This is a genomic window from Achromobacter sp. 1014246743 (assembly GCF_059760725.1).
In genome coordinates, this window is sequence record NZ_JCBANA010000060.1 from 1 (window position 1) to 43,902 (window position 43,902).

45 protein-coding genes are annotated in these 43,902 nt (G+C 68.4%); 22 read left to right on the forward strand and 23 right to left on the reverse strand.

Annotated features, from left to right (window positions below; all coding sequences use genetic code 11):
* The 5 genes from AC6LJ2_RS22340 to AC6LJ2_RS22360 all read left to right on the forward strand — a co-directional run.
* Nucleotides 1-956, forward strand: a 956-nt coding sequence (locus tag AC6LJ2_RS22340) for an FAD-dependent oxidoreductase (RefSeq protein ID WP_498152204.1), incomplete at its 5' end; no start/stop codon positions are given.
* Nucleotides 957-1,177: 221 nt separating this feature from the next.
* Nucleotides 1,178-2,092, forward strand: a complete 915-nt coding sequence (locus AC6LJ2_RS22345; RefSeq protein ID WP_445658674.1) for a DMT family transporter — start codon at nucleotides 1,178-1,180, stop codon at nucleotides 2,090-2,092.
* 154 nt (nucleotides 2,093-2,246) lie between these two features.
* Nucleotides 2,247-3,206, forward strand: a complete 960-nt coding sequence (locus tag AC6LJ2_RS22350; protein WP_498152205.1) for a proline dehydrogenase family protein — start codon at nucleotides 2,247-2,249, stop codon at nucleotides 3,204-3,206.
* A gap of 118 nt (nucleotides 3,207-3,324) precedes the next feature.
* Nucleotides 3,325-4,167 carry an AraC family transcriptional regulator gene (locus tag AC6LJ2_RS22355; RefSeq protein ID WP_445658676.1) on the forward strand — a complete coding sequence of 281 codons (843 nt, stop codon included), beginning with the start codon at nucleotides 3,325-3,327 and terminating at the stop codon, nucleotides 4,165-4,167.
* Between the two features lie 110 nt (nucleotides 4,168-4,277).
* A complete protein-coding gene (locus AC6LJ2_RS22360; RefSeq protein ID WP_498152206.1) occupies nucleotides 4,278-5,255 on the forward strand; it encodes an alpha/beta hydrolase family protein in 978 nt (325 codons plus the stop codon).
* Here the strand turns inward: AC6LJ2_RS22360 and AC6LJ2_RS22365 are convergent.
* Nucleotides 5,164-5,823 (reverse strand): flavodoxin family protein, encoded by a 660-nt coding sequence (locus AC6LJ2_RS22365; RefSeq protein WP_498152207.1) that lies wholly within the window; start codon nucleotides 5,821-5,823, stop codon nucleotides 5,164-5,166. The genes AC6LJ2_RS22360 and AC6LJ2_RS22365 overlap by 92 nt on opposite strands.
* A gap of 142 nt (nucleotides 5,824-5,965) precedes the next feature.
* Between AC6LJ2_RS22365 and AC6LJ2_RS22370 the strand changes: the two genes are divergently transcribed.
* Nucleotides 5,966-6,859, forward strand: a complete 894-nt coding sequence (locus tag AC6LJ2_RS22370) for a LysR substrate-binding domain-containing protein (protein WP_498152208.1) — start codon at nucleotides 5,966-5,968, stop codon at nucleotides 6,857-6,859.
* An 81-nt stretch (nucleotides 6,860-6,940) separates the two neighbouring features.
* Here the strand turns inward: AC6LJ2_RS22370 and AC6LJ2_RS22375 are convergent, their stop codons facing one another.
* The gene (locus tag AC6LJ2_RS22375) at nucleotides 6,941-8,299 is read right to left on the reverse strand and encodes an MFS transporter (protein WP_498152209.1); all 1,359 of its coding nucleotides are present in this window, start codon (nucleotides 8,297-8,299) and stop codon (nucleotides 6,941-6,943) included.
* A 101-nt stretch (nucleotides 8,300-8,400) separates the two neighbouring features.
* Here AC6LJ2_RS22375 and AC6LJ2_RS22380 point away from each other — a divergent pair, with 101 nt between their 5' ends.
* From AC6LJ2_RS22380 to AC6LJ2_RS22405, 6 genes are all read left to right on the forward strand, one after another.
* Entirely contained in the window at nucleotides 8,401-9,360 is a 960-nt protein-coding gene (locus AC6LJ2_RS22380) for a LysR substrate-binding domain-containing protein (protein WP_263911664.1), read from the forward strand.
* Between the two features lie 51 nt (nucleotides 9,361-9,411).
* Nucleotides 9,412-10,299: a LysR family transcriptional regulator gene (locus tag AC6LJ2_RS22385; protein ID WP_445659145.1), complete on the forward strand. Its 888-nt coding sequence runs from the start codon at nucleotides 9,412-9,414 to the stop codon at nucleotides 10,297-10,299.
* A 103-nt stretch (nucleotides 10,300-10,402) separates the two neighbouring features.
* A complete protein-coding gene (locus tag AC6LJ2_RS22390; protein ID WP_369797629.1) occupies nucleotides 10,403-10,561 on the forward strand; it encodes a type II toxin-antitoxin system HicA family toxin in 159 nt (52 codons plus the stop codon).
* Nucleotides 10,562-10,618: 57 nt separating this feature from the next.
* On the forward strand, nucleotides 10,619-11,011 hold the full coding sequence (locus AC6LJ2_RS22395; protein ID WP_025135446.1) for a type II toxin-antitoxin system HicB family antitoxin: 393 nt from the start codon (nucleotides 10,619-10,621) through the stop codon (nucleotides 11,009-11,011).
* Nucleotides 11,012-11,204: 193 nt separating this feature from the next.
* Complete coding sequence (locus AC6LJ2_RS22400; protein ID WP_263911666.1) at nucleotides 11,205-11,834, forward strand: glutathione S-transferase family protein; 630 nt, start codon at nucleotides 11,205-11,207, stop codon at nucleotides 11,832-11,834.
* Between the two features lie 39 nt (nucleotides 11,835-11,873).
* Nucleotides 11,874-12,869, forward strand: a complete 996-nt coding sequence (locus AC6LJ2_RS22405; protein WP_498152210.1) for a pyridoxamine 5'-phosphate oxidase family protein — start codon at nucleotides 11,874-11,876, stop codon at nucleotides 12,867-12,869.
* 37 nt (nucleotides 12,870-12,906) lie between these two features.
* Here the strand turns inward: AC6LJ2_RS22405 and AC6LJ2_RS22410 are convergent, their stop codons facing one another.
* On the reverse strand, nucleotides 12,907-13,356 hold the full coding sequence (locus tag AC6LJ2_RS22410) for a winged helix-turn-helix transcriptional regulator (protein WP_263911669.1): 450 nt from the start codon (nucleotides 13,354-13,356) through the stop codon (nucleotides 12,907-12,909).
* A gap of 150 nt (nucleotides 13,357-13,506) precedes the next feature.
* Between AC6LJ2_RS22410 and AC6LJ2_RS22415 the strand changes: the two genes are divergently transcribed.
* Complete coding sequence (locus AC6LJ2_RS22415) at nucleotides 13,507-14,736, forward strand: MFS transporter (RefSeq protein WP_263911670.1); 1,230 nt, start codon at nucleotides 13,507-13,509, stop codon at nucleotides 14,734-14,736.
* A gap of 64 nt (nucleotides 14,737-14,800) precedes the next feature.
* On the opposite strand, the gene AC6LJ2_RS22420 is transcribed toward AC6LJ2_RS22415, so the two are convergent.
* The 5 genes from AC6LJ2_RS22420 to AC6LJ2_RS22440 all read right to left on the reverse strand — a co-directional run bounded on the left by AC6LJ2_RS22420 (nucleotide 14,801) and on the right by AC6LJ2_RS22440 (nucleotide 20,977).
* On the reverse strand, nucleotides 14,801-15,541 hold the full coding sequence (locus AC6LJ2_RS22420; protein WP_498152211.1) for an ABC transporter ATP-binding protein: 741 nt from the start codon (nucleotides 15,539-15,541) through the stop codon (nucleotides 14,801-14,803).
* Complete coding sequence (locus AC6LJ2_RS22425; RefSeq protein ID WP_263911673.1) at nucleotides 15,529-16,347, reverse strand: ABC transporter permease; 819 nt, start codon at nucleotides 16,345-16,347, stop codon at nucleotides 15,529-15,531. Before AC6LJ2_RS22425 ends, AC6LJ2_RS22420 begins: the two co-directional genes overlap by 13 nt.
* On the reverse strand, nucleotides 16,344-17,357 hold the full coding sequence (locus AC6LJ2_RS22430) for an ABC transporter substrate-binding protein (RefSeq protein ID WP_263911675.1): 1,014 nt from the start codon (nucleotides 17,355-17,357) through the stop codon (nucleotides 16,344-16,346). The genes AC6LJ2_RS22425 and AC6LJ2_RS22430 overlap by 4 nt, the downstream gene beginning before the upstream one ends.
* 181 nt (nucleotides 17,358-17,538) lie before the next feature.
* A complete protein-coding gene (locus AC6LJ2_RS22435) occupies nucleotides 17,539-19,308 on the reverse strand; it encodes an acyl-CoA dehydrogenase (RefSeq protein ID WP_263911677.1) in 1,770 nt (589 codons plus the stop codon).
* A 31-nt stretch (nucleotides 19,309-19,339) separates the two neighbouring features.
* Nucleotides 19,340-20,977 carry an AMP-binding protein gene (locus tag AC6LJ2_RS22440; protein ID WP_263911678.1) on the reverse strand — a complete coding sequence of 546 codons (1,638 nt, stop codon included), beginning with the start codon at nucleotides 20,975-20,977 and terminating at the stop codon, nucleotides 19,340-19,342.
* A 212-nt stretch (nucleotides 20,978-21,189) separates the two neighbouring features.
* Here AC6LJ2_RS22440 and AC6LJ2_RS22445 point away from each other — a divergent pair, with 212 nt between their 5' ends.
* Nucleotides 21,190-21,900, forward strand: a complete 711-nt coding sequence (locus AC6LJ2_RS22445) for a Crp/Fnr family transcriptional regulator (RefSeq protein WP_263911679.1) — start codon at nucleotides 21,190-21,192, stop codon at nucleotides 21,898-21,900.
* 50 nt (nucleotides 21,901-21,950) lie between these two features.
* Here the strand turns inward: AC6LJ2_RS22445 and AC6LJ2_RS22450 are convergent, their stop codons facing one another.
* The 6 genes from AC6LJ2_RS22450 to AC6LJ2_RS22475 form a co-directional block, all read right to left on the reverse strand.
* Nucleotides 21,951-22,589, reverse strand: a complete 639-nt coding sequence (locus AC6LJ2_RS22450) for a hypothetical protein (RefSeq protein ID WP_498152212.1) — start codon at nucleotides 22,587-22,589, stop codon at nucleotides 21,951-21,953.
* Nucleotides 22,590-22,658: 69 nt separating this feature from the next.
* Nucleotides 22,659-23,045: a VOC family protein gene (locus tag AC6LJ2_RS22455; RefSeq protein ID WP_498152213.1), complete on the reverse strand. Its 387-nt coding sequence runs from the start codon at nucleotides 23,043-23,045 to the stop codon at nucleotides 22,659-22,661.
* Nucleotides 23,046-23,146: 101 nt separating this feature from the next.
* A complete protein-coding gene (locus AC6LJ2_RS22460; RefSeq protein WP_498152214.1) occupies nucleotides 23,147-23,476 on the reverse strand; it encodes a YciI family protein in 330 nt (109 codons plus the stop codon).
* 37 nt (nucleotides 23,477-23,513) lie between these two features.
* Nucleotides 23,514-24,470 carry a sensor domain-containing diguanylate cyclase gene (locus AC6LJ2_RS22465; RefSeq protein WP_445658689.1) on the reverse strand — a complete coding sequence of 319 codons (957 nt, stop codon included), beginning with the start codon at nucleotides 24,468-24,470 and terminating at the stop codon, nucleotides 23,514-23,516.
* 141 nt (nucleotides 24,471-24,611) lie between these two features.
* The gene (locus AC6LJ2_RS22470) at nucleotides 24,612-24,890 is read right to left on the reverse strand and encodes a hypothetical protein (RefSeq protein WP_263911692.1); all 279 of its coding nucleotides are present in this window, start codon (nucleotides 24,888-24,890) and stop codon (nucleotides 24,612-24,614) included.
* Nucleotides 24,891-24,892: 2 nt separating this feature from the next.
* Nucleotides 24,893-25,639 (reverse strand): hypothetical protein, encoded by a 747-nt coding sequence (locus AC6LJ2_RS22475; protein WP_263911693.1) that lies wholly within the window; start codon nucleotides 25,637-25,639, stop codon nucleotides 24,893-24,895.
* 105 nt (nucleotides 25,640-25,744) lie between these two features.
* Between AC6LJ2_RS22475 and fdx the strand changes: the two genes are divergently transcribed.
* Both fdx and AC6LJ2_RS22485 read left to right on the forward strand, forming a co-directional pair.
* Nucleotides 25,745-26,080 carry an ISC system 2Fe-2S type ferredoxin gene (fdx, locus tag AC6LJ2_RS22480; protein ID WP_263911694.1) on the forward strand — a complete coding sequence of 112 codons (336 nt, stop codon included), beginning with the start codon at nucleotides 25,745-25,747 and terminating at the stop codon, nucleotides 26,078-26,080.
* A 312-nt stretch (nucleotides 26,081-26,392) separates the two neighbouring features.
* Entirely contained in the window at nucleotides 26,393-28,765 is a 2,373-nt protein-coding gene (locus tag AC6LJ2_RS22485; RefSeq protein WP_498152215.1) for a mechanosensitive ion channel domain-containing protein, read from the forward strand.
* A 66-nt stretch (nucleotides 28,766-28,831) separates the two neighbouring features.
* On the opposite strand, the gene AC6LJ2_RS22490 is transcribed toward AC6LJ2_RS22485, so the two are convergent.
* From AC6LJ2_RS22490 to AC6LJ2_RS22500, 3 genes are all read right to left on the reverse strand, one after another.
* Entirely contained in the window at nucleotides 28,832-30,037 is a 1,206-nt protein-coding gene (locus AC6LJ2_RS22490; RefSeq protein ID WP_263911695.1) for a GGDEF domain-containing protein, read from the reverse strand.
* A 102-nt stretch (nucleotides 30,038-30,139) separates the two neighbouring features.
* Nucleotides 30,140-30,847 carry an aspartate/glutamate racemase family protein gene (locus AC6LJ2_RS22495; RefSeq protein WP_498152216.1) on the reverse strand — a complete coding sequence of 236 codons (708 nt, stop codon included), beginning with the start codon at nucleotides 30,845-30,847 and terminating at the stop codon, nucleotides 30,140-30,142.
* 80 nt (nucleotides 30,848-30,927) lie between these two features.
* Entirely contained in the window at nucleotides 30,928-31,386 is a 459-nt protein-coding gene (locus AC6LJ2_RS22500; RefSeq protein ID WP_263911697.1) for a MarR family winged helix-turn-helix transcriptional regulator, read from the reverse strand.
* A 199-nt stretch (nucleotides 31,387-31,585) separates the two neighbouring features.
* On the opposite strand from AC6LJ2_RS22500, the gene aceE reads away from it, so the two are divergent.
* Nucleotides 31,586-34,249, forward strand: coding sequence for a pyruvate dehydrogenase (acetyl-transferring), homodimeric type (aceE, locus tag AC6LJ2_RS22505; RefSeq protein ID WP_498152217.1), 2,664 nt, complete (start codon nucleotides 31,586-31,588; stop codon nucleotides 34,247-34,249).
* 78 nt (nucleotides 34,250-34,327) lie between these two features.
* On the opposite strand, the gene AC6LJ2_RS22510 is transcribed toward aceE, so the two are convergent.
* Nucleotides 34,328-34,954, reverse strand: coding sequence for a LysE family translocator (locus AC6LJ2_RS22510; RefSeq protein ID WP_263911699.1), 627 nt, complete (start codon nucleotides 34,952-34,954; stop codon nucleotides 34,328-34,330).
* A gap of 158 nt (nucleotides 34,955-35,112) precedes the next feature.
* Here AC6LJ2_RS22510 and gorA point away from each other — a divergent pair, with 158 nt between their 5' ends.
* Nucleotides 35,113-36,471: a glutathione-disulfide reductase gene (gene gorA / locus AC6LJ2_RS22515; protein ID WP_263911701.1), complete on the forward strand. Its 1,359-nt coding sequence runs from the start codon at nucleotides 35,113-35,115 to the stop codon at nucleotides 36,469-36,471.
* A gap of 25 nt (nucleotides 36,472-36,496) precedes the next feature.
* On the opposite strand, the gene AC6LJ2_RS22520 is transcribed toward gorA, so the two are convergent.
* Nucleotides 36,497-37,324 carry a DUF72 domain-containing protein gene (locus AC6LJ2_RS22520; RefSeq protein ID WP_498152218.1) on the reverse strand — a complete coding sequence of 276 codons (828 nt, stop codon included), beginning with the start codon at nucleotides 37,322-37,324 and terminating at the stop codon, nucleotides 36,497-36,499.
* Nucleotides 37,325-37,569: 245 nt separating this feature from the next.
* Here AC6LJ2_RS22520 and AC6LJ2_RS22525 point away from each other — a divergent pair, with 245 nt between their 5' ends.
* Together AC6LJ2_RS22525 and AC6LJ2_RS22530 are read left to right on the forward strand one after the other, a co-directional pair.
* Nucleotides 37,570-38,202, forward strand: a complete 633-nt coding sequence (locus tag AC6LJ2_RS22525; protein ID WP_263911705.1) for a LysE family translocator — start codon at nucleotides 37,570-37,572, stop codon at nucleotides 38,200-38,202.
* A complete protein-coding gene (locus AC6LJ2_RS22530; RefSeq protein ID WP_263911706.1) occupies nucleotides 38,202-38,840 on the forward strand; it encodes a LysE family transporter in 639 nt (212 codons plus the stop codon). The genes AC6LJ2_RS22525 and AC6LJ2_RS22530 overlap by 1 nt, the downstream gene beginning before the upstream one ends.
* 117 nt (nucleotides 38,841-38,957) lie before the next feature.
* On the opposite strand, the gene pdxR is transcribed toward AC6LJ2_RS22530, so the two are convergent.
* Nucleotides 38,958-40,463, reverse strand: a complete 1,506-nt coding sequence (gene pdxR / locus AC6LJ2_RS22535) for a MocR-like pyridoxine biosynthesis transcription factor PdxR (protein WP_498152219.1) — start codon at nucleotides 40,461-40,463, stop codon at nucleotides 38,958-38,960.
* A 113-nt stretch (nucleotides 40,464-40,576) separates the two neighbouring features.
* Between pdxR and AC6LJ2_RS22540 the strand changes: the two genes are divergently transcribed.
* Together AC6LJ2_RS22540 and AC6LJ2_RS22545 are read left to right on the forward strand one after the other, a co-directional pair.
* Nucleotides 40,577-41,311, forward strand: coding sequence for a GNAT family N-acetyltransferase (locus AC6LJ2_RS22540; RefSeq protein ID WP_498152220.1), 735 nt, complete (start codon nucleotides 40,577-40,579; stop codon nucleotides 41,309-41,311).
* Complete coding sequence (locus tag AC6LJ2_RS22545) at nucleotides 41,302-42,204, forward strand: DMT family transporter (protein ID WP_498152221.1); 903 nt, start codon at nucleotides 41,302-41,304, stop codon at nucleotides 42,202-42,204. Before AC6LJ2_RS22540 ends, AC6LJ2_RS22545 begins: the two co-directional genes overlap by 10 nt.
* Nucleotides 42,205-42,217: 13 nt before the next feature.
* Here AC6LJ2_RS22545 and AC6LJ2_RS22550 read toward each other — a convergent pair whose 3' ends face one another.
* From AC6LJ2_RS22550 to AC6LJ2_RS22560, 3 genes are all read right to left on the reverse strand, one after another.
* Nucleotides 42,218-43,147, reverse strand: coding sequence for a DMT family transporter (locus AC6LJ2_RS22550; protein ID WP_498152222.1), 930 nt, complete (start codon nucleotides 43,145-43,147; stop codon nucleotides 42,218-42,220).
* Between the two features lie 13 nt (nucleotides 43,148-43,160).
* A complete protein-coding gene (locus tag AC6LJ2_RS22555; protein WP_175192475.1) occupies nucleotides 43,161-43,496 on the reverse strand; it encodes a thioredoxin family protein in 336 nt (111 codons plus the stop codon).
* 29 nt (nucleotides 43,497-43,525) lie between these two features.
* The coding region (locus tag AC6LJ2_RS22560) for a M20/M25/M40 family metallo-hydrolase (RefSeq protein WP_498152223.1) at nucleotides 43,526-43,902 on the reverse strand (377 nt) is incomplete at its 5' end.

Consider the following 43,902-nt stretch of genomic DNA (forward strand, 5'->3'; position numbering starts at 1 on the left):
CCTCGGTGGCGCGGCAGGCCACGGCCCAGCTGCTGGCGCTGTCGTATCTCAGCCGTGACGCCATGCACACCCTGCTGGGCCAGGAAGACCTGGAATTCGGCCACCTGAAGAATGGCAAGCTGATCGCCTACCGCAGCGCGGCCTTGCTGGACAAGGCGCGCGCGCTGGTGGCCTACCAGGCCGCCCATGGGTCCGATCAGCAGGTGCTGGACGCCGCCCAGACGCTGGCGCGTGAACCCGCGCTGGCCGGCATGGGAGCCAGCCTGGCCGGCGCCGTCTACACCCCCAGCGAAGAGGCGGGCGATTGCCGCCAGTTCACGCAGGCCCTGTTCGAGCGGTTGCAGGGCTTGCCCAACGTGCAATGCGCCATGTCCAACCCGGTGTCGGGCCTGCAACGCGAAGGCCGCCGCATCGTGGCCGTGCACACGCGCGACGGCGACATCGGCGCCGATGCGATCGTGCTGGCCACCGGGGTCGGCACGCGCACCTTGCTGCGGCCGCTGGGGCACGACGTGCCGCTGTATCCGCTGAAGGGCTACAGTTTGACCGTGCCGCTGGCCGACGACGACGCCGTGGCGCCGCGCATCAGCGTCACCGACTACGAACGCCGCATCGTCTACGCCCGGGTGGGCGGGGTGCTGCGGATCGCCGCAATGGTCGACATCGGCATTGGCAATGCCGACATCGACCCGGCGCGCATCGCGCTGCTCAAGCGCCAGGTGGCCGAGGCCTTCCCGGCGCTGGACCTGAGCCAGGCCATTCCCTGGGCCGGCCTGCGCCCGGCCACGCCCACGGGCAAGCCGCTGATCGGCCGCAGCCCGGCCGCCGACAACCTGTGGCTCAATATCGGCCAGGGCGCGCTGGGTTTCACGCTGGCCTGCGGCAGCGCCGCGCTGCTGACGGCGCGCATGGCGGGGTTGCCGGCGCCGCTCGACGAGGCGATGTTCCGGCCTTGATCGGGGCAGGGCCCAGCGCCCTGTCCGGCCCTGAGCGGGGCGGGGCGCAATCACTGCCCGCGCCAAGGTGGCGGCAGGGCGTCCGGGAATGTCCATTTCCAGATAGTCCCTGCCTCTTCATCGGCAGACGGGCGTTCGGGCACTCAATAGGATGGCGGATATCCGCGGGTGGGACACATGTGCCTGCCGCGGCCGATCCCCCTCCTGCGAGTGAACCCATCATGTCCTACCTGTTTCCATTGTTCGCCATCCTGTTCTGGGCGGGCAATGTCATCGTGTCCAAGATGGCCGCCAGCGCCATCTCGCCCACCGCCATCACCTTTTACCGGCTGATCCTGGCGCTGGCGATCATGGGCCTGTTCACGGCCGCGCCAGTCTGGCGCAACCGCAAGACCATCCTGCGCCACTGGCCCAAGCTGGCGCTGTACGGCGCGCTGTCGTCGGCCGTGTTCCAGGCCTTGTCGTACCGCGCCGCCGAAACCACCACCGCCACCAACATGGCCATCCTGACCGCGCTGATCCCGCTGCTCAGCATGCTGCTCAGCGTGGTGATCCTGCGCGATCCGCTGACGCTGGGCATGGCGGCCGGGGGCGCGCTGTCGTTCCTGGGGCTGCTGTACCTGGTGGGGCAGGGCGACATGCTCAGCGTGTTCCAGCACGGTATCCACGTGGGCGATGGCCTGATGCTGCTGGCGGCGTTTTCCTATGCGCTGTATGGCGTGCTGCTGCGCCACTGGAAGGTGCCGGTGCCGGCCTGGCAGTCCACCTTCGTGCAGTCGATCTTTGCGCTCCTGTACATGCTGCCGCTGTACCTGCGGGTGCCGGCGGCGCAGGCGGCGCTGGACATGAAGACGATTCCGCTGATCCTGTATGCCGGCATCTTCTCGTCGGTGCTGCTCTCGTTCCTGTGGATCGAAGGCGTGCACCGTCTGGGTCCCAACCGGTGCAGCATCTTCATCAACCTGTTGCCGCTGTTCACGGCGCTGGCGGCCTTCATGCTGCTGCGCGAGCAATTGCATGGCTACCACCTGCTTGGCGGCGCGGTGACGCTGGCCGGGGTGCTGCTGGCGCAGACCGTGCAGCGGCCGTTGTTCGGCCGCAGCCGGGCAGCGGGCTTGGCGGCCGGCAAGGCCTGATCTGAGCGGGGCGGGGCGCGCCGTGCGTGGCCCCGGCAATCATGTTCGGGGGCGGGCCGGTGCCCCCGTTTGCCCGCGAGGGCGCCGGATTCACTCCTGTTCAAGACAGGCCCGTGCGGCCCTTCCATAGTGGCGCTTTTCGTACGGAGCGCCTATGAGCCTTTTCCAGAAAACCGCCATCACGCTGGCGCGCAGCCCCGGCATCGGCCGGGCCATGCGCGGCCTGGCCGCGCGTACCTCGCTGGCGCGGCGTTTCGTTGGCGGCGCCGACGTGACGCAGGCGGTGCGCACCGCTGCGAGGCTGCGCGAGGCGCACGGTATCCGCGCGTCGCTGTTCTACCTGGGCGAATACGTGGCCGGTCCCGACGCGATCGAGCACAACGTGCGCCAGGCCATCGAAGCGGCAACCGCCCTGGGCCAGGCGGGGCTGGACGTGCACGTATCCATCGACCCCACCGCCATCGGCTATATGCGCAGCGACGCGCTCGGCGCAGCCAATGCGCGCCGCATCGCCGACCGTGCGCGGCAGGCGGCGGGCGGCGGCCGCGATTGGGTCGTGCTGGATATGGAAGACTCGGCCATCCGCGACCGCACCTGCGCGCTGCATCGCACGCTGCTGGCGGCGGGCCTGCCCGCCGGCCTGACCTTGCAGGCGCGCCGCCGCCGCACCCCCGAAGACCTGGCGTGGGCGATCGGCCAGCGCACCTCGCTGCGGCTGGTGAAGGGCGCCTTTCCGGAACGCGCGCTGGACCATTCGGGGCGCGTCCGTATCGACCAGGCTTATCTGGATGCCGCGTCCATCATGTTGTCGCCCGCCGCGCGCGAGGCGGGCTTCCTGCCGGTGTTCGGCACCCATGACGACCGCCTGGCCGGCGCCATCATGATGCTGGCCCGCGAGCGCGGCTGGGCGCCGGACGACTTTGAATTCGAGATGCTGTACGGGGTGCGGCCGGACTGGCAGCTGGCGCTGCGGCGGCTGGGCTATAACGTCAGGGTGTATTTGCCGTTCGGCGCCGACTGGTGGCCCTACGCCATTCGCCGCGTGGGGGAAAATCCCCGCAATGCGTGGCTGCTGGCGCGGTCGCTGGCATCGGACGCCGAGTATTTCGGATAGCCGCCATCGCCGGTGCGGGCCGTTTGTCTTGACCGGTCCGGGCCGTGGACATGCCGGGTTTGCGTTCCCGCGTTATCGTCGTGGCGGCATGTCCTGAATTTTTCCTGGCGGTTTTTCGATGGCGGTTTCCCAACATATCTGGCATTGCGGCGCGGGCCTGCCTGGCGACGTGCTCATCGCCGACCTGCGCGCCTACCGCTTCGAGGCCCACTTTCACGATGCCTGGTCCATCGGCGCCATCGCCCGGGGGCGCTGTACCTTTACCGTGCGCGGCCAGGGCTTCGAGGCAGGCGAGGGCGACCTGGTGGTGATCGCACCCGGCCAGGTGCATACCGGCGGCACGTCCGCGGGCCTGTTGGCGTACCGCATGGCGTATATCGATCCGGCCTGGTTTCAGGACCATGCGTGGGCGCTGCGCGAAACGGGGTTGACCTTGGCGGGGCCGGTCATCCGCGACGCGGCGCTGTGCGACCAGTGGCTGGCCGCGCTGGCCCCGGACGAGACCGGCGACGCCGCACGCCGCAGTGGCCTGTCGGCCGCGTTGTTCGCGCTGCTGGCGGCGCACGGGCAGCCGGCCAGCGAGGCGATGCAGGCGGGCAAGGCAACGGGTTCGGCCGAACCGGACGTCTGCGCGCTGCTGTTCGAGCGCATGCGGTCCGATCCGTCCTGCGCGCCCGACCTGGAGGCGCTGGCACAGGCCGAAGGCAAGCACCGCAGCACCCTGGTCAAGCAATTTGCCCGGCGCTACGGGCTGCCGCCGCAGGCGTGGCTGCGTAACTGGCGGGTGGCGCGCGCCCGCGCACTGTTGCGCAGCGGCTTGCCGCTGGCCCAGGCCGCGGCGGCCGTGGGCTTTGCCGACCAGGCCCACCTGACCCGAGTCTTCAAGCAGGTGTATGGCAGTCCGCCGGGGGCGATGAATCGGTCGGCCGCCCGTGCCGTGGCACGCAAGACATTCCTGTAAATCATGCGATGAGCAACGAATAATTGGTTGAAGCGCGTTTTTTCAGCGGCTTTAATCGAGCTATTCGCAGGTTTTCGGTGCTTTATCGATTGATGAAAGGGAATGTGAAGATGGAAGCTCAACGCATCACCTTGCGCGCCGCGGACGGGGTGGCGCTGGGGGGCTTCGTGTGGCGCCACGAGGACGCTGCCGGAGCGACCGCCGCCCGACCGACCGCGGCCCGACCGACCGCGGCCCGACCCGTAGTCGTCATCAATGCGGCGACTTCGGTGCGCTGCCGCTACTACGCCCGCTTTGCCGCCTACCTGTACCAGCACGGCCTGGACGTCGTCACCTATGACTACCGCGGCATCGGCGAGTCGCGCCCCGACTCCCTGCGAGGCTTCCAGGCGTCGTGGATGGACTGGGGCGAGCGGGACTTCGAAGCGGTGCTGCGCTACGTGTCCACGCATTTTCCGGGCCAGCCGGTGGACGTGGTGGCACACAGCATCGGTGGTTTCGTCACGGGCCTGGCGCCGTCCGCGCAGGGGCTGCGGCGCATTTTCACCATGGGTGCGCAGTACGCCTACTGGCGCGACTACGCGGCGGGCCAGCGCCTGCGCATGCTGGCCAAATGGCACGTGGCCATGCCGCTGTTGGCCGCCTGCCTGGGTTACTTCCCGGGGCGCCGGCTGGGTTGGCTGGAGGACACGCCGCGCGGGGTGGTGCGGGACTGGAGCTTCATGGGCCCGCGCTTCGAGACACGCGGCGGACCGGCGGGTGCGCGCCGCGTGGCGACGATGGCGGCGGTGACCGCGCCCATCCTGGCCCTGAGCGTGACCGACGACGAATTCGGCACCGAGGCCGCCATCGGCCGGCTGCTGGGCTATTTCACCGGCAGCGCCCGCACCCACCTGCGGCTGGCCCCTGCCTCGCTCGGGCTGGATGGTATCGGCCATTTCGCCTTCTTCCACGAGCGATTCCGCGACGCGCTCTGGCCCATCGCGCTGGGCTGGCTTACGCGCGGCGAGCGTCGGCTGGCGGGGGCGACGCCCATACGTTGTGACTGCGTGGCGTCTCTAGCCGGTAGTCCGAGTATTTCCGCGTGAAGAACTCGGCGCCCAGGGTCTCGGCAGCCTGCAGCGGGTGGCGCGGGTCCGCCGCGATCTCGCCGCGGCTGTTGCCGGCGCCGTGCACGTAGCCGACGAAGTCGGCGTGCGTGTAGCGGGAAAATTCCTGCAACTGGTGCACCACGCCCAGCACCGCGCCGGGGTAGGTCTCTTCCGACGCCACGGCCAGGCCCAGGCGCTTGCCGGCCATGGCGGCCTTGACCCGTTCGGGTTCCGGGCCGGTGCCGGCATAGTGCGTGAACGAGCGGTCAAAGAACGCCTTGGTCTGGGCCGACATGCCATACCAGTACAGCGGCGTGCTGAACAGCACGCCATCGGCGGGCAGGTAGTGTTCCAGGAACAGTTCCGCATAGCGGTCGTCGGGGGGCGGTGCGTGGCGCAGGTCCGTCAAAAAGCCCTTGATGTAGTCGTCCAGGAACAGCAGCGTGGCCGACGTGCCCGCCGCCAGCGCTCCGCGCTGGGCGGCGGCGGCCAGGGCCGCGCTGTTGCCGTCCCGGCGCGGGCTGCCGGCCAGGATCAATAGCTTCTTGGGGTGATTTGAATTCATGTTGAATACCTCGATGGCGGGTAAGGCCGGGATGCCGGTCTGGCTATCCCCTGGCGTACTGCCAATGTAGGCATGCGCCGGGCTCGCGACAAACGAGCATTTCTCGCCTAAGATGAATTGAATTCATCCATAAGGGCACCTCATGTTTGCCTCGTTGCCTGTCACGGCGCTGCGCGCGTTCGAAGCCGCCGCGCGGCTGCGCAGCTTCAAGCTGGCCGCGGCCGAGCTGTCTGTCATGCCCACGGCGGTGTCGCACCAGATCAAGGCGCTGGAGCGCCACGCCGGCGTGGCGCTGTTCGATCGCGTGCCACAGGGCGTGCGCCTGACCGACAGCGGCGCACGCCTGTTCGCCAGCGCGCACGGCGCCTTGCTCGATATCGCGCAGACGCTTGATGCCCTGCGCCCGGCCAGCGCGGCGGGCGCGCTGACGCTGTCCACCACCCATTCGTTCGCGGCCCTGTGGCTGGTGCCGCGGCTGGGGCGTTTCTACCAGGCCTATCCGCAGTACCAGTTGCGCCTCTTGGCCCAGGCCGACACCATCGACCTGCTGCAGGATGCCAGCGTCGACGTGGCCATCCGCTACAGCAGCCGGCGCTATCCAGCGCTGCATGCGGCCTGCGCGCTGCAGGAACGCTTTGGCGTCTATGGCGCGCCGGCGGTGGTGGCGCAGGCGCAGCGCGCAGGCCGGGCCAGGCCCGCGCTGGTCACCGTGCGCTGGCGCGATTCCGCGCTCTACGACGAAGGTTGGCAGCAATGGTGCGACGCGGCCGGACTGCCGGCCTGGCGCCAGCCGGCGGCGGTGCATGCTTATGCGGAAGAGCATTACGCCTTGCAGGCCGCCATTGCCGGGCAGGGGCTGGTGCTGGCCAGTTCGGTGATGGTGTCCGACAGCGTCAAGGCCGGCACGCTGGTGCCGCTGCGCCCGCAGGTCAGCGTGCCGGGGGCGGCCTACACCGCGCTGTGCGCGCCGGGGCGCGAACGGCATCCGCCGGTCAAGGCATTCCTGGCGTGGCTGCGGCAGGAATTCAAGGCCTAGCCCCCGGGCGTGGCAACGGGGCCCGGGGGCCTGTGGGCCCAGCCCGCGGATCGGATGCCCGGGCCGCTGCGGCGCGGGGCATCAGGGGCGCGCCGTTCGCGGCAGCAGCGGCAGCGCCGTCAGCATCAAGCCGCCCGCCACCAGCCACGCCAGCGGCCAGGATGACGCGGCCACCAGATGCGGCAACGCCAGCGGCGTGAGGAACAGCCCCAGGTAGACGCACGTGTTCGCCAGCCCCAGCGCGGTGCCGGCGCGCTGCGCGCCGGCCAGCGTGGCCAGTTCGGTATAGGCCACGCCATGCCAGGCGGACACGCAGATGCCGGCCACCGCCAGCAGCACGGCCACGGCTGCCATCGGGAGCGGATCGCTGGCCACGTCCTGCAGGCGCCAAGCCACGCCGGCCAGCACCGCGAACAACGAGAAACCCAGCCAGACGCAACCGCGCAGATAGGCGCGGCGGTTGCCCCGGCGGTCGGTCCAGCGGCCGCTGGCGATGCGCGCCGCCATTGCGCCCACCTGCACGGCCACCATCACCGCGGTCAGGGTGGCGATGCCGGCGCCGCTGTAGTCGTGCAGGAACACGGTGGCGAACGTCAGCACGGCGAATTGCGGGCAGCACAGCAGGCCGATGGCCAGCGCGGCGCGCCAGACGCGCGCGTCGCGCAGCGGGCTGGGCGGGGCCGAGCGGGTTGGCGGCGTGGCCGCGGGCGTGCCGGGCATGGGTGGCGCGGCAGCCGACGCGGTGTGTGCGGGCATCGGCGCAGCGGCGGCGTGCGTGGGCGCCGCGGGGTGGGGCCGCATCCGATCCGGCTCGCGCAGCCACCCCAGGGTCAACAGCGCGGCGCCCGCGCACAGCGCGCCCAGCAGGCCGAGCACCGCCGCAAAGCCAAGCTGCGAGGCCAGCCACGGCAACACCAGCGCGCCCAGCCCACCGCCCAGCGGCACGGCAGTCTGGCGGATGCTCATGGCCAGGCCGCGCTCGCCTTCGTCGAACCATGCCATCACCGCGCGGCCGCTGGCGCCGTTGACGCTGCCGCCCATCACCCCTACCAGCAGCAGGCCCACCGCCAGCAGCCACAGGGTGGGCACGGCGCCATGCGTGGGCGCGGCGTACAGGCTCATCCAGGCCAGCGCCGCCGCAGTGGCGCCCAGGCCGCCCAGCAGCACGGGCCGGTCGCCCCAGCGGTCGGCCAGCATGCCCCACGGCAGTTCGAACAGCGCCACGCCCAGGCCCATCAGGCCCAGCGCCAGGCCCAGCTGGTCGTTGTCCAGGCGGTAGCCCGAGCGCATGAAAACGGCGGTGGCGGGCAAGCCGGCGGCGGCAGCCGAAAACGCCGCATTGGCGGCAACGCCCACGGTCAGCACCTTCCAACGGTGGGCAGGACGAGGGGGGGACAGGGCCGGCCGCGAGGCCGGGGCGGATAGCGTAGACAAGGACATGGCACGTTCCAGGCAGGATTGACGCGTCTGAGTCTGCGCTCGTAAGATGGTTCTGAAAATCAGGAAATTTTCAACTAAAGGTTTTGAAAAACAGGACAATCATGCGATCGGTCACTTTTGACCTGGACGTGTTGCGCAGCTTCGTGGCCGGCGTCGAACTGGGCAGCTTCGGCCGCGCGGCCGACCGGCTCGGCCGATCCACGTCCGCCGTCAGCGCGCAGTTGAAAAAGCTGGAAGACCAGGCCGGCGTGCCACTGCTGCGCAAGGCCGGCCGCGGCCTGGCACTGACCGACGCCGGCGAGACCATGCTCGCTTACGCACGCCGGCTGCTCGAACTGAACGACCAGGCCGCCGTTGCCGTGCGTGGCGCTCAGTTGCAGGGCCGGGTGCGCCTGGGCCTGCAAGAAGACTTCGGCGAAATCCTGCTGCCCCAGGTGCTGGGCCAGTTCGCGCGCGCGCACCCTCAGGTCCGCATCGAAGCGCGCGTGGCGCGCAACGCCGACCTGCTTGAACGCATCGCCGCGGGCGAGCTGGACCTGGCGCTGGCGTGGGACGTCGATGCCGCGCAGCCGCACGCCACGCGTCTGGCGGAGCTGCCCATGTGCTGGATCGGGCCCGTCGCGCCGGACCAGGCCTGGGCGGGTGCGGGCAACGCCTTGCCGCTGGTGGCCTTCGAAGCGCCGTGCCTCTTTCGCAGCCGCGCCACCGATGCGCTGGACCGCGCCGGCATCGCCTGGACGTCGGCATTCATCAGCCCCAGCCTGGCGGGCCTGTGGGCGGCGGTCAGCGCGGGCCTGGGGCTGATGGTGCGTACGCCGCTGGGCCTGCCCGCCGGCCTGCGCGTGCTGGCGCCGGGCGAACGGGGCCTGCCGCCATTGCCCAGCCTGACGCTGTCGCTGTATGGCGCGCAACGCCAGCCCGGTCCCGTTGCCGCCGCCCTGGCCGACATCGTGCGGCAATGCGTGCGCGACAGCGTGGCCGCCTTGCCCGCGACGCCGGGCCTGCCCGCCGGCAACGCCCATGCCCGGCCTGCCGCGTCGCAGCGGCCCGTCGCGGCCTGACCGGCCGCAATCCCATTAAGGAGGCACGACGCCTTGAACCGGTTCCATGAAATGAGCGTGTTCCTGGCGGTGGCCGAAGCCCAGAGCTTTGCCGCCGCCGCTCGCCGCCTGGCCATGTCGGCCCCCGCCGTCACGCGCAGCGTTTCCGCGCTGGAGCGCCGGCTGGGCGCGCTGCTGCTGGTGCGCACCACCCGCAGCCTGCGCCTGACCGAAGCCGGCGAGCGCTACGCCCAGGACTGCCGCCGCATTCTCGAAGATGTCGAGCAGGCCGATGACGCCGCCGCCGGCGCCATGGCCGCGCCGCGCGGGTCGTTGCACATCACCGCGCCGTCGCTGTTTGGCGAACTGCACGTCATGCCCGCGGTGCTGGGCTACCTGCGAGACCATCGCGAGGTATCGGTGCGCGCCTTGCTGGTGGACCGCGTGGTGAACCTGATGGACGAAGGCGTGGACGTGGCCGTGCGCATCGGCGCGCTGCCCGATTCGTCGCTGACCGCCATCGCCGTGGGCCACGTGCGGCGCGTGGTGTGCGCCTCGCCCGCCTTCCTGCAGCGTTTCGGCACGCCGGACACGCCCGACGCGCTGGCACAGTTCTGCACCATCACGGCGGCCATGGAAGGCCGCGGACCGCAATGGCGCTTCCAGCAGGACGGCCAGCCGCGCCGCCTGCCGATGGCTTCGCAACTGACGGTCACCTCGTTCCAGGGGGCCATCAAGGCAGCCTGCGAAGACTGGGGCCTGACCCAGGTGGTGTCGTATCAGGTGGCCCGCCACCTGGCCAGCGGCGCGCTGCAAGTGGTGCTGCGCGATTACGAACTGCCGCCGATACCCGTCCACGTCGTCTACCCCGAAGGCCGCAAAAGCTCGGCCAAGGTCCGCAGCTTCGTCGATTTCTGCGTCGACGCGTTGCGGCGAGACCTGGCGGCGCTGCCGGGGTGAACGTGCGGCAGGTCTGTCGGTCCAGGAGGTCATTTCTAGTAGTGTGTACTATACACATCAAAGTGTGTATAGTACACATATGGACAGCAGAGAACTTACCAACATGCTGCTGCAGTCCGGATGGAAGCTGAATAGAGTAAAGGGCTCGCATCACATCTATTACCACCCGGACCGCCCCGGACACCTGGTTGTCCCCCACCCCAAAAAGGAGCTAGGTAAAGGCCTCGTGCACCAGATACTGACAAAAGCAGGTTTGAAATAGAGAGCAGGCCCTGGGCTGCAAGCCGGGGCCTCTCGACGTACAAGAAGGAATACCGTAATGAAATACCCCATAGCAATCGAACCCGGAAGCGATGCTCAGAGCTGGAGCGTGGTGGTTCCTGATCTCCCCGGTTGCTATTCAGCGGCGGATGACGGGATCGATCAGGCAATTGATAACGCCAAAGAGGCCATAGAGCTTTGGATTGAGGCCGCCATTGATTCTGGCGAGACAGTTCCCGCACCCACCAGCATTGCGACCCATCAAAGTGATCCGGCATTCAAGGGCTGGGTCTGGGCAATTGTCGATGTGGATCCCGCCGTCATGGATGAGTCCGTCGAGCGCGTGAATATCACTTTGCCTCGGCGCATTCTGAAACGCCTGGATGATCGAGCACGAGCGGCTGGAGAAAGCAGAAGCGGCTTCATCGCCCATATGGCATTGATTTGTTGAAAGCACAGTCTGTGGACTCTGCTGCCGCGCCTTGTCGGATTGCAGACAAGGCGCGCTTCAGCGCCGCAAGTGCGCAGTGGCACAGGGCCGAATATCGCTTTTTTTCGCAATAGTGTCTTGCGCCCGCTGGCGGTTCCCTGGCGGGCCGGGCCGGTTCAAGATGGAACCCTGTTTCCATTCTTGAGATTGCGCCATGTCCTCCGCTTCCCTGACGTTCTACAGCTTTCCCCTGTCCGGCCACGCCCACCGCGTTGCGCTGATGCTGTCCCTGTTGCAGGTGCCGCATCGCGTGGTCGAGGTCGACCTGCGCCGCGGCGCGCAGAAGCAGCCTGACTTCCTGACGCTGAACGCGTTTGGCCAGGTGCCGGTCATCGACGACAACGGCGTGGTGGTGGCGGATTCGACCGCCATCCTGGTGTATCTGTGCAAGCGCTACAACGGCCAGGCCTGGCTGCCCGAAGACGCCGTGGGCGCGGCCGCGGTGCAGCGCTGGCTGTCGGCGGCGTCCGGTCCGTTGGCCGGCGGACCGGCTGCGGCGCGGCTGGTCACCGTGTTCGGCGCGCCGTACGACGTGCCCGCCACGCTGGCGCGGGCCCACGCGCTGCTGGCCGTGATGGAACATGAATTGGCCGCCACCGGCTACCTGGCGGGCGCCGCGCCCACCATTGCCGATGTGGCCTGCTATGCCTATGTGGCGCATGCACCCGAAGGCAATGTGTCGCTGGCGGCGTATCCGCAGGTGCGCGCGTGGCTGGCACGGATCGAGGCCTTGCCGGGTTTCGTGCCGATGGTGACCACGCCCGTCGGGCTGCTGGCAGCCTGATGCCGCGGCCAAGCGCCTGATACCGCCAAGGAGCCCACCATGACCGCCAACGCCAACGCCAACGCCACCGTCACAGACCCGGCCCCCGCCACGCCCTGGCATGCCGGCGAACGCCAATTGCAAGCCCACATCGGCATGGCCGAGCGCATGGCGCAGGTCGGCGCCAAGGTGATTCGCGACTACATGCCCGAGCAGCACCGGACCTTCTTCGAGCAGTTGCCCTTCGTGGTGGCTGGCGCGGTCGACGCGCAGGGCGATCCGTGGGCGGGCGTGCTGGAGGGCGAGCCGGGCTTTCTGCGTTCGCCGGACCCGACGACGCTGCGCGTGGCGGCTGTGCCCGACGCCGATGATCCGCTGTCCGCGGGGCTGGGGGCAGCGCAGGCCATCGCCTTGCTGGGCATCGAGCTGCACTCGCGCCGCCGCAACCGCATGAACGGACAGATCAGTGCCTGGGACGGCAAGCGCTTCGATATCTCGGTGGGCGAGTCTTTCGGCAACTGCCCTCAATACATCCAGGCGCGCGAATTCTTTTTCTCGCGTTCGCCCGCGCTGCGCTTTCCCGGCGCGGGGCATGAGCGTGCCGCGTTGAACGAGGCCGACCGCGCGCTCATCGCGCAAGCCGACACCCTGTTCGTGACCAGCTACGCCGACACCGACGACGCCGGACGCCGTGTCGACGTGTCCCATCGCGGCGGCAAGCCGGGCTTTGTGCGGGTCGATGGCAATACGCTGACGATTCCGGATTTCTCCGGCAACCGCTTCTTCAATACGCTGGGCAACCTGGTGATCAATCCGCGCGCCGGCCTGCTGTTCATCGACTTCGAGCGCGGCGACGTGCTGCAGCTGTCGGGCCGCGCCGAGGTGGTGCTGGACAGCCCGGAGATCGCTGCCTTCGAAGGCGCGGAGCGCCTGTGGCGGGTGCATGTGCAGCGAGTGCGCGCGCGCCCCGGGGCGTTGGCCTTGCGCTGGCGTTTCAACAGCTATTCGCCGACCGCCCTGGCGACGGGGCATTGGCCGGGCGCGGTAGCGGCGTAGCCAGGCAGGTATCGCGCCGGCATCGTGCCCGGAAGAATCAGCCGTCGACCTTCTGCACCACCGTGTCGTCCGGCCCCAGCAAGCGGCCGTCCTGCGCGCGGATTTCCAGCCGCTTGACGGGCTGGCCGCGCTTGCGATCGATCAGCTGGGAATGGGCTTCGGCGGGGCTGTAGTAATGGTCTTCGCCCCATTGGCGCAGGCCGACGATGACGGGAAACAGCGCCTGGCCTTTTTCCGTCAGCACGTATTCCTGGTAGGCGCTGCCGTCCGAGGCCGGCACCGTGGCCAGGATGCCGTGGGCGGCCAGCGTGCGCAGGCGGTCGCTGAGGATGTTCTTGGCCACGCCCAGGCTTTTCTGGAATTCGCCAAAGCGCCGCAAGCCGTCGAACGCGTCGCGCACGATCAGCAGCGACCACCAGTCGCCAATGGCGTCGAGCGAGCGCGCCACCGGGCAGGCAGCGCCTTCAAGGCTGGTGCGTTTGACCATGTCGTGCGGACCTTTGCCGGGCGATGCGGCATCAGGGAAGGGCGTGCCGCCTTCCGGTTGGACGTCAATGTGAATCGCGAATTTGTAGTTGCATTATAAAACCTTAAGGCCTAGCATTCTAGTTTTGTTATGAAACCAAAAGAGGCAAGCATGCCAGAACGATCCGACCCCGCGCCCGCCGCCCGCCTGCCCACCGCCCTGGTGTTGCTCCTGGCGGTGGCCTGTGCCCTGAGCGTGGCCAACGTGTATTACGCCCAGCCCTTGCTGGACGCCATGGGCCGTGAATTCGGCCTGGACGAGGGGGCGGTGGGCATCGTGGTCACCGCCACGCAGGTCGGCTGCGCGCTCGCGCTGTTGCTGGTGGTGCCGTTGGGCGATCTGCTGGACCGCCGCCGGCTGATGCTCGGGCAACTGGGGCTGCTGGTGCTGGCGTTGACGGCCGTGGCCGGGGCGACGAATTCGCCCTGGCTGCTGGCCGGCATGCTGGCGCTGGGCTTGTTGGGCACGGCCATGACGCAGGGCCTGTTGGCACTGTCGGCCGCCCTGGCCGCGCCTGCCGAGCGTGGCCGGGTGGTGGGGGCGGCGCAGGGGGGCGTGGTGATCGGCCTGCTGCTGGCCCGCACGCTGGCCGGCGCCGTTGCCGATCTGTGGGGGTGGCGCGCCGTGTACCTGGTGTCCGCCGTGCTGGCCGCCGCCTTGGCGCTGGTGCTGGCGCGCTGGCTGCCACGCCGCGAATTGCCGGCGGCCGGTCTGGGCTACGGGGCGCTGCTGCGATCGCTGTTCACGCTGCTGGCCACCGAGCGCGTATTGCAGGTACGCGGTGTGATCGCGTTGCTGATGTTCGCAAGCTTCAGCGCGTTCTGGACCGCGCTGGTGCTGCCCCTGAGCGCACCGCCGCATTCCCTGACCCACACCGCCGTGGGCGCATTCGGACTGGTGGGCGTGGCCGGCGTGCTGGTGGCGGCGCGCGCCGGGCGCCTGGCGGACCGTGGCCTGGGCCAGCGCACCACCGGGGCGGGGCTGGCACTGCTGTGCCTGGCCTGGATCCCCATTGCGTTCCTGGACCAGAGCCTGTGGGCGCTGGCGCTGGGTGTGCTGCTGCTGGACATCGCCGCGCAGGCCTTGCACGTCACCAACCAGACCATGATCTTCAGCATCGGCGCGCAGGCGCACAGCCGGCTGGTGGGCGGCTACATGATGTTCTATGCGGTGGGCAGCGGCCTGGGGTCGATCGCGTCGACCGCCGTCTACGCGCGGGCGGGCTGGCTGGGCGTATGCGTGCTGGGCGCGGGCCTGGGTCTGGTGGCCGCTGTGTTCTGGGCCGTGACCTTGCCGCGCAAGGCGCCGTTGAAGGCGGCCTGCGCGACACAGCAGGGGTGACGCATACGGGGGCGCCTGCGCGGTGCGGATCAGCGACCGGTGGCGCCCACCGGGGCGCCGCGGTTCAGTGATGTTCCAGCGTATGCGCGATGGCGGCGACCTGCCGCGCAAACGCCGGATCGGCGCGGTCGCGCGGGCGGGGCAGGTCGATGTCGTAGTGGCCTGCGATGTTGGCCGGGCGGCCGCCCAGCACCACCACCTTGTCCGCCAGGAACACGGCTTCCTCGATGTCGTGGGTCACGAACAGCACCGCCGCGCCCGACGCCTGCCACACCCGGATCAGCTCTTGTTGCAGGTTGCGGCGGGTGATCGCGTCGACGGCGCTGAACGGCTCGTCCATCAGCAGCAGGTCGGGCTTGACCGCCAGCGCCCGGGCAATGCCCACGCGCTGGGCCTGGCCGCCGGACAACTGGTGCGGCCAGCGGCGGCCATAGTCGCCCAGGCCGGTCAGCTGCAGCGCCGCGTCGATTCGGCGTTGGCGTTCCGCGCGATCCAGGCCCAGGCCCTCCAGCCCGTAGCCGACATTGCTGCCGACGGTGCGCCAGGGCATCAGGCGGCTGTCCTGGAACACCACCGCGCGGCTGCGCCGTCCGGGACGCGTCGGTGCCTGAAAGCGCACTTCGCCCGAAGCCGGTTCGGCCAGCCCGGCCGCGGCGCGCAGCAGCGTCGATTTGCCCACGCCCGATCCGCCCACCACCGCCACGAAACTGCCCGCCTCGATATCCAGCGACAGGCCCTGGATGACGGGCGCCGCGGCGCCGGGATGCTGGTAGGACAGCTTGGAAAACGCGATCACGGACGCCATTGCAGCACCTTGCCTTCGACGGCGGAAAACGCCAGGTCGCAGATCGTGTAGACCAGCGAGATGATCAGCATGTACACCACCACCGCGTCGTAGGCGCCCACGCCCGCGGCGGCGTTCATTTCCTGGCCCATGCCGGGCACGCCCAGCAACTCGGCGGCGATCAGCGTCATCCAGGCCTGGCCGATGCCCGTCCGCACGCCCGACAGCGCGCCGGGGGCGATGGCGGGCAGCGTCACGGTCAGTGCGCGCGCCAGGTAACCGCCGTGGCCGAAGGCGCGCGCCAGTTCGTAAAAACGCGGGTCCACATTGCGCACCGCGCTGTAGGTCGCGAAGTAGTTCACCCAGAACACGCCGATGGCGATGACGAATGCCGCGCCGGCATGGCTGACCTTGAACCAGGCGATGGCGAACACCACCCAGGCCAGCGGCGGAATCGGCCGCAGGATGCGCGCCAGGTAGGCCTGCATCAGATCAAAGCGCGGCAGCGTGGCCGCGGCCAGGCCGACGGCAAAGCCCAGCGCCGTGCCCGCCGCCAGGCCCCAGAAATAATGCACCAGGCTCGACCCGATGGCGGGCAGCAGCCGGCCCGACTGCCATTCCTGCATCAGTGTCGCGGGCAGCGCGAACGGGTCGGGCAGGGTGCCCGGGGGCGCCCACTGCCAGATCAGCGCGGCCTTCCAGATGCCGATGAAGATCGCCAGCCCTGCAATGCCGTAGGCGGCGCGGCGGGCGGCGGCGTGCCAGGGCGGCGCTTCGGCGCGCGTGCGCGCGGCCGGGGCGGCATAGGCCTGGGCGGTCTGGCTCATGGCTTGGCGGCCTTGTCGAAGAAGCGCGTGTCGAACAGCTGCTTCACGTCCACCGGCGGTGCCTCGACCGTGCCCAGGCTGGCCTGGAAGGTCTGCAGCTCGGCCGTGGCGTCGACGATGGCGTGCGGGTCCGCCACGAACTGGTCGTGCGAACTGCGTATGGCTTTTTCCACCAGGGCGCGGTCCAGGCGGCCGCCGCCCACGTACTTCTGCACGTGGCCCGCGGCGCGCGCCGGGTCGTTCTTGAGCAGGGCCGTGGCGGACAACTGGGCGTTGACCAGTTGCTGCACCACCTCGGGGTGGTCGGCGATCAGCTTGTCGCGCACCAGCAGCACGGCGCCGGGCTGGTTCGGAAACAGCTGCGAGCCGCGCGCCACCACGCGCGAATCCGGCGCACGCGTCAGCACCGTGGTCACGGTGGGCTCCAGGATGGCCGCGCCGTCGATGGCGCCGGTCAAGAGCGATTGCTGGATCTGCGCTTCGCCCTGGTAGATCAGTTCCAGGCTGGCCGGGTCGGCCTTGATCTGCTTGCGCAGCCAGTATTGCAGCGCGGCTTCGGGCACCGCGCCCTTGGGGTAGCTGGCGATCACGGGCTTTCTGCCCTTGTCCTTGGCAAAGCGCGCAAACGCGGTGGCCGGGTCGCCCGACGCGAAATACGGCGCCAGCGCGCCCAGCGCCACCACGTTCACCTGCTCCACGATATTGGAGGCCACCACCTTGATGCCGGCGCCCTTGGCGCTGGCCACCAGCGCCGGGCCGATGCCGACGTAGGCCACGTCCAGCTGGCCGGCCAAAAGCGCCTGCGTCAGCGCGGGGCCGCTCTGGAACTGCACCAGCTTGGGGGCGGGGGCGCCCTGGGCCTGCAAGGTGCCTTCTTCAAGCGCCACGAACAACTGCGCGTCCGGCAGGATCGGCAGGTAGCCGATTTCCAGCGCGGGCGGGGCGGCATGGGCAGGGGCCACGGCGAAAGCAGTGGCAATGAGGGCGGCGGAAAACAGCTTGCGAAGCATGGGGAAGGGTCCTGTACTACGCCTTGATACGGCTGGCGTCTTGCCTGCGGGCAGTGTCCGCTTAATAATTTTAGATATGTTTATTTCTTTTCTTTATTCTTATTGGTTATATGTTTAACCGTGCCTCCATGCATGAAAAAAGACCGCCGCAGCGGTCTTTTCAGGGGATGCTGGCGCCGCTTCAGGGCTGCACCGCGTACTCGATCGACCCCGCCACCACCGCCGCCAGCCCGGGCGCCTGCGTCAGCTTGTGCAGCGCGTACGTCTGGGCCGTGTCGATCTTGGCCTGGTGAAAGGCCGGGTCCTCGGCCAGGTGGTCCAGCGACGCCAGCAGGGCGCGCGCCATCTGCCAGCCCGCCAGCACGGTGCCGGCCAGCAGCAGATACGGCACGGCCGAGCCGAACACGGCATTGGGATGCGCGGCGGCGTTGGCCACCACGAAATCCACCGTGTTGGCCAGCGCCAGGCGCCCTTGGCGCAGCGGCGTGAGCACCAGCCGGGCGGCCGGCTCGCTGCGCGCCTGCAGCGCTTCTTCCGTCTTGCGGATCTCGTCGATCAGCGCCTGCGCCACCGCACCGCCGTCGCGCAGCGTCTTGCGGCCGACCAGGTCGTTGGCCTGGATGGCGGTGGTGCCTTCGTAGATGGTCAGGATGCGGGCATCGCGGTAGTACTGCGCGGCGCCGGTCTCTTCGATGAAGCCCATGCCGCCGTGCACCTGCACGCCCAGGCTGGCCACGTCGATGGATGCCTCGGTGCACCAGCCCTTGACGATCGGCACCAGGAATTCCTGCACCGCCAGGTGGCGGGCCCGGGCAGCCGGGTCGGCGCTGGCGTGGGCCAGGTCGGCGTGGCCGGCGGTGTAATAGGCCAGCGCACGGCCGGCTTCGGTCAACGCACGCATCGTGCCCAGCATGCGGCGCACGTCGGGGTGGTGGATGATGGTCACGGATTCGCGCGATGATCCATCCACCGGGCGGCTCTGCACGCGGTCTGCGGCATAGGCCAGCGCGTGCTGGTAGGCGCGGTCGGCCACCGCGATGCCCTGCACGCCCACCGCAAAGCGGGCCGCGTTCATCATGATGAACATCGCGTCCAGGCCGCGGTTTTCCTGGCCCACCAGGTAGCCGATGGCGCCGCCCGCGTCGCCGAACTGCAACGTGGCGGTGGGGCTGGCCTTGATGCCCAGCTTGTGCTCGATCGACACGCAGGTCACATCGTTGCGCGCGCCCAGCGTGCCGTCTTCGTTCACCAGGAACTTGGGCACCAGGAACAGCGAAATGCCTTTCACGCCCTCGGGCGCATCGGGCAGGCGCGCCAGCACCAGGTGCACGATGTTTTCGGCCAGGTCGTGTTCGCCGTAGGTAATGAAGATCTTGGTGCCCGAAATCCGGTAGCTGCCGTCGCCCACCGGCTGCGCGCGGGTGCGCAGCAAGGCCAGGTCGGAGCCGGCCTGCGGCTCGGTCAGGTTCATCGTGCCGGTCCATTGGCCCGAGATCATCGGGCCGATGTAGCGCTCGCGCAGCGCGGGCGAGCCTGCCGTCAGCAGCGCCTCGATCGCGCCGTTGGTCAGCAGCGGGCACAGCGCGAACGACAGGTTGGCCGCGTTCAGCATTTCGGCGCAGGGCGCGCCCAACAGGCCCGGCAGGCCCTGGCCGCCATACTGTTCGGGGTGCGTCATGCCCTGCCAGCCGGCCTCGGCGTACTGGGCAAACGCCTGCCTGAACCCCGGCGACGTCGTCACCGCGCCGTCCTTCCAGGCGCTGGGCTCGCGGTCGGCCGAGTGGTTCAGCGGCGCCAGCACGTCGGCGGCAAAGGTCGCGGCCTCTTCCAGCACCGCCTGGGCGGTGTCCGGCGTGGCTTCGGCGTACTCCGGTAGCGCCGCCACCTGCGGCAGGCCCGCAAGGTGGTTCAGCACGAACAGCATGTCTTTCACGGGGGCTTGGTACGTCATGGCGTAGCGCTCCTGGCGTGTGGAAGGGGAATCAGGTGGCATCGATCGCGCGGGTGGAACCCACCGCCGCGCGCAGTTCAAACTTCTGGATCTTGCCGGTGGATGTCTTGGGCAGCTCGCCAAAGCGCACCGCGCGCGGCACCTTGAAGCCGGGCAGCAGCAGCTTGCAGTGGGCGATGATCTCGGCCTCGGTCGCGCTGCAGCCCGGCTTCAGTTCGACGAAAGCGCAGGGCGTTTCGCCCCACTTCGGGTCCGGCATGGCCACCACCGCCACCGCCGCCACGGCGGGGTGGCGGTACAGCGCGTCCTCGACCTCGATGCTGGAAATATTCTCGCCGCCCGAGATGATGATGTCCTTGCTGCGGTCCTTGATGCGGATATACCCGTCCGGCGTCATCACGCCCAGGTCGCCCGTATGAAACCAGCCGCCGGCGAAGGCCTCGTCGGTGGCGCGCTCGTTCTTCAGGTAGCCCTTCATGCAGATATTGCCGCGGAACATGATTTCGCCCACGGTCTGCTCGTCGGCCGGCACTTCCTGCATGGTCTCGGGGTCGCGCACCGATACGCCGGCCTGCAGGTGGTAGCGCACCCCCTGGCGGGCGGTCAGCGCGGCCAGTTGTTCGTCTTCCAGGGCGTCCCAGGCCTCTTGCCGGGCGCACACGGCGGCCGGGCCGTAGACCTCGGTCAGCCCGTACACGTGCGTCAGTTCGAAGCCGATTTCCTTCATCTTGGCGATCACCGCCGGTGCCGGGGCTGCTCCGGCCACCATGGTGCGCACCGTATGGTCGATGCCCGCCCGCATCGCGGCCGGCGCATTGGCCAGCGCGCTTTGCACGATGGGCGCGCCGCAATAGTGCGTGACGCCTTCGTTGCGGATCAGGTCGAACACCGTCTGCGGATCGAACTTGCGCAGGCAGACATTGACGCCCGCGCGCGCCGCCACCGTCCAGGCGAAGCACCAGCCATTGCAGTGAAACAGCGGCAGCGTCCACAGATACACCGGGTGCTTGGGCATATCCCATTCCAGGATATTGCTCACCGCGTTCAGGTAGGCGCCGCGGTAGTGGTACACCACGCCTTTCGGATCGCCCGTCGTGCCCGACGTGTAATTCAGCGCAATCGCGTCCCACTCGTCGGCCGGCGGCTGCCAGTCGAAGCGGGCAGGGGCCGCCGCCAGGAAGTCCTCGTAGTCCGTCGCGCCCGGCAAGGTGGCCGGTGCGCTGTCCAGGTCGTGCACTGAAATGACTTTCAGATGCGGGAATTCCGCCCGGGCACGTTGCGCCACGTCGGCGTATTCGGTGTCCACGATCAGTGCCCGGGCTTCGCCGTGGCCCAGCATGAACAGCACGCTGGGCGTGTCCAGCCGGGTATTCAGGGTATTGAGCACCGCGCCCAGCATCGGCACCCCGAAATGCGCCTCGACCATCGCCGGAATATTGGGCAGCATCACCGCCACCGTGTCGCCGCGGCCAATGCCGGCGGCCGCCAGCGCGCCGGCCAGGCGCTGCGCCCGTTCGTAGGTCTGGGCCCAGGTGCGTCGCACCTTGCCATGCACCACCGCCAGCCGCTGGCCATACACCTGCGCGGCCCGCGCAATGAAATCCACCGGGGTCAGCGGCTCATAGTTGGCGTCCCGGCGCGCCAGGCCGTGTTCGAACATGCTGCTCATGGTTGTCTCCTGTCGGGCACGGGGCGCGCCCGGATAGCCTGTGTGCGGAAAGCTTGATCGGGATCGCGGATCTTGCTGTCCGCGTGGGTCCGGTCGCTTGCTGCATCCCGCTGCTTGCGAGAAGCTTATCCGTCGCCGGAAAATACTGTCTGTCGCCTGCATGACAGACCTTCCGCGTACGTGCCAACCTCCAGTTTTACACGGTTCTTTCCATGTCCGATGTTTCAAACGCTGTTTCCGCCGACGAGCTCGCCGAGCTGTTCGACGCCTGTGCCTGGTTCGGCGCGCTGGACACTGCGCATCAGGACCTGGTCCTGGCCACGTCACGCGCCGACCACGTCGCCAGCGGCGCCTGGATCGCGCGCCGCAACGCGCCATCGGATTACTGGCTGGGCGTGCATGCCGGCCTGCTGAAGCTGGCCATCTACAACGAATCCGGGCGCAGCTGCACGTTTTCCGGCGTGCCGCCCGGCGGCTGGTTCGGCGAGGGCAGCGTCATCAAGCGCGAACTGCGCAAATACGACGTGGTCGCCATCCAGCCGTCGCTGGTCCTGCGGGTGCCGGTGGACACGTTTCACGCCTTGCTGTCGGCCAGCCTGCCGTTCTCGCACTTCGTGATCGGGCAGTTGAACAACCGGATGGGCGAATTCATCGCCTCGATCCAGAATCATCGCCTGCTGGACGCCGATGCCCGCGTGGCGCAATCCCTGGCGCAGCTGTTCAACCCGCAGCTGTATCCGTCCACCGACCTGACGCTGGCGATTTCGCAGGAAGAATTGGGGTACCTGACCGGCCTGTCGCGCCAGCGGGTCAATCAGGCGTTGCAGACGCTGGCGGACCAGGGAATCCTGGGGCTGGCCTACAACCAGATCCAGGTGCTGGACCTGGGGCGGCTGCGGTTGTTCGGGGCCGATCAGCTTTGAGCGTGGCGCCACCGCGCCGGGCAGCGAAGGGCCCATGAACCTGGGCGCCGCTACAGAAATTTGCGGATCAGGAAACTCGCCAGCAGGGACAGGCCCGCGCACAACCCCAGCGTGCCGGCATAGCAGATCAGCCAGATCCGTTGGGTTTCATGGCGCGGCTCGCGGGTGTCCTGGCGTTTGCGGGGCCCGCCAACGCGCCGAGCCAGCGCCACCAGCCCGCCCACCAACAGAAAGCCGCCAATCAGGGCGAGCAGCATCAGCAGCTCGACCAGGCGGAACGACATCGCACCCAAGCCGCTGTCTTGCAGCCAGTCAGACAGGCGGGTCAGATGCGACAGTGGCCCGAACACCGCCACCAGCAACGCGGCGCCAGCGACGAGCAACATCAGGCGAACCACTGCTACCGCCCGTGAGGGTCTGGGCGGGGCCAGGTCCGGTGTCCCGTTCGCCGATCCGAATTGAAGGCCATATTGATGCTGAAAGCTGCGGTGTTGAATCCAGGGCAGGGCGACCAAGGCAATGCCCAGGACCATCAACTGATTCAGGACTTCCTCGGCCGTAAACCCGGCGGTCGGCCAATAGCGGTTGACCAGGATCAGCGACCCCAAGAAAAGCCCCAGGAAGAGGGCCACGATCACGGGGACGATGCATAGCGCAAACAGCATTGCCCGGGTTTGGGGCTTCACCATGTTGAGCGGTCCGATACAAATGTCATCACCAAAGCCAGCGTGATCGACTGCAAGAAGAAGTGATGACGCTCACTCGGGGCGGTGATACACCGCCTCGACGTTGTAGCCGTCGGGATCCAGGATGAAGGCGCCGTAATAATGCGGGTGATACTGCGGGCGAAGGCCGGGCGCACCGTTATCCCTGCCGCCGGCTTCCAGCGCCGCCCGATGAAAGGCATCCACTTCGGCGCGGCTGCGGGCCCGAAAGGCCACATGCACGCGCGGGGTGCTGGGCGTGCCCGGATGAATCCAGAATTCACCGCCCGGGTCGCCGGCCTCTTCAAGCTCGCCCACGCCAAAGCCCATGCCGGTAGGCAGCGCCTTGCGTGGCACGTAACCGATGGCCGCGAGCGCGCTCAGGTAAAACGCCCGGCTGCGCTCGAAGTCGCTCACGTTGATTTCGACATGGTCCAGCATTCGCGGCTCCTTGAGAGCGTGTGGGGAAACCCCGGCCGGTCAGCATAGGCTAACGAGCTGACCAGGAACGCTTCGATTTGCAACCTGCGGGCGGGGCCAGACTAGGGTTCCAGCAACGGCCAGACCTCGACCACCCCCTGCGCCACCGCACACGGGGTGCGCGACACCTGCGCTATCGCCTCGGCCAGGTCGGCCGCCTCGATGATGGCAAAGCCCGCCACCGGCAAGGCCGATGTCATGTAGGGCGCCGCGGTCGTTTCCACCCCCGCCGCGTCGTGGTTGCGCACCTGCACCGGGGTGCCGGCGATGCCCATCAAGACGCCTTGTTGCCGCAAATTGGCATCGTGCGCGTGGGCGGCATCGCGCAGGGGAGCGGCGGTGCGGTCGTAGCCGGCCTGGTCTCCGTAGCCGATCGTGATGAACTTGGGCATGCGGGTCTCCTGAAATTGCGGGGGGCCGGCGTGGCAGCTAGCGCGCGGTGGCCTCCCACTGCACATGTTCAATGCGGTTGCGGCCGTTGTTCTTGGCCACATACAACGCTTGGTCCACGGCCTTGATGAAGGCACCCCGCGTGGCGTTACCGTCAGGAATCAGGGTGCCCGCGCCCATGCTCACCGTGACGCGGCGGCCGTGGGGCGACAGCGCATGCATGATGGCTTTCTTTTCCAGCAGCCGCTGGCAGCGTTCGGCCACCTTCAGGGCGGTCGCGGCATCGGCCTCGGGCAGCAGCACGACGAATTCCTCACCGCCGTAGCGCGCCACCAGATCGCGCGGGCCATCCAGCGCCAGGCTCAGCGTCTGGGCGATATCCACCAGGCATTTGTCACCCTGGGTGTGACCGTACAAGTCGTTGTACTGCTTGAAGAAATCCACGTCGAGCAGCAAGATGGACAGCGGTTGGCGATCTTTGCCGGCCCGTTCCCATTCCAGTTCGAAACTGCTGTCAAAGCGGCGCCGGTTGGCAATATTGGTCAAGCCGTCCTTGAAAGACAGGGCTTCCAGTTCTTTTTGCAGGCTCAGCAACTGTTCTTCGGTCTTCTTGCGTTCGGTGATGTCGAACATGAAGCCGATCAACGCCTGCACCTCGCCTTGCTCATTGCGCATGACATGGACGACGTCGCGAATCCAGACGTAGCCGTTGTCCTGGGTCAGGGCCCGGTAGTCGGCTTCATGGTCGACGCCCGCCTGGGATTGCGAAACGCAGAAATTGACCACGTATTCGCGGTCTTCGGGGTGCATGCGCATGGCCCAGTCTTCGACGCTGACCCAGCTGTCGACGCTCCAGCCCAGCAATGCCTCGATCTGGGGGCCGATATAGGCGAATTTCATGGACGCCCAATCGATTTTCCAGGGAATTGCCTTGGTCGACTCCAGCAAGGTCTTGTATACCGCGTTGTCATTCAAAAGCGTGCTTGCGTCGGCCATGCCGCATCCGTCCTCGATCCACGTGAGCAATCACTGTAGCCTGAAGCCATTGACCAGGGCATGACGGAATGATCGTTTCCGGCCGATGGCAGACGATAGCGATTTCGCGCGGTTACACGCGCAATGCGTTCAGGGTTCGCGTCAAGATTCGCAGACCCAGCCTAACGGCTCGTGTTGTGCGGAAAACCGCAGCGACGGCCAGTAGCCGTCCATGAACCAGGCATCGTCAAGCGGCGCCAGGTGCTGGACATAGCCGCCATCAGCGGCCAGCACCAGGTCGGACGGCGCGAAGCCTTGCAGGAAGGTGTCCGGCGGCGTGTACGGGTCGGCAGGTTCGCGGCCGGCTTCCCACAGGTAGCGCAGGGCCGCGCCTGGCCGGCGTTTGGGCGATCGGGGTCCGTCCTCGGGTTGTTCCTGCAAGATCAGGGCGCCAGCCCGAATTCCTGCCTGCGGTCGTACAGGAACAGGCCTTCGTCATCCCACCCGGCCGACCACCCGCCACGCCACAGCCGCATGGCGGCCGCGGTGGGGTCGTCCGCCGGCGCGGTCAAGCGGCTGCACAGCGGCCAGGCGATCCAGCTGGAAACGTCGTAAGTGGTGGCCAGGCGATACAGCGGCTCGGAGAGAAAGTGGTACGCCGCGGCCCCCACCTCACCCGTTTCGTTTTCCGCCATGGTGTCCATCCCATCGCGCAATTCCACAAAAGGCGATTCGGCGCGGCAATAGGCATCACGCAGAGACACCGCCGGGCTGGCCAGCACACGGACCGGGCCGTCCGGGTCGGGCGCCTCGAAGCCCGCGCGCCGGGTAAGGTCCACCCCTTGGCGCAAGCGCATCGTGGCCTGCTCGGCATCGATGGCCTTGGCCGGCGTCGATAGATATTCCTCGATGCGGGCCAGCATCTGATCGCCGCGGGGCAGGATCGAAAAGGCCCGCTTGCGCGCCTCGGCGCCGCTGGGCCAGTCGGCGGACCAGAAATTGAACAGCAGCCGAAAGTCCTGGTCCAGGTCCGGCAGCGGATCAGGCACGCCTTTGTCGCCGGCCACTTCGTCCGGGTGGTCGTCAAAGGCATCCAGGATGTGATGCCAGTGACGTTGCCACGCCAGGGGATCCTGCGGGACGGGCGTGTCCGCAGACGTTGAATCGGGCTGGCGATCGAGAAAGCTCATGCGGCCTCCGCAGAATGGGGTCGACGGATTATCGCTTGACCTTCCAAGCGTAGCCATCCTTACGCTGGCGATATTGCTTTGATCGGACTCGCCAGGGGCGTCACCATGCCAAAAATCACTGTTCTTCCCCATCCCGACCTCGCGCCGGCCGGCGCCGTGCTGGACGTGCCGGCCGGGGTATCGCTGTGCGAGGCCCTGCTCGATCACGGAATTCCGATCGAGCACGCCTGCGAGCAAAGCCGCGCGTGCACGACCTGCCACTGCATTGTTCGCCAGGGCTTTGATGCGCTCAATGCGGTGGAGGAAGGCGAAGAAGACCTGCTGGACCGCGCCTGGGGGGTCGAACCGCAGTCGCGCCTGAGCTGCCAGGCCATCGTGGGGGCAGAGGACGTGACGATCGATATTCCGAAGTACACGGTGAATCACGCCAGGGAAACCTGAGCGGTGCAGGCAGGCACCGCAAGGGGTCTGCGAAGGCAGGCGGATCGGTACGTCGCGGCCGTCGTGAAAAATGCCTGAAAATGTTTTTCGGGCGGAATTGAAGCGCTCTGAAATCGTAGTCTGGCAAGATAGTGGCTGTCGCCGGGCTCGCGCGGCCCGAATTATCCTGTTCCCAGAGGAGATGTATTAGTGGTTCTATCCGCAACGATAGTATCGATCGCTTTCCCGTTTCGCCCATATGCCGCCAGTCTTTGGCGGCGCAGGCGAGGCAGGCCGTGGCCGGCGTTGCTGCTGGCGCTGATACTGAGTTGCGTGGCCCTGTCGTGGCAGGCGGACGCCCGGGCGGCAACGCCGCTGTTGCCGGCAGCCTCGGCGCCTGCCGACACCGCTTCTCCCGGCACGCTGTCCCCCGCCGCGCTGGCCGACCTGCTGGACAACCCCGACGCGCGCAAGGCCCTGGTGGATGCGCTGCGCGCGCAGGCAGCCGGCGCCGACCCCGCCGCAGCGCGTTCCGCTGACGCGCAAGCCAGGCCCGCGCCGGCAACGCCCGGATTGCAACAGCGCATGGCCGATGACGTGCAGCGCTTCCTGACCGGCGTGGCCACCGACATGGGCCAGGGCGTGGACGACATGGTGGCGCTGGCCTCGGGGCGCAGCCTGCGCATGGACAGCGGTACGGCGAGCCATGCCTTGATGCCGCTGCTGCTGGCGGCGGCGGCGACGATCATCGCCTTCCTGCTGCTACGCCTGATCGCGATGCGCATCTACACGCGCATCGACCACTGGGTGGCGCAACACGGCAGCAAGCCGGCCGCCGCGTCCGCGCGCGGCACGCCGCTGCCCATCCGGGTGCTGGGCCGGCGCGCGGGCGCGATCGTGGGGGCATTGGCGATTGACGTGGGGGTGGTGCTGCTGGCCGCGATGGCGGGCGGCGCGGCCGCCCTGTGGGGCACGCCGGGTCGCGGCACGCTGGACGCGCTGGCCGCCGTCTTCCTGCGGGCCTTCGTGTCGGTGGAAATCATCAAGGTCGTGATCCGCACGGTGTTCGCGGTGCGGCACCCGCATCTGCGGCTCCTGCCGATGGCCGATGCGTCCGCCAAGTACTGGAATGGCTGGCTGGTGCGCATCGTGGCGGCCGCGGGCTACGGCACGCTGCTGATCGATCCGGTGATGGCGGCCGCGTTGTCGCCGGCGCTGGGCCGGCTGGCCGGCATGGTCATCATGCTGGCGGTCTATGTATACGCCGTGCGCACCATCTGGCAGAACCGCCAGGCGGTGCGCGAGCATCTGGATCGCCGCGCCGCGGGGGCGGCCACGTTCCTGGGGGCGCGGCTGCATTTCCTGTCGCGCATATGGCACGTGCTGGGCATCGGCTACTTCACCATCTTGCTGGTGGTCAGCCAGGTCGATCCGACCAATGCCTTGCCTTTCATGGCCCGGGCCACGGCGCAGACGCTGCTGGTGATCGGGGTGAGCAGCCTCTTGATCCTGCTGCTGAACGCCATCCTGGCCAAGCCCATTCGATTGTCAGACGACCTGCGCCAGCGCCTGCCGCTGCTGGAGGCGCGGGTGAACGCCTACGTGCCGGCGCTGCTCAAGCTGGTGGGCTGGATCATCCGCATCGTGGCGGTGCTGCTGATCCTGGATGCCTGGCACGCGTTTGACCTGTCGCGCTGGCTGGCGTCGGACGCCGGGGGCGCGGCGATCAAGGTGACGCTCAATATCGTCATCGTGCTGTTGATCGCGGCGCTGGCCTGGACGGTGATCGCCAGCATCATCGAGCACCGCCTGAGCCAGCGCGAAGGTCGCGGCATGCCCAGTGCGCGCGAACGCACGTTGCTGGCGCTGTTTCGCAATGCGGCGCTGATCGTCATCGTGACGATGACGTTGATGGTGCTGCTGTCGCAGATCGGCATCGACGTCGGTCCGTTGATTGCCGGCGCGGGCGTGGTGGGCCTGGCGATCGGTTTTGGCGCCCAGAAGCTGGTGCAGGACATCATCACCGGCGTGTTCATCCAGCTTGAAAACGGCATGAACGAGAACGACGTGGTGCAGGTCGCGGGCGTGTTCGGCACGGTCGAGAAGATGACCATCCGGTCCGTGGGCATACGTACGCTGGACGGCGGCTACCACCTGGTGCCGTTTTCGTCGGTGGACGTGGTGGCCAACCACATGCGCGACTTCTCGTACCACCTGGGCGAATACACCATCGCGCACCGCGAAAGCGTGGACGACGCCATCGAGCATCTGCGCGCGGCGTTTGCCGAGCTGATGACCGATTCGGTGCTGGGACCCGAGATCCTGGAAGAGATGACGGTGGCCGGGGTCACGGCCGTCAACGACAAGGGCGTGACCATCCGCATCCTGATCAAGACCACGCCGGGCATGCAGTGGGCCGTGCAGCGCGGCTACAACCGCTTGCTCAAGAAGCACTTCGACGCCGCCGGCATCGAGCTGCCGTACCCGCACACGGTCGTGTACTTCGGGCAGGACAAGCGCGGCTACGCGCCGCCGGCCAATGTGGCCGTGCAGGCCGAACGGCCCGACGAGGGCGGCAACGCCCGGGCGGCAGGGCACACCCGCCGTCCCCTGGTGTCGGAATCCAGCACCGACGATTCGGCCGAGGTGCTGGGCAATGAACTCGAAGCGCGTCAGGAAGCCGAGGACGAGGCACCGCGCACGTAGCGGTAGAGCGGACAGGAGCGGGTTTCAGGGCAGCCTTGGACGGCTTGGCTGCCTCGAACCCGCCGCTTACGCCATGATGGCCGGTTCAGCGCGTTGGGCTGAAAGGCCAGGGGTGGCGTCAGCCCATTCGATCCGGTTGCGGCCCGCCGCCTTGCCGCGGTAGAGCGCGGAATCGGCTTGTCGCAGGGCGTCTTCCAGCCCCTGCACGCCATGGAAGTGCGGCGAAATCCCGATGGTGACGGTGCAGCGCAGCGATTGGTCGGATCCCGCCACCTTGATGGCCTGGTTTTCAATGTTGGCACGCAGGCGCTCGGCCAGGAGCATGACGCCGTCCGTGTCGGCATCGAGCAAGATGGCCACGAATTCTTCCCCGCCGATACGACCCGTCAGGTCGCCGCGACGCACGGTGGCACGCAGCAGATCCGCCACCTGGCAGATGACCTCGTCCCCGGCCTGGTGGCCGTAGGTGTCATTGATGCGCTTGAAATGATCCACATCCAGCAGCAGCAAACAGGCCGGCGCCGCCTGTCGCGCGTTGAAGTATTGCTTCAGCGCATCCACCAGCCCTCGGCGATTGAGCAAGTTCGTCATGGGGTCGCGCGCCGCGATATTGCGCAGGCTGTCTGTCAGCCGCCGCAGCACCAGCCAGACGATGGCCGGCGGCACGATGGTGGCCAGGGTCGACATATAGATGTAGAAGATCATCTGGAAGCGGCTGTCCATGTGCAGGGCATCCAGGCCATCGTCCACGATCTTCATGAACTTCAGCGCGTTCAGGACACAGATGCCGCCGATCAGCAGCGAGAAAAAGATCATTTCGCCGTACAGGTCCTTGGCGAACGTGCGCACGCCGTAGATCACGGTCAGGGTCATGGCAAAGAACAGCACGGTCGCCATCGCCGCCAGCATGGCGTAGCGGGCGGCGGGGCCGGCGTTCCCTTGCACCAGTAATTGCGCCAGGCCGTAGGCCGCCGCAAAGGCGATCAACGGACGCCACAGCGGAACCTGGCGCCCGAAGAAACGCATCGCGCCGAGCCAGTAGGCGATCGGCGCAGCCAGCGTAAGAATGTGGTTGACCACGCTCATCAGGCTCCAGGCCGGGCCGCCTTCCAGCAATTGCAGGATGTAGGCCGACGCCAGCAACAGGTTGCCCACGGCAAAATAATCCATCCCCATCCTGTTGCCAGGCAGGCGACGGCTGATCAATAAGAACATGCCTGAAAAGCACAACAGGTGTGCGCACAGCATGGCAACGAGTGTGGAGGCAACCATAGTGGGGAGGGGAAAGGGATGTGCACTGCCAGCCAGGAAGCGACCGGGCCGTCGTTGACGTCATCCGACAGGGGGGGAAGTCATTGTCGATGAATGGCCGTGTCACTCGCCCTGCAGCGCGCGCCGCAGCGCGGCCCGGGCCAGGATGCGGGTGGAATCCAGCGTCGGCAGCGCGCAGTTGCCGTCGTTGAGCACCAGCGGCAGTTCGGTGCAGCCCAGCACCACCGCATCGCAGCCGGCGTCGCGCAGCCGCGTCACCACGTCTTGCAGCAACGCCACCGACGCCGGCCGGAAATCGCCATAGACCAGTTCGTCCATGATGATCCGCGCCAGCAGGTCGCGGTCGGATTCGGATGGCCGCACGCATTCCAGGCCCTGGGCCGCCAGCTTGTCGGGATAGACGGGGCTGTCCACCAGCCAGCGCGTGCCGGTGATGCCGATGCGGCGAAAGCCGCGCTGGGCGGCTTCCAAGGCGACTTCTTCGGCGATGTGCAGCCAGGGCAGGGGCGATTGCGGCAGCACGTGGCCCAGCGCCTGGTGAATGGTGTTGTCGGGGCAGATCAGGAAGTCGGCCCCTGCGCGCGCCAGCTTGCCGGCCGACGACCGCATCAGCGCGCCCACGCCGGCCAGGTCACCCTGGTTGAGGCAGGCCACGTAGTCGGCCAGCGAATGGGTGTGCAGCGAGACCTCGGGGTGGGCATGCGGGCCCAGTTGCTGCGCGCCTTCGGCGCAGATCGTGCGATAGCACAGCGCGGCGCCTTCTGCCGAACAGGCGACGATGCCGATGTGCAGGGGCGGGCGGGGTGTCATGCGGGGGATCTCCTTGGGTGTGCGGGTCTGCGCCAGGCGGCGGCGCCACGATGGTGCGACAGGCAGGCGATGCCGCCGCTTTACTCGACCGTGCTCTTGGTCAGCGCCCGCACATGCCTGGCGATGCCGCGGAACTGTTCGGCCATGGCGTCCTGCTGCGCCTGCGGCAGCCGCGACAGGAACAGCTCGTCGATCGCGGGTCCATAGATCTTCCACATCTTGCGCCGCAGCGCCAGCCCGTCAGGCGTGATGCGGGCGTAGGTGGCGCGGCGGTCTTCGTCGCTGCGGAACCGTTCGACCAGCCCGGCGGCTTCGATGCGGTCCATCAGCCGCGTCAGGTTGTAGCGCGCGATGACCATGCGTTCGGCCATCTCGAACATGCGGGCGGTGCCCTGCGGCGCGCGTTCCAGCGCCCACAGCGCGTCATACCACGCGAGCGGCGGCAGGTCGGCAGCGGACAGTCTTTTTTCGATCTCTTCCACCACCAATGCATGCGCGGTCAGAAAGAGGCTCCACGCGTCGGGCTTGCCCGTGGCCATGCGGTCGTTCCTTGTCTGGAGATTCTGCTGTCGCGATTGTAGAGGCGGCGGCCGGCAAATCCCTTAACAGTTGCACTTGCAATTGTTTGGGAATCTTCATACGATTGCAATTGCACATTATGCAAATGCAATTCACGATATGAAATGAAGGCGCCGGCGCGTTCCGGCGTGGCGCCGCTTTCCCCAAAGGAGCATGCCCATGGAAACCGAGATCGATCCGATCGACGCCGACCCGCAGGAAACCCGGGAATGGCTGGACGCGATGCAGGCCGTGCTGGCCCACGAAGGCCTGCCGCGCACGCACTACCTGCTGGACCAGCTGATCAACCAGGACCGCGAGCGCCTGGGCGGCTACGCCGCGCCGGGTGTCACGCCCTACGTCAATTCCATCGGCGTGGCGGGGCAGGCGCCGTTTCCGGGCGACGTGGGCATCGAATCGCGCCTGGACGCCTACCTGCGCTGGAACGCGATGGCGATGGTGCTGCGCGCCGGCAAGACCTCGGGCGTGGGCGGGCACATTGCCACGTACGCCTCGGCGACGACGCTGTACGAAACCGGCTACCGCCACTTTTTCCGCGCGGCCACGCCGGATTACCTGGGCGACATGCTGTACATCCAGGGGCATTCGGCGCCGGGCATCTACGCCCGCGCCTACCTGGAAGGGCGCATCTCGGAAGACGAACTGGACCGCTTCCGGCGCGAGATCGGCGGGGGCGGGCTGGCCTCGTACCCGCATCCGCGCACGATGCCGGGGTTCTGGCAGTTTCCGACGGTGTCGATGGGGCTGGGGCCGCTGATGGCGGCCTACCAGGCACGCTACATGCGCTACCTGGAAGACCGTGAACTGATCCCCGTGCAAGGCCGCCGGGTCTGGGGTTTTCTGGGCGACGGCGAACAGGACCAGCCCGAAACGCTGGCGGCGGTGGCCATGGCCGGGCGCGAAAAGCTGGACAACCTGATCTTCGTGGTCAATTGCAACCTGCAACGGCTGGACGGCCCGGTGCGCGGCAACGCCAAGATCATCCAGGAACTCGAAAGCGTCTACCGCGGCGCGGGCTGGAATGTGATCAAGGTGGTGTGGGGCAGCGGCTGGGACGCGCTGCTGGCGCAGGACCACGACGGCCGGTTGCGGCGCCGCATGATGCAGTGCGTGGACGGCGAATACCAGGTGTTCAAGGCGCGCGGCGGCGCCTATGTGCGCGAACATTTCTTCGGCGCGGACCCGGTGCTGCTCGAACGCGTGGCGCACCTGTCCGACGACGAGATCGGCGCGCTGAACCGCGGCGGGCATGACCCGGTCAAGGTGCATGCGGCCTACGCCGCGGCGTTGGCGCATCGCGGCCAGCCCACCGTGATCCTGGCCAAGACGGTGAAGGGCTACGGCATGGGGGCGGCCGGCGAGGCGGCCAATACCAACCACCAGCAAAAGAAGATGGCGGACCCGGCGGTGCGGGCGTTTCGGGACCGCTTCGGCATCCCGGTGGCCGACGACCGGCTGGCCGAGATTCCGTACATCAAGCCGGCGCCCGGCAGCGCCGAGCAGGCCTATTTCGACGCGGGCATCCAGCGCGCGGGCGGCCACCTGCCGCGCCGGCCCGCCGGCCCGGGGCCGCAGGCCATGCCGGCGCTGGCCGCGTTTGCCGCGCACCTGAAGGGCAGCGACGGGCGCGAGTTTTCCACGACCATGGCGTTCGTGCGCATCCTGGCGCAACTGCTGAAGGACCCGGACATCGGCGCCAAGGTGGTGCCGATCGTGCCCGACGAATCGCGCACCTTCGGCATGGACGGCATGTTCCGCCAGGTGGGCATCTATTCGCACGTGGGCCAGCTGTACACGCCGCAAGACGCCGACCAGCTGAGCGTCTATCGCGAAGACCGCCGCGGCCAGATCCTGCAGGAAGGCATCAACGAATCGGGCGCGATGTCGTCATGGATCGCGGCGGCCACGGCCTACAGCACGCACGGCGTGGCGACGATTCCGTACTATATCTTCTATTCGATGTTCGGCTTTCAGCGGGTGGGCGACCTGGCCTGGGCGGCGGGCGATATCCGCGCACGCGGCTTCCTGCTGGGCGCGACGTCGGGCCGCACCACGCTGGAAGGCGAAGGGCTGCAGCACGACGATGGCCACAGCCACGTGCTGGCCTCGGTGATTCCGTCGTGCATCGCCTACGACCCGGCCTATGCCTGCGAGATCGCGGTGATCGTGCAGGACGGCCTGCGCCGCATGTACCAGGAAGAGGAAGACGTTTTCTACTACCTGACGCTGATCAACGAGAAGACCGCGCATCCGCCGCTGCCCGCAGGCGCCGAAGCCGGCATCCTGAAGGGCATGTACCGGCTGCGCGAGGGCGGGCCGGGCGAGGTGCGTGCGCAGTTGCTGGGCAGCGGGGCGATCCTGGCCGAGACCCTGGCCGCGGCCGAGCTGCTGCAGCAGGACTACGGCGTGGCCGCCGACGTCTGGAGCGTCACCAGCTATTCCGAGCTGCGGCGCGACGGCCAGGAAACCGAACGCTGGAACCGCCTGCATCCGCTGGACCCGGCGCGGCGCGGCTACGCACAAAGCTGCCTGGCCGATACGGCCGGGCCGGTGGTGGCGGCGACCGACTATATGAAGACGGTGGCCGAGCAGATCCGCCCCTTTCTGGCGGGACGCCGCTACGTCACGCTGGGGACGGACGGCTTTGGCCGGTCGGATACGCGCCAGGCGCTGCGGGCGTTCTTCGAGGTGGACCGGCATCACATCGTGCTGGCGACCTTGAAGGCGCTGGCCGATGACGGGGTCTTGCCGCCCGAGCAGGCGGCGGATGCGATCCGGCGTTACGGGCTGGACCCGGAGGCCGTGTCGGCGGCGTTGCCCTGACGAGCGGCGTGGCCCCAGGGCGGGCTTGTGGGCAGGCGGCGGCGCCATGGACGCCGACCGCCGGGCCTGTCAGGGGGGCTATGCGGCGCGGCGCGCCAGCAAGGCCCAGATGCCCGCGACCGACAGCAGCGCGCCGCCGCCCAGGTTGAAGCCGCGCTGCGCCCGCGGCGAAGCCAGCAGGCGGCGCGCCGAGTCCGCGAACAGCGCGTACACGGTGGCGTTGATGCCGGCGCAGACCACGAAGGTGGCCGACAGCGTCCACAACTGGCGCGTCACGTCGCCGGTCGGGTTGATGAACTGGGGCAGGAAGGCCACGAAGAAGATGATGCCCTTGGGGTTCAGCGCCGTCACCAGGTAGGTGTTGGCGAACAGCTTCCAGCGCGAACCGGCGGCGCCGGCCTGCGGCAGCGTGGCGGGGGCCACGCCGGCCCGCAGCAGCTTGAAGCCCAGGTACAGCAGGTACAGGCCGCCGACGGTCTTGACCACGGTGAACCAGAACGCCGATGCCGACAGCAGGGCGCCCACGCCCAGCAGCGACAGCGCCAGCGCGGTGGAATCCCCCAGCGCCACGGCCAGCACCAGCGGCAGGCGGGCGCGCTTGCCATGGGTGATCGAATAGCTGATGACGGTCAGGATGGTGGGGCCGGGCAGCATCACCAGCAGGGCGGACGCGCCCAGGAAGGCGAGCCAGGTTTCGAGCGACATGGGTCTTGCTCCAGAGTAGGGGGGCGGCGGCGTCGCCCCTGGCGGCCAATGTATCCCAAGGTGCAGGGCTTTGGGCGCGTCTGGGGGGAGCGTGGTGCAAAATACAGGTTTCCCGGACAGTGAACGCGGCCCCGCAAGGCGGCAGCGAAGGAAATTCCATGGCATTCGATTTTGATCTGTTTGTGATCGGCGCGGGCTCGGGCGGCGTGCGCGCGGCGCGGTTTGCGGCCGGTTTCGGTGCCCGCGTGGCCGTGGCCGAAAGCCGTTACCTGGGCGGCACCTGCGTCAACGTGGGTTGCGTGCCCAAGAAGCTCCTGGTCTACGGCGCCCACTACAGCGAAGACTTCGAACAGGCGCACGGCTTTGGCTGGACCGCCGGCCAGCCCCGCTTCGACTGGGCCACGCTGATCGCCAACAAGAACCGCGAGATCCAGCGTCTTAACGGCATTTACCGCAATTTGCTGGTCAATAGCGGCGTGACGCTGCTGGAAGCCCACGCCCGCATCAAAGACCCGCACACGGTCGAGGTCGACGGCAAGTCGTACACCGCGGCCAACATTCTGGTGGCCACCGGCGGCTGGCCGCAGGTGCCGGACATTCCCGGCAAGGAACATGCCATCACCTCGAACGAGGCCTTTTTCCTGCCGGCGCTGCCCAAGCGCGTGCTGGTGGTGGGCGGCGGCTACATCGCGGTCGAATTCGCCTCTATTTTCAATGGCATGGGCGCACAGACCACCCAGGTCTACCGCGGCCCGCTGTTCCTGCGCGGCTTTGACGGCGCGGTGCGCGAACACCTGCGCGACGAGCTCACCAAGAAGGGCATCGACCTGCGCTTCAATGCCGACGTCGCGCGCATCGACAAGCGCGCCGACGGCGTGCTGGCCGCCACGCTGAAGGACGGCTCGGTCATCGAGACCGACTGCGTGTTCTACGCCACCGGGCGCCGCCCGATGCTGGACAACCTGGGCCTGGAAAACACCGGCGTCAAGTTCGACGACAAGGGCTTCATCGCCGTCGACGACGAATACCGCACGGCCGAACCGTCGATCCTGGCGCTGGGCGACGTCATCGGCCGGGTGCCGCTGACGCCGGTGGCGCTGGCCGAGGGCATGGCGGTGGCGCGACGCCTGTTCCGCCCCGAGGAATACCGCAAGGTGGACTACAAGCTGATTCCCACCGCCGTGTTCAGCCTGCCCAATATCGGCACGGTGGGCATGACCACCGAAGAGGCGCGCGAGGCCGGCCACGAGATCAAGCTGTTCGAAAGCCGCTTTCGCCCGATGAAGCTCACGCTGACCGAGTCCCAGGAAAAGACGTTGATGAAGCTGATCGTCGACGCCAGGACCGACCGGGTGCTGGGCGTGCACATGGTGGGGCCGGACGCCGGCGAGATCGTGCAAGGCATCGCCATCGCCCTGAAGGCGGGCGCGACCAAGCAGGTCTTCGACGAGACGATCGGCATCCACCCGACGGCGGCCGAAGAGTTCGTGACACTGCGTACGCCAGTGGCGAACTAGCGGGGCGGGCCAGGCGCCCGCCGCGTTACAAGCGTTCGATCATGGCGCGCGCCGCGGCCGGCGCGCGCTCTTTGGCGCCGTTGATGAAAAACGCATACACCTCCTGTGGCTTGGGGCCGCCCGCCGCCTTGTGCGCGGCGATGCGCGGCAGGTCGGACGGGTCCGCACCGCGTGCCCAGGTGCGCAGCCGTTCGGCCCAGGCGTCCAGCACCTTGGGCGCGTAGCCGGCCTTGAAGGCGGTGCTGGCGCGCATCAGCCGGGCATACACGAAGGCGCCGGTGCGGTCGGCCAGCGACGGGTAGTCTTCGCTGTCGGTGTAGACGGTGGCGGCGCCATGCCGGCGGGCCAGGTCCAGGTATTGCTCGCAGGCAAAACTGGGATGGCGCACGTCCAGCACGTGGCGCAGCGGCAGGCCGTCGACCGTGTCGGGCAGCAGGGCCAGGAAGGCGCCGAAATCGTCCGGGTTGAACACCTTGGTGGGCGCGAACTGCCACACGATGGGCCCCAGCTTCGGGCCCAGTTCGGCGATGCCGCCGTGCACGAAGCGGTGCACGGATTCCCCGGCGCCGGCCAGCTCGCGGCGGTTGGTGGCGTAGCGCGAGGCCTTGAGCGAAAACACGAAACCGTCGGGCGTCTCGTCGCGCCATTTGGCGAAGGTGGCCGGCTTCTGGCTGCTGTAGTAGGTGCCGTTGATTTCGATGGCGGTGAGCTGGCGGCTGGCGTATTCGAGCTCGCGGGCGTGGGGCAGGCCTTCGGGGTAGAAGGTGCCGCGCCACGGGGCGTAAGTCCAGCCGCCGATGCCGATACGGATGGCGGCAGGCTTGTGCGCGGCGGGCGATTTGCGCAGGGGCATGGGCGGGGTCCTTTCCGGGATTGCGGAGCACCCCACCCACTCTATCCCTGTCCGGCCGCGCGTCCCATCCGTCCACATTTAAAAAGCGCGGATTGTCGGCGAGGGTTCAGCCGGGGTGTTGCCTGGATGCCGCGTCTGGCGCGTGGCGCGGCACGGGCGCATCGAAAAAACACGCTGTTCCGATACAGATTTCAGATAACGTGCAGCGCATCCCTTCACTGCCGTCCGGCGCGCGCCGGCTCATCATGCCTGACATTGCCAATCTCCTGACGTTCGCCCTGGTTGCCCTGGGCATGGTGCTCACGCCCGGGCCCAACATGATCTATCTGGTGTCGCGTTCGATTTCGCAGGGCCCCAAGGCCGGGCTGATTTCGCTGGGCGGCGTGGCGGTGGGGTTCGTGTTCTATGTGCTGTGCGCCGCGTTCGGCATCACGGTGCTGCTGATGGCGGTGCCGTATGCCTACGATGCGCTGCGTTTCGGCGGCGCGCTGTATCTGCTGTACCTGGCCTGGCAGGCGGTGCGGCCGGGCGGACGCTCGCCGTTCCAGGTGCGCGAACTGCCGCCCAGCAGCGCGCGCACACTGTTCTCGATGGGGCTGGTGACCAACCTGCTCAATCCCAAGGTCGCGGTGATGTATGTGTCGCTGCTGCCGCAGTTCATCCAGCCCGACCACGGCAGCGTGTTCACGCAGTCGATCGCGCTGGGCATGACGCAGGTGGCGGTCAGCCTGTCGGTGAATGCGGTCATCGCGATCATGGCGGGGTCGATTGCCGGCTTCCTGGCCGGGCGCCCGCTGTGGATGGTGGTGCAGCGCTGGCTGATGGGCACGGTCCTGGCCGGCCTGGCGCTGCGCATGGCGCTGGATTCTCGCCGCTGATGGACGCCGCCCATTCGTATCTGCCCGGCATGCTGCTGGCGTATTCCGCGTTCGTGCTGGCGACCGTCAGCCCCGGACCGGCGGTGCTGGCCACGCTGGGCACCGCGATGAGCGCGGGACGCCGCGCGGGCGTGATGCTCGGGCTGGGCGTGGCAATGGGCTCGTGCAGCCTGGGCGTGCTGACGGCGCTGGGCCTGTCGGTGGTGCTGGCGTCGTATGCCGGGGCGCTGGTGGCCATCAAGATTGCCGGCGGCCTGTACTTGCTGTGGTTGGCGGTGAAGTCGCTGCGCTCGGCCGCCAGGCGGCACGTGCTGCCGGCGATGACGGACGGGGCACGGCGGGGCGCGTTGGCGTATTTTGCGCGCGGCTGGGCGGTGCAGATCAGCAATCCCAAGGCCATCCTGGCCTGGATCGCCATCATCTCGCTGGGCTTGAAACCCGGCGCGCCGCACTGGGTGGCCCCGGCCATCGTCGTGGCGTGCACGCTGACCGGCATGGCGTTCTACAGCCTGTGCGCGGTGGTGTTTTCCAGTCCCGCCATGGCGCGCGGCTACGCCCGCGCGCGGCGCGTCATCGATGGCGTGCTGGGGGTGTTCTTTGCGGCGGCGGCGGTCAGGCTGCTGACCAGCAAGACCTGAACCCCGGTCTGCGCAGGGGCTGCTGCGGCCGCCATACCGGCTGCCGCAGCACCGGCTGCCGCAGCATCGGCTGCCGCAGCATCGGCTGCCGCAGCATCGGCTGCCGCTGTTCTGGCATCACTTGCGCGCTGCCCTCGCCAGCTTGCCCAACTGCTTGACCAGCCCCGGAAAACGATCGGCGCTGGTGTTGCCGTAGCCGATCACCAGGCCGTTGTCCTGCGGCTGCGGCGTGATGGCGAAGGTCGACAGCGCGTTGGGGTTCATGCCCAGCTTGCGGGCCTGCTCGACGATGGCGCGGTCCGACAGGTCTGGCGGCAGGCGCACGGTCAGGTGCAGGCCGCTGTGGCCGCCCAGCACCTCGTGGTCCACCCCCAGGTGTTCGGCGAGCGCGTCGCGCAGCGCGGCCTGGCGGTCGCGGTACAGCCGCCGCATGCGGCCCAGGTGGCGCGAAAACTGGCCGTTTTCGATGAAGGCGGCCATGGTCAGCTGTTCCAGCCGGTGGCCGCCGCGCAGCATTTCGATGATGGACGGCATGGCCGGGCCGGCAATGGCCTGCGGCAGCACCAGGAAGCCCAGCCGCAAGGCGGGGAACATGGTCTTGCTGAAGGTGCCCACGTACAGCACGGGCGCGTCGGGCAGCAGGCCCTGCATGGCGGCGATGGGTTCGCCCTGGTGGCGGAATTCGCTGTCGTAGTCGTCTTCGATGATCCAGGCGCCGGCCTGGCGGGCGCGTTCCAGCAGGTCCAGCCGGCGCGCCAGCGACAGCACCGCGCCGGTCGGGTATTGGTGGGTGGGCGTGGTCTGGATCAGGCGCGGGGGCTGTGTGTCCCAGGCGTCGTCGGGGATGGCGATGCCATCGGTGTCCACCCGCATGGCGACCACGTTCAGGTCGCCTGCGTGGAAGGCGGCCTTGGCGCCGCGGTAACCGGGCTCTTCGAGCCAGGCGGTGTCGCCCGGGTTGGTCAACAGCTGCACGCACAGGGCCAGCGCGCCTTGCGCGCCCTCGGTGATGACGATGCGGTCGGCATCGCAGCGCACCCCGCGCGACACGCGCAGGTATTGGGCGATGGCCTCGCGCAGCGCCGGTTCGCCCACGGGCGGGCCGTAGCCCAGCGTGGCGGCGGGGGCGGCCTGCAGGGCGCGATCCTGCGCGCGGCGCCAGGCATTGATGGGAAACTGCGTCAGCGCCGGCGTGCCGGGGGTGAGCGGCAGCGCGCCGTCGTTGGGCGCGCGGGTGGCGACGATGCGCGACAGCCGCTGGGCGGTGCGAAAGGCGGGCGCCGGGGGCGCCGCGGCCTGCTTGGCGGCGCTGGCCGCCGCGGCCGACAGGGGCGCCACCCGGGTGCCCTGGCGGTCGGCAATGACGTAGCCTTCGGCCGTCAATTGCTCGTAGGCGATCAGCACGGTATTGCGCGAAATGGCCAGCTCGTCGGCCAGCACGCGCGAGGCGGGCAGTTTGCCGCCGGCCGGCAACTGGCCTGCCAGGATGGCCTGCTTCAGGCGCTGGATCAGCTGGCGCTGGCGCGGCAGCGCGCCGGGCCCGCGCGCCAGGGGGCTGGACAACAAACCGGCACCGTCTATCATGGCTCTATTAAATTCAGGGGTCGTGGTGCTTTTTATCATGCCACGATTTGGCTATCGTGAGGGCATGCCAGGGCCGCTTGCCACCATGCAGCGGCCCGGCTTGCGTCGCCACCGCCGGCGGCGTTTTCCAACCTGGATGAGGCTCAGCAAGCATGCAACCCCGCGTCAATGCTCACCAACAACCCGTCGGCCCCGACTTGCCTGACTGGACGCCGCGCCCGCGCCCGCCGGTCACGCCCATCGAGGGCCGCTACTGCCGGCTGGAACCCTTGTCGGCCGAGCGCCACGCGGCCGATCTGTTCCAGGCCTTCAGCCAGGCGCCGGACGGCAGGGACTGGACGTACATGAGCGTCGGCCCCTTTGCCGATGCCGAGGCTTACCGCAAGTTTGCCGAACAGGCCCAGGCGCATGCCGCCAGTGACCCGATGCATCATGCCGTCATCGATCTGGCCACCGGCCGTGCCATCGGCTCGCTGTCGCTGATGCGCATCGATCCGGCCAATGGCGCCATCGAGGTCGGTTTCGTGGCGTTTTCGCCGTTGCTCAAGCGCACCCGCATTGCGACCGAGGCGCAGTTCCTGCTGATGCGGCGCGCCTTCGACGAGCTGGGGTATCGCCGCTATGAATGGAAGTGCGACAGCCTGAACGGGCCGTCGCGCGCCGCCGCCGCCCGCCTGGGCTTCCAGTTCGAGGGTATCTTCCGCCAGGCGACGGTGTACAAGGGCCGCAGCCGCGACACAGCCTGGTTCTCGATCATCGACAGCGAATGGCCGGCCCTGCGCGCCGCCTACGAACGCTGGCTCAGCCCGGACAACTTCGATGCCGAAGGCGGCCAGCGCCAAGGCCTGGCGGACCTGATCGCCCGGGAAAAGGCCGCGTGCGCCTGATCCCCGTGGCATTGGCCCTGTTCTGGGGCCTGAACTGGCCGGCGGTGAAGATCGTGCTGTCGATCTGCCCGCCGTTCACCCTGCGCCTGTTGGGTCTGGGCAGCGGGGCCTTGCTGCTGCTGGCGCTGGCGCGCGCCAAGCGGCTGCCTCTGCTGCCGCCCCGCGACGCGTGGTCAGGCATTGTGGTCGGGGGCATCCTGGCCGTGGCGGTGTTCAACCTGGCGGTGGCCTGGGCGCAGCTCAGCACCAGCACGTCGCGCGCCGCGGTGCTGACCTTCACCATGCCGATGATGTCGGCGCTGTTGGCCTGGGCCGTGCTGGGCGAACGCCTGGACCGCCGCCGCGGGCTGGCGTTGCTGCTGGGCGGGGCCGGGGTGGCGGTGCTGGCCTGGCCGGTGCTGCGCGCCGTTTTCGCAGAACATGACCTGGCCGCCGCGCGCGGCCTGGTGTTTCCGCTCACCGCCGCCTTCGGGTGGGCCGCCGGCACGGTCTACCTGAAGCGCTGGCCGGTGAGCGGCCGCCGCATCGTCATCACGGCCTGGCAGTTGGCGGTGGGCGCGGCCTGCGCCTTGGCCGGCGTGCTGCTGGCCGGCGAGTCGTTTCCGCGCCAGGGTTGGGATGGCCGGGTGGCGGCCGCATTGACCTTTCATATCGTGCTGGGCACGGCCGTGGCCTATTGGCTGTGGTTCGTGCTGAGCGAACGGGTCAGCGCCACGGTCGCGGCCCTGACCACCCTGATGGTACCGGTGGTGGGGGTGCTGGGCGCGATGGCATTGGTGGGCGATCGCCCGGCGCCGGCCGACTGGTGGGGCTTTGCGCTGGTGCTGGCGGGGGCCGCGCTGATCGTGCTGAACCTGGGCGCAAAGAAAAGCCCGGCGCGCGCGCCGGGCTAGACAGCGGCACGGCTCAGGCCCGCGGCGGGCGCCGCAATTTCTCGCGCAGCAAGCCCGCGCCGCTGACCAGCGAAATACCGGCCAGCACCATCACCGCGCCGATCACGAAGGCGCCGTCCAGCGGTTCGTCCAGGATCAGCACGCCGAACGACACGCCGAACAGCGGCGTCATGAACGACAGGATGGACAGGCGCGAAGCGAGATAGCGGCGCAGCAGCCAGAACCACGCCAGGTAGCTGGACAGCGCCACCACGACCGACTGGAACGCCACGCTGAGGATGGCCGCCTGCGTGGTGCGGATGCCGGCGTTGCCGGTGGCCGCGGCATAGCCCAGCAGCAGCACGGCGGCCACCGCCATCTGGTAGAACAGGGTCTTGGACGGCGCGGCTTCCGACAGCGCGGTGCGGCGGATCGCCACCGTGGTGGCGCCCCACAGCAGCCCGGCCAGCAAGCCCAGCGCATCGCCCAGCAGCATGTCGCTGCCGCCGGCCTGCGGTTTGCCGTTACCCAGGAAGGCCACGGCGATGCCGCCAAAGGCCACCGCCACGCCCACCCATTGCAGGGGTGCCATGCGTTCTTCGGGCATGCGCCAGTGCAGGCCCAGCGCGGTGAAGATCGGCGCGGTGTACAGAAACACCGACATGTGCGAGGCCGTGGTGTAGACCAGCCCCTGCGCGACCGCCAGGAACTCCAGCCCGAACAGCAGGCCTACCAGCAGGCCGGCGCCCAGGGTGCCGTCGCGCAGCGCCCGCGCGCCTTCGGCGCGCCACACCACCACCGCCAGCACCAGCGCGGCGAAGGTCGAGCGCAGCCCGACCTGCATGATGGGCGAAATGTCGGCGGCCACCAGCTTGATGGCGATCTGCTGGAACCCCCAGCAGACGCACAGCAGCAGCATCACGCTGGTGGCCAGCGTGTCCAGCGGACGGCGCAAGGGCGTCATTGCGGGCCCCGGCTCAAGGCAGTTCGGCGGGGTAGCTGTCCAGCGCCAGGCCGATCTGCTGGCGCAGGTCCCATTCGGCCAGGGTGGCTTGCACCGGGCCGAAGAAGGCGCCGTCGCGCGTCACGAACATGGCGGGCAGGTGAAAGACCTCGTAGCGTTCGACCAGGCCGCCGTTTTCGCCGGCATCCACCCAGCACACGCGTTCGACCGGCAACTCCAGCTTGGGCAGCTGTTCGCGGGCGATGCGGCAGGTGCCGCAGGTGCGGCTGTGGAACACCAGCAGCGACAGCCCGGGGGCGTCCAGCAGGTAGCGGTCGGCGGTGCTGTCGTTCAGTTCTATCTGTTCCATGGGGTCCGTGGGGTCTGGTTGGCGCAAGCTTAGCGCGACAGGACTCGATCCAGTTCCCGCACCGTCTGGTACAGCACGCGCGTGCCGTCCAGCAGTTGCGCCGGTTCGATCCATTCTTCGGGGCAGTGGCTGCGGCCGTGCAGGCAGGGGATGAAGATCATGCCGATGGGGCCGGTGGGCGCCATGTAGACCGCGTCGTGGCCCGCGCCGCTGGGCAGGCGCATGCTGGCGTAGCCCAGCTGGTCGGCGGCAGCCTTGACGGCATCCATCACCAGCGGTGCGCAGTCGGTGGGCTGGGCGCGGCTGAGCTGGGTGAAGCCGGCGGTCAGGCGCAGCGCCTTCAGGTCGTCGGCCACCGAGGCCATCAGCGTTTCGGGAAACGCGTCCAGCACCGCATTGCTGTCGC

Excerpts from the sequence above, each read along its gene's own strand:
- AC6LJ2_RS22345 (WP_445658674.1), top strand. The coding sequence starts at position 1,178 with ATGTCCTACCTGTTTCCATTGTTCGCCATCCTGTTCTGGGCGGGCAAT.
- AC6LJ2_RS22350 (WP_498152205.1), top strand. The coding sequence starts at position 2,247 with ATGAGCCTTTTCCAGAAAACCGCCATCACGCTGGCGCGCAGCCCCGGC.
- AC6LJ2_RS22355 (WP_445658676.1), top strand. The coding sequence starts at position 3,325 with ATGGCGGTTTCCCAACATATCTGGCATTGCGGCGCGGGCCTGCCTGGC.
- AC6LJ2_RS22360 (WP_498152206.1), top strand. The coding sequence starts at position 4,278 with ATGGAAGCTCAACGCATCACCTTGCGCGCCGCGGACGGGGTGGCGCTG.
- AC6LJ2_RS22365 (WP_498152207.1), bottom strand. The coding sequence starts at position 5,823 with ATGAATTCAAATCACCCCAAGAAGCTATTGATCCTGGCCGGCAGCCCG.
- AC6LJ2_RS22370 (WP_498152208.1), top strand. The coding sequence starts at position 5,966 with ATGTTTGCCTCGTTGCCTGTCACGGCGCTGCGCGCGTTCGAAGCCGCC.
- AC6LJ2_RS22375 (WP_498152209.1), bottom strand. The coding sequence starts at position 8,299 with ATGTCCTTGTCTACGCTATCCGCCCCGGCCTCGCGGCCGGCCCTGTCC.
- AC6LJ2_RS22380 (WP_263911664.1), top strand. The coding sequence starts at position 8,401 with ATGCGATCGGTCACTTTTGACCTGGACGTGTTGCGCAGCTTCGTGGCC.
- AC6LJ2_RS22385 (WP_445659145.1), top strand. The coding sequence starts at position 9,412 with ATGAGCGTGTTCCTGGCGGTGGCCGAAGCCCAGAGCTTTGCCGCCGCC.
- AC6LJ2_RS22390 (WP_369797629.1), top strand. The coding sequence starts at position 10,403 with ATGCTGCTGCAGTCCGGATGGAAGCTGAATAGAGTAAAGGGCTCGCAT.
- AC6LJ2_RS22395 (WP_025135446.1), top strand. The coding sequence starts at position 10,619 with ATGAAATACCCCATAGCAATCGAACCCGGAAGCGATGCTCAGAGCTGG.
- AC6LJ2_RS22400 (WP_263911666.1), top strand. The coding sequence starts at position 11,205 with ATGTCCTCCGCTTCCCTGACGTTCTACAGCTTTCCCCTGTCCGGCCAC.
- AC6LJ2_RS22405 (WP_498152210.1), top strand. The coding sequence starts at position 11,874 with ATGACCGCCAACGCCAACGCCAACGCCACCGTCACAGACCCGGCCCCC.
- AC6LJ2_RS22410 (WP_263911669.1), bottom strand. The coding sequence starts at position 13,356 with ATGGTCAAACGCACCAGCCTTGAAGGCGCTGCCTGCCCGGTGGCGCGC.
- AC6LJ2_RS22415 (WP_263911670.1), top strand. The coding sequence starts at position 13,507 with ATGCCAGAACGATCCGACCCCGCGCCCGCCGCCCGCCTGCCCACCGCC.
- AC6LJ2_RS22420 (WP_498152211.1), bottom strand. The coding sequence starts at position 15,541 with ATGGCGTCCGTGATCGCGTTTTCCAAGCTGTCCTACCAGCATCCCGGC.
- AC6LJ2_RS22425 (WP_263911673.1), bottom strand. The coding sequence starts at position 16,347 with ATGAGCCAGACCGCCCAGGCCTATGCCGCCCCGGCCGCGCGCACGCGC.
- AC6LJ2_RS22430 (WP_263911675.1), bottom strand. The coding sequence starts at position 17,357 with ATGCTTCGCAAGCTGTTTTCCGCCGCCCTCATTGCCACTGCTTTCGCC.
- AC6LJ2_RS22435 (WP_263911677.1), bottom strand. The coding sequence starts at position 19,308 with ATGACGTACCAAGCCCCCGTGAAAGACATGCTGTTCGTGCTGAACCAC.
- AC6LJ2_RS22440 (WP_263911678.1), bottom strand. The coding sequence starts at position 20,977 with ATGAGCAGCATGTTCGAACACGGCCTGGCGCGCCGGGACGCCAACTAT.
- AC6LJ2_RS22445 (WP_263911679.1), top strand. The coding sequence starts at position 21,190 with ATGTCCGATGTTTCAAACGCTGTTTCCGCCGACGAGCTCGCCGAGCTG.
- AC6LJ2_RS22450 (WP_498152212.1), bottom strand. The coding sequence starts at position 22,589 with ATGGTGAAGCCCCAAACCCGGGCAATGCTGTTTGCGCTATGCATCGTC.
- AC6LJ2_RS22455 (WP_498152213.1), bottom strand. The coding sequence starts at position 23,045 with ATGCTGGACCATGTCGAAATCAACGTGAGCGACTTCGAGCGCAGCCGG.
- AC6LJ2_RS22460 (WP_498152214.1), bottom strand. The coding sequence starts at position 23,476 with ATGCCCAAGTTCATCACGATCGGCTACGGAGACCAGGCCGGCTACGAC.
- AC6LJ2_RS22465 (WP_445658689.1), bottom strand. The coding sequence starts at position 24,470 with ATGGCCGACGCAAGCACGCTTTTGAATGACAACGCGGTATACAAGACC.
- AC6LJ2_RS22475 (WP_263911693.1), bottom strand. The coding sequence starts at position 25,639 with ATGAGCTTTCTCGATCGCCAGCCCGATTCAACGTCTGCGGACACGCCC.
- fdx (WP_263911694.1), top strand. The coding sequence starts at position 25,745 with ATGCCAAAAATCACTGTTCTTCCCCATCCCGACCTCGCGCCGGCCGGC.
- AC6LJ2_RS22490 (WP_263911695.1), bottom strand. The coding sequence starts at position 30,037 with ATGGTTGCCTCCACACTCGTTGCCATGCTGTGCGCACACCTGTTGTGC.
- AC6LJ2_RS22495 (WP_498152216.1), bottom strand. The coding sequence starts at position 30,847 with ATGACACCCCGCCCGCCCCTGCACATCGGCATCGTCGCCTGTTCGGCA.
- AC6LJ2_RS22500 (WP_263911697.1), bottom strand. The coding sequence starts at position 31,386 with ATGGCCACGGGCAAGCCCGACGCGTGGAGCCTCTTTCTGACCGCGCAT.
- aceE (WP_498152217.1), top strand. The coding sequence starts at position 31,586 with ATGGAAACCGAGATCGATCCGATCGACGCCGACCCGCAGGAAACCCGG.
- AC6LJ2_RS22510 (WP_263911699.1), bottom strand. The coding sequence starts at position 34,954 with ATGTCGCTCGAAACCTGGCTCGCCTTCCTGGGCGCGTCCGCCCTGCTG.
- gorA (WP_263911701.1), top strand. The coding sequence starts at position 35,113 with ATGGCATTCGATTTTGATCTGTTTGTGATCGGCGCGGGCTCGGGCGGC.
- AC6LJ2_RS22520 (WP_498152218.1), bottom strand. The coding sequence starts at position 37,324 with ATGCCCCTGCGCAAATCGCCCGCCGCGCACAAGCCTGCCGCCATCCGT.
- AC6LJ2_RS22525 (WP_263911705.1), top strand. The coding sequence starts at position 37,570 with ATGCCTGACATTGCCAATCTCCTGACGTTCGCCCTGGTTGCCCTGGGC.
- AC6LJ2_RS22530 (WP_263911706.1), top strand. The coding sequence starts at position 38,202 with ATGGACGCCGCCCATTCGTATCTGCCCGGCATGCTGCTGGCGTATTCC.
- pdxR (WP_498152219.1), bottom strand. The coding sequence starts at position 40,463 with ATGATAAAAAGCACCACGACCCCTGAATTTAATAGAGCCATGATAGAC.
- AC6LJ2_RS22540 (WP_498152220.1), top strand. The coding sequence starts at position 40,577 with ATGCAACCCCGCGTCAATGCTCACCAACAACCCGTCGGCCCCGACTTG.
- AC6LJ2_RS22550 (WP_498152222.1), bottom strand. The coding sequence starts at position 43,147 with ATGACGCCCTTGCGCCGTCCGCTGGACACGCTGGCCACCAGCGTGATG.
- AC6LJ2_RS22555 (WP_175192475.1), bottom strand. The coding sequence starts at position 43,496 with ATGGAACAGATAGAACTGAACGACAGCACCGCCGACCGCTACCTGCTG.